This is a genomic window from Mycolicibacterium vulneris, assembly GCF_002104765.1.
Lineage (GTDB): Bacteria > Actinomycetota > Actinomycetes > Mycobacteriales > Mycobacteriaceae > Mycobacterium > Mycobacterium vulneris.
The window spans coordinates 109,853-166,147 of sequence record NZ_NCXM01000008.1 but is presented as its reverse complement, the minus strand read 5'-3'; the positions used below and the strand labels follow the sequence as shown (position 1 = coordinate 166,147).

At 67.7% G+C, this 56,295-nt stretch carries 56 protein-coding genes and 1 pseudogene (1 of these 57 running past the window's edge); 26 read left to right on the top strand and 31 right to left on the bottom strand.

All coding sequences use genetic code 11. From position 1 onward, the window contains the following. The first annotated feature begins 264 nt into the window (after positions 1-264). Positions 265-891 carry a GNAT family N-acetyltransferase gene (locus B8W69_RS10100; protein ID WP_085289687.1) on the top strand — a complete coding sequence of 209 codons (627 nt, stop codon included), beginning with the start codon at positions 265-267 and terminating at the stop codon, positions 889-891. A gap of 29 nt (positions 892-920) precedes the next feature. On the opposite strand, the pseudogene B8W69_RS32215 reads toward B8W69_RS10100, so the two are convergent. The 5 genes and pseudogenes from B8W69_RS32215 to B8W69_RS10080 all read right to left on the bottom strand — a co-directional run. Then, positions 921-1,004: pseudogene (locus tag B8W69_RS32215) on the bottom strand (acyl carrier protein); the annotation flags it as partial. Between the two features lie 12 nt (positions 1,005-1,016). After that, positions 1,017-2,453, bottom strand: a complete 1,437-nt coding sequence (locus B8W69_RS10095) for a GuaB1 family IMP dehydrogenase-related protein (protein ID WP_085289686.1) — start codon at positions 2,451-2,453, stop codon at positions 1,017-1,019. A gap of 53 nt (positions 2,454-2,506) precedes the next feature. Further along, positions 2,507-3,976, bottom strand: coding sequence for an NADP-dependent phosphogluconate dehydrogenase (gene gnd, locus B8W69_RS10090; RefSeq protein WP_085289685.1), 1,470 nt, complete (start codon positions 3,974-3,976; stop codon positions 2,507-2,509). 100 nt (positions 3,977-4,076) lie between these two features. Next, complete coding sequence (locus B8W69_RS10085; protein ID WP_085289684.1) at positions 4,077-5,027, bottom strand: M56 family metallopeptidase; 951 nt, start codon at positions 5,025-5,027, stop codon at positions 4,077-4,079. Between the two features lie 14 nt (positions 5,028-5,041). Next, positions 5,042-5,461, bottom strand: a complete 420-nt coding sequence (locus B8W69_RS10080; RefSeq protein WP_085289683.1) for a BlaI/MecI/CopY family transcriptional regulator — start codon at positions 5,459-5,461, stop codon at positions 5,042-5,044. Between the two features lie 313 nt (positions 5,462-5,774). Between B8W69_RS10080 and B8W69_RS10075 the strand changes: the two genes are divergently transcribed. Then, the gene (locus tag B8W69_RS10075) at positions 5,775-6,197 is read left to right on the top strand and encodes a PaaI family thioesterase (RefSeq protein ID WP_085289682.1); all 423 of its coding nucleotides are present in this window, start codon (positions 5,775-5,777) and stop codon (positions 6,195-6,197) included. A 69-nt stretch (positions 6,198-6,266) separates the two neighbouring features. Here B8W69_RS10075 and B8W69_RS10070 read toward each other — a convergent pair whose 3' ends face one another. From B8W69_RS10070 to B8W69_RS10060, 3 genes are all read right to left on the bottom strand, one after another. Further along, positions 6,267-7,652, bottom strand: a complete 1,386-nt coding sequence (locus B8W69_RS10070) for a type II NADH:quinone oxidoreductase Ndh (protein WP_085289681.1) — start codon at positions 7,650-7,652, stop codon at positions 6,267-6,269. 186 nt (positions 7,653-7,838) lie between these two features. Beyond that, entirely contained in the window at positions 7,839-8,756 is a 918-nt protein-coding gene (locus B8W69_RS10065; RefSeq protein WP_085289680.1) for an LLM class F420-dependent oxidoreductase, read from the bottom strand. A 52-nt stretch (positions 8,757-8,808) separates the two neighbouring features. After that, the gene (locus tag B8W69_RS10060) at positions 8,809-9,486 is read right to left on the bottom strand and encodes an SDR family oxidoreductase (RefSeq protein WP_085289679.1); all 678 of its coding nucleotides are present in this window, start codon (positions 9,484-9,486) and stop codon (positions 8,809-8,811) included. A gap of 181 nt (positions 9,487-9,667) precedes the next feature. Here B8W69_RS10060 and modA point away from each other — a divergent pair, with 181 nt between their 5' ends. The 6 genes from modA (at position 9,668) to B8W69_RS10030 (ending at position 15,083) form a co-directional block, all read left to right on the top strand. Then, on the top strand, positions 9,668-10,447 hold the full coding sequence (modA, locus tag B8W69_RS10055; protein ID WP_085289678.1) for a molybdate ABC transporter substrate-binding protein: 780 nt from the start codon (positions 9,668-9,670) through the stop codon (positions 10,445-10,447). Between the two features lie 7 nt (positions 10,448-10,454). After that, on the top strand, positions 10,455-11,249 hold the full coding sequence (locus B8W69_RS10050) for an ABC transporter permease (protein WP_110881880.1): 795 nt from the start codon (positions 10,455-10,457) through the stop codon (positions 11,247-11,249). Beyond that, positions 11,246-12,349: a sulfate/molybdate ABC transporter ATP-binding protein gene (locus B8W69_RS10045; RefSeq protein ID WP_085289677.1), complete on the top strand. Its 1,104-nt coding sequence runs from the start codon at positions 11,246-11,248 to the stop codon at positions 12,347-12,349. Before B8W69_RS10050 ends, B8W69_RS10045 begins: the two co-directional genes overlap by 4 nt. Before the next feature lie 110 nt (positions 12,350-12,459). Then, complete coding sequence (locus tag B8W69_RS10040) at positions 12,460-13,557, top strand: alanine and proline-rich secreted protein Apa (RefSeq protein ID WP_085289676.1); 1,098 nt, start codon at positions 12,460-12,462, stop codon at positions 13,555-13,557. 147 nt (positions 13,558-13,704) lie between these two features. Continuing rightward, on the top strand, positions 13,705-14,007 hold the full coding sequence (locus tag B8W69_RS10035) for a GlsB/YeaQ/YmgE family stress response membrane protein (RefSeq protein ID WP_085289675.1): 303 nt from the start codon (positions 13,705-13,707) through the stop codon (positions 14,005-14,007). A gap of 47 nt (positions 14,008-14,054) precedes the next feature. Continuing rightward, positions 14,055-15,083, top strand: coding sequence for a zinc-binding alcohol dehydrogenase family protein (locus tag B8W69_RS10030; protein WP_085289674.1), 1,029 nt, complete (start codon positions 14,055-14,057; stop codon positions 15,081-15,083). 7 nt (positions 15,084-15,090) lie between these two features. On the opposite strand, the gene B8W69_RS10025 is transcribed toward B8W69_RS10030, so the two are convergent. From B8W69_RS10025 to B8W69_RS10010, 4 genes are all read right to left on the bottom strand, one after another. After that, complete coding sequence (locus B8W69_RS10025; protein ID WP_085289673.1) at positions 15,091-15,852, bottom strand: CPBP family intramembrane glutamic endopeptidase; 762 nt, start codon at positions 15,850-15,852, stop codon at positions 15,091-15,093. Positions 15,853-15,897: 45 nt separating this feature from the next. After that, on the bottom strand, positions 15,898-18,294 hold the full coding sequence (locus B8W69_RS10020; RefSeq protein ID WP_085289672.1) for a phosphoketolase family protein: 2,397 nt from the start codon (positions 18,292-18,294) through the stop codon (positions 15,898-15,900). A 44-nt stretch (positions 18,295-18,338) separates the two neighbouring features. Beyond that, on the bottom strand, positions 18,339-19,199 hold the full coding sequence (locus B8W69_RS10015) for an SDR family oxidoreductase (RefSeq protein ID WP_085289671.1): 861 nt from the start codon (positions 19,197-19,199) through the stop codon (positions 18,339-18,341). Between the two features lie 105 nt (positions 19,200-19,304). Beyond that, positions 19,305-20,222 carry an undecaprenyl-diphosphate phosphatase gene (locus tag B8W69_RS10010; RefSeq protein WP_085289670.1) on the bottom strand — a complete coding sequence of 306 codons (918 nt, stop codon included), beginning with the start codon at positions 20,220-20,222 and terminating at the stop codon, positions 19,305-19,307. Positions 20,223-20,430: 208 nt separating this feature from the next. Here B8W69_RS10010 and B8W69_RS10005 point away from each other — a divergent pair, with 208 nt between their 5' ends. The 3 genes from B8W69_RS10005 to B8W69_RS09995 all read left to right on the top strand — a co-directional run bounded on the left by B8W69_RS10005 (position 20,431) and on the right by B8W69_RS09995 (position 26,580). Next, a complete protein-coding gene (locus B8W69_RS10005; RefSeq protein WP_085289669.1) occupies positions 20,431-22,839 on the top strand; it encodes a CaiB/BaiF CoA-transferase family protein in 2,409 nt (802 codons plus the stop codon). Between the two features lie 19 nt (positions 22,840-22,858). After that, a complete protein-coding gene (locus tag B8W69_RS10000) occupies positions 22,859-24,343 on the top strand; it encodes an acetyl-CoA acetyltransferase (protein ID WP_085289668.1) in 1,485 nt (494 codons plus the stop codon). A gap of 113 nt (positions 24,344-24,456) precedes the next feature. Next, positions 24,457-26,580 carry an NAD-dependent epimerase/dehydratase family protein gene (locus tag B8W69_RS09995; RefSeq protein ID WP_085289667.1) on the top strand — a complete coding sequence of 708 codons (2,124 nt, stop codon included), beginning with the start codon at positions 24,457-24,459 and terminating at the stop codon, positions 26,578-26,580. Positions 26,581-26,583: 3 nt separating this feature from the next. Here the strand turns inward: B8W69_RS09995 and B8W69_RS09990 are convergent, their stop codons facing one another. From B8W69_RS09990 to lon, 6 genes are all read right to left on the bottom strand, one after another. After that, positions 26,584-27,816 carry an NAD(P)/FAD-dependent oxidoreductase gene (locus B8W69_RS09990; protein ID WP_085289666.1) on the bottom strand — a complete coding sequence of 411 codons (1,233 nt, stop codon included), beginning with the start codon at positions 27,814-27,816 and terminating at the stop codon, positions 26,584-26,586. A gap of 47 nt (positions 27,817-27,863) precedes the next feature. Further along, positions 27,864-28,589 (bottom strand): DUF72 domain-containing protein, encoded by a 726-nt coding sequence (locus B8W69_RS09985; RefSeq protein ID WP_085289665.1) that lies wholly within the window; start codon positions 28,587-28,589, stop codon positions 27,864-27,866. A gap of 7 nt (positions 28,590-28,596) precedes the next feature. Continuing rightward, the gene (locus B8W69_RS09980) at positions 28,597-29,223 is read right to left on the bottom strand and encodes a Rossmann-fold NAD(P)-binding domain-containing protein (RefSeq protein WP_085289664.1); all 627 of its coding nucleotides are present in this window, start codon (positions 29,221-29,223) and stop codon (positions 28,597-28,599) included. A gap of 43 nt (positions 29,224-29,266) precedes the next feature. Further along, positions 29,267-29,599, bottom strand: coding sequence for a TfoX/Sxy family protein (locus B8W69_RS09975; RefSeq protein WP_085289663.1), 333 nt, complete (start codon positions 29,597-29,599; stop codon positions 29,267-29,269). Between the two features lie 37 nt (positions 29,600-29,636). Then, a complete protein-coding gene (locus B8W69_RS09970; protein WP_085289662.1) occupies positions 29,637-30,026 on the bottom strand; it encodes a nitroreductase family deazaflavin-dependent oxidoreductase in 390 nt (129 codons plus the stop codon). Between the two features lie 313 nt (positions 30,027-30,339). Beyond that, entirely contained in the window at positions 30,340-32,673 is a 2,334-nt protein-coding gene (gene lon, locus B8W69_RS09960) for an endopeptidase La (RefSeq protein ID WP_181447363.1), read from the bottom strand. A 166-nt stretch (positions 32,674-32,839) separates the two neighbouring features. On the opposite strand from lon, the gene B8W69_RS09955 reads away from it, so the two are divergent. After that, positions 32,840-33,646 carry an adenylate/guanylate cyclase domain-containing protein gene (locus B8W69_RS09955; RefSeq protein ID WP_085289659.1) on the top strand — a complete coding sequence of 269 codons (807 nt, stop codon included), beginning with the start codon at positions 32,840-32,842 and terminating at the stop codon, positions 33,644-33,646. A 110-nt stretch (positions 33,647-33,756) separates the two neighbouring features. Here the strand turns inward: B8W69_RS09955 and B8W69_RS09950 are convergent, their stop codons facing one another. Continuing rightward, positions 33,757-35,019 carry an alpha-hydroxy acid oxidase gene (locus tag B8W69_RS09950; RefSeq protein WP_085289658.1) on the bottom strand — a complete coding sequence of 421 codons (1,263 nt, stop codon included), beginning with the start codon at positions 35,017-35,019 and terminating at the stop codon, positions 33,757-33,759. A 19-nt stretch (positions 35,020-35,038) separates the two neighbouring features. On the opposite strand from B8W69_RS09950, the gene B8W69_RS09945 reads away from it, so the two are divergent. Continuing rightward, a complete protein-coding gene (locus B8W69_RS09945) occupies positions 35,039-35,476 on the top strand; it encodes a DUF1810 domain-containing protein (RefSeq protein ID WP_085289657.1) in 438 nt (145 codons plus the stop codon). 9 nt (positions 35,477-35,485) lie between these two features. On the opposite strand, the gene B8W69_RS09940 is transcribed toward B8W69_RS09945, so the two are convergent. The 3 genes from B8W69_RS09940 to B8W69_RS09930 are packed head-to-tail and all read right to left on the bottom strand — an operon-like array spanning position 35,486 to position 37,987. Then, on the bottom strand, positions 35,486-36,814 hold the full coding sequence (locus B8W69_RS09940; RefSeq protein ID WP_085289656.1) for an alpha-amylase family protein: 1,329 nt from the start codon (positions 36,812-36,814) through the stop codon (positions 35,486-35,488). A 10-nt stretch (positions 36,815-36,824) separates the two neighbouring features. Continuing rightward, entirely contained in the window at positions 36,825-37,361 is a 537-nt protein-coding gene (locus B8W69_RS09935) for an alkyl hydroperoxide reductase (RefSeq protein WP_085289655.1), read from the bottom strand. Between the two features lie 38 nt (positions 37,362-37,399). Further along, entirely contained in the window at positions 37,400-37,987 is a 588-nt protein-coding gene (locus B8W69_RS09930; RefSeq protein WP_085289654.1) for a peroxiredoxin, read from the bottom strand. 101 nt (positions 37,988-38,088) lie between these two features. On the opposite strand from B8W69_RS09930, the gene B8W69_RS09925 reads away from it, so the two are divergent. Genes B8W69_RS09925 through B8W69_RS09910 form a run of 4 tightly spaced genes read left to right on the top strand, consistent with a single transcriptional unit; the run spans position 38,089 to position 40,973 of the window. After that, complete coding sequence (locus tag B8W69_RS09925; protein WP_085289653.1) at positions 38,089-39,024, top strand: hydrogen peroxide-inducible genes activator; 936 nt, start codon at positions 38,089-38,091, stop codon at positions 39,022-39,024. 26 nt (positions 39,025-39,050) lie between these two features. Beyond that, a complete protein-coding gene (locus tag B8W69_RS09920) occupies positions 39,051-39,752 on the top strand; it encodes an EthD domain-containing protein (protein ID WP_085289652.1) in 702 nt (233 codons plus the stop codon). 9 nt (positions 39,753-39,761) lie between these two features. Continuing rightward, on the top strand, positions 39,762-40,205 hold the full coding sequence (locus B8W69_RS09915; RefSeq protein WP_085289651.1) for a PPOX class F420-dependent oxidoreductase: 444 nt from the start codon (positions 39,762-39,764) through the stop codon (positions 40,203-40,205). A gap of 18 nt (positions 40,206-40,223) precedes the next feature. Further along, positions 40,224-40,973, top strand: a complete 750-nt coding sequence (locus tag B8W69_RS09910) for an enoyl-CoA hydratase/isomerase family protein (RefSeq protein ID WP_085289650.1) — start codon at positions 40,224-40,226, stop codon at positions 40,971-40,973. On the opposite strand, the gene B8W69_RS09905 is transcribed toward B8W69_RS09910, so the two are convergent. After that, on the bottom strand, positions 40,970-41,155 hold the full coding sequence (locus B8W69_RS09905; protein ID WP_085289649.1) for a (2Fe-2S)-binding protein: 186 nt from the start codon (positions 41,153-41,155) through the stop codon (positions 40,970-40,972). The genes B8W69_RS09910 and B8W69_RS09905 overlap by 4 nt on opposite strands. Before the next feature lie 338 nt (positions 41,156-41,493). Between B8W69_RS09905 and bfr the strand changes: the two genes are divergently transcribed. From bfr to B8W69_RS09865, 8 genes are all read left to right on the top strand, one after another. Then, a complete protein-coding gene (bfr, locus tag B8W69_RS09900) occupies positions 41,494-41,973 on the top strand; it encodes a bacterioferritin (RefSeq protein WP_067834820.1) in 480 nt (159 codons plus the stop codon). A gap of 87 nt (positions 41,974-42,060) precedes the next feature. Further along, a complete protein-coding gene (locus B8W69_RS09895; RefSeq protein ID WP_085289648.1) occupies positions 42,061-44,133 on the top strand; it encodes an MDR family MFS transporter in 2,073 nt (690 codons plus the stop codon). Positions 44,134-44,198: 65 nt separating this feature from the next. Further along, complete coding sequence (locus B8W69_RS09890) at positions 44,199-44,693, top strand: carboxymuconolactone decarboxylase family protein (RefSeq protein ID WP_085289647.1); 495 nt, start codon at positions 44,199-44,201, stop codon at positions 44,691-44,693. Between the two features lie 103 nt (positions 44,694-44,796). After that, a complete protein-coding gene (locus B8W69_RS09885; RefSeq protein ID WP_085289646.1) occupies positions 44,797-45,678 on the top strand; it encodes a TIGR03854 family LLM class F420-dependent oxidoreductase in 882 nt (293 codons plus the stop codon). A 57-nt stretch (positions 45,679-45,735) separates the two neighbouring features. After that, positions 45,736-47,088 (top strand): type I glutamate--ammonia ligase, encoded by a 1,353-nt coding sequence (locus B8W69_RS09880; protein WP_085289645.1) that lies wholly within the window; start codon positions 45,736-45,738, stop codon positions 47,086-47,088. Between the two features lie 6 nt (positions 47,089-47,094). Then, positions 47,095-48,207: an amidohydrolase family protein gene (locus B8W69_RS09875; RefSeq protein ID WP_085289644.1), complete on the top strand. Its 1,113-nt coding sequence runs from the start codon at positions 47,095-47,097 to the stop codon at positions 48,205-48,207. 31 nt (positions 48,208-48,238) lie between these two features. After that, a complete protein-coding gene (locus B8W69_RS09870; protein WP_085289643.1) occupies positions 48,239-49,072 on the top strand; it encodes a lysophospholipid acyltransferase family protein in 834 nt (277 codons plus the stop codon). Next, positions 49,072-49,506 carry an SRPBCC family protein gene (locus tag B8W69_RS09865; protein WP_085289642.1) on the top strand — a complete coding sequence of 145 codons (435 nt, stop codon included), beginning with the start codon at positions 49,072-49,074 and terminating at the stop codon, positions 49,504-49,506. The genes B8W69_RS09870 and B8W69_RS09865 overlap by 1 nt, the downstream gene beginning before the upstream one ends. A 48-nt stretch (positions 49,507-49,554) precedes the next feature. On the opposite strand, the gene B8W69_RS09860 is transcribed toward B8W69_RS09865, so the two are convergent. The 8 genes from B8W69_RS09860 to ag85B form a co-directional block, all read right to left on the bottom strand. Further along, positions 49,555-49,998, bottom strand: a complete 444-nt coding sequence (locus tag B8W69_RS09860; RefSeq protein ID WP_085289730.1) for a nuclear transport factor 2 family protein — start codon at positions 49,996-49,998, stop codon at positions 49,555-49,557. Between the two features lie 85 nt (positions 49,999-50,083). After that, entirely contained in the window at positions 50,084-51,406 is a 1,323-nt protein-coding gene (locus B8W69_RS09855; protein WP_085289641.1) for a cytochrome P450, read from the bottom strand. 55 nt (positions 51,407-51,461) lie between these two features. Beyond that, positions 51,462-51,884 (bottom strand): lipoprotein LpqH, encoded by a 423-nt coding sequence (locus tag B8W69_RS09850; RefSeq protein WP_085289640.1) that lies wholly within the window; start codon positions 51,882-51,884, stop codon positions 51,462-51,464. A 12-nt stretch (positions 51,885-51,896) separates the two neighbouring features. Further along, positions 51,897-52,730, bottom strand: a complete 834-nt coding sequence (locus tag B8W69_RS09845; protein ID WP_085289639.1) for an SDR family oxidoreductase — start codon at positions 52,728-52,730, stop codon at positions 51,897-51,899. Positions 52,731-52,735: 5 nt separating this feature from the next. After that, positions 52,736-53,191 carry an SRPBCC family protein gene (locus tag B8W69_RS09840; protein ID WP_085289638.1) on the bottom strand — a complete coding sequence of 152 codons (456 nt, stop codon included), beginning with the start codon at positions 53,189-53,191 and terminating at the stop codon, positions 52,736-52,738. 53 nt (positions 53,192-53,244) lie between these two features. After that, positions 53,245-53,682, bottom strand: coding sequence for a resuscitation-promoting factor RpfC (gene rpfC, locus B8W69_RS09835; RefSeq protein ID WP_085289637.1), 438 nt, complete (start codon positions 53,680-53,682; stop codon positions 53,245-53,247). Between the two features lie 105 nt (positions 53,683-53,787). After that, positions 53,788-54,372 carry a chorismate mutase gene (locus tag B8W69_RS09830; protein ID WP_085289636.1) on the bottom strand — a complete coding sequence of 195 codons (585 nt, stop codon included), beginning with the start codon at positions 54,370-54,372 and terminating at the stop codon, positions 53,788-53,790. Positions 54,373-54,544: 172 nt separating this feature from the next. Then, complete coding sequence (gene ag85B, locus B8W69_RS09825) at positions 54,545-55,537, bottom strand: diacylglycerol acyltransferase/mycolyltransferase Ag85B (protein ID WP_085289635.1); 993 nt, start codon at positions 55,535-55,537, stop codon at positions 54,545-54,547. A gap of 685 nt (positions 55,538-56,222) precedes the next feature. On the opposite strand from ag85B, the gene B8W69_RS09820 reads away from it, so the two are divergent. Continuing rightward, positions 56,223-56,295, top strand: the beginning of a protein-coding gene (locus B8W69_RS09820; protein WP_085289634.1) for a DUF7159 family protein. The gene runs 1,055 nt beyond the window's last position; only the first 73 of its 1,128 coding nucleotides appear in the window; the start codon lies at positions 56,223-56,225; the stop codon falls past the right edge of the window.

Below are 56,295 nucleotides of genomic sequence, written 5' to 3'. Positions count from 1 at the left end.
AGGAGGCTCCGCATCGGGCGATTCGGCTGACGGCCCGTGCGCCCGCAAGCCGATGGCTGGCACGGGTGCCTGCGGCACGTCGATCCTTTCGCTGCCTGGAGGCTGACGGCCGCGGTTGCGTCCGTCTTTGCTGTCATATGCTAGCCCGGGCCGCGGCCGCACGGCGCCGCCCAACCCCGGCTACGGGGTCGCTCGTTCGAATTCGGCCGCCGACCCGGGCCAACTAAAGTATGGCTAACCTTACTCAGGTACGCTCTGCGCACTATGCCCGACGCTCAGACGCCGTCCATTCAGGTCCTCCCGCGCGAACGCTTCGACATTCCCGACGAGGTGGCGTGCATTCCCCGCCCACCGGTTCCCAGCCTCGATCCGCCGTTCGGCATGCGCGTGGCGCAGCTCGAGGACGCGGACATGGTGACCGAGTGGATGAACCGCCCGCATTTGGCGCAGGCGTGGGAATACGACTGGCCGGCGACCCGGTGGCGCCAGCACCTGAGCGCCCAGCTGGACGGGACGTATTCGCTGCCGTTGCTCGGCAGCTTGCGAGGCATACCTCGCGCCTACCTCGAACTCTATTGGGGCGCAAAGGATCTGATATCCCGCTATTATGACGCCGAGCCCTACGACCTGGGGCTGCACGCCGCCATCGCCGACCTGAACCTGGTGAACCGCGGCCTGGGCCCGATGCTGTTGCCCCGGATCGTGGCCAGCGTCTTCTCGGCGGAGCCGCGGTGCCGGCGGATCATGTTCGACCCCGATCACCGCAACACCACCGCGCGCCGGCTGTGCGAGTACGCCGGATGCAAGTTCCTCGGCGAGTACGACACGACGAACCGGCGCATGGCGCTCTACGCGCTGGAGGCGCCGATCACGGATTCGGAGCCGCTGTAGTCGGGCGCCATCCCGGCGGCCAGTTCACTATCGCGAGGTTTCGCGGCGATCGCGGCCTGTAGGTCGCCGACCGTGTCGCAGTTCAACAGCTCCTCTTCGGACAGGGGATGCCCAGCCGGCGCGTGTCACCAGCCCTGCGGCAGCGGATGCCCCTCGGCGAAGCCGGCGGTCGACTGCACGCCGACCACGACCCGGTCGTACAGCTGCGCCAGGTTGGCCGCGCCGACATAGGTGCAGGTGCTGCGCACGCCCGAGGTGATGTGGTCGAGCAGATCCTCGACACCGCCGCGGGCCGGATCCAGCCCCATCCGGGACGTCGAAATGCCTTCCTCGAACAGCGCCTTGCGGGCCCGATCGAATGCGGTGTCCGCCCCGCTGCGCGCGACCACCGCCCGTTTGGAGGCCATGCCGTAGCTCTCTTTGTACGGCTGCTCCTCGCGGTCGCGCATCAGGTCGCCGGGCGACTCGTACGTGCCGGCGAACCACGACCCGATCATCACGTTGGACGCCCCGGCGGCCAGCGCCAGCGCCACGTCCCGAGGATGCCGGACGCCGCCGTCGGCCCACACATGTCCGCCCAATTCCCTTGCTGCCGATGAACATTCGACGACAGCGGAGAATTGCGGGCGGCCGACGCCGGTCATCATCCGGGTGGTGCACATCGCGCCCGGTCCGACGCCCACCTTGACGATGTTCGCCCCGGCGCCGAGCAGGTCGCGGGTGCCCTCCGCCGAGACGACGTTGCCCGCCGCCAGCGGCACGCCCAGCTGCAGCGCCGCGACCGTCCGGATCGCCTCGATCGTCTTGACCTGGTGTCCGTGCGCCGTATCGATGACCAGCAGGTCGACGCCGGCCTCGACCAGCGATCGCGCCTTGTCCCCGACGTCCCCGTTGATGCCGATGGCCGCGCCTATCCGCAGCCGGCCCCGCGCGTCGACGGCCGGGGTGTAGAGGCCCGCGCGGATGGCGCCGGTGCGGGTCAGCACGCCGGCCAGCGTGCCGTCGGCGTTTGTCACGACCGCGACACCGATGGACGACTGCTCGAGCAGGTCGAAGACCTTGCGCGGCTCGGTTCCCACCGGGGCGGTGACGAAGTCGGTTATCGCGACGTCGCGCACGCGGGTGAAGCGATCCACCCCCAGGCACGACGATTCGCTCACCAGGCCCCGGGGACGGCCCTCGAAGGCGACCACCGCGACACCGTGCGCGCGCTTGTGGATCAGGGCCGTGGCGTCGGACACCGAGTCGTCGGGCCCGAGCACCACCGGGGTGTCCAGAACGAGGTCGCGACTCTTGACGAACTCGACCGTCTGCTGCACCGCGGTGATCGGCAGATCCTGCGGCAAGATGACGAGTCCGCCACGGCGCGCGACGGTTTCGGCCATCCGTCGGCCCGCCACCGCGGTCATGTTGGCGACGACCACCGGGATCGTGGTGCCCGAGCCGTCACCGGTGGACAGGTCGACGTCAAACCGCGACGCGACCTCCGAGCGGTTCGGCATCACGAACACGTCGTTGTACGTTAGGTCGTATGCGGGTCTATGCCCGTCGAGAAACCTCATCGCAGTCGCCCCACCAACTCAAGCCCCCTTCCACGCCCTCTGGTGTCACCCGGCTACGCGGGCACTTCGGAGCGGTCTCCGCTCCACAGTGTGTGGAAGCGCTTGTCCGGGTCGTCATCGATGCGCCCGTAGGTGTGCGCGCCGAAGAAGTCCCGCAAGCCCTGGGTGAGCGCCGCCGGCAGCCGCTCGGTGCGCAGCGCGTCGTAATAGGACAGCGCGGAGGCGAAGCCGGGGATCGGGATGCCGAGTTCGGTGGCCTTCACCACGACGCGACGCCAGCTGTCGATGGATTCCTCGATGGCACTGCGGAAGTAGGGCGCGACGATCAGGGTCGGCAAGTCGGGATTCTCGTCGAACGCCTCCTTGATCCGGTTGAGGAACTTCGCCCGGATGATGCAACCGCCGCGCCAGATCGTCGCCATGTCGCCGGGCGTGATGCCCCAGTCGTACTCGGCGCTGCCCGCCTGGATCTGATTGAAGCCCTGCGCGTAGGCGATGATCTTCGAGGCGTACAGCGCCTTGCTCACGTCGTCGATGAACTGGGTTGCGTCACTTGGCTTCTCGCCCAGCTGACCGGAGGCCAGCCCGGTGGTGGCCTTGCGCTGTGCGACCGAACCGGACAGCGCGCGGGCGAACACGGCCTCGGCGATACCTGTCACCGGCACACCCAGATCGAGCGCCGACTTCACGGTCCAGCGCCCCGTGCCCTTCTGCTCGGCCTCGTCGAGGATGAGGTCGACCAGCGGCTTGCCCGTCTTGGCGTCGGTCTGGCGCAGCACCTGCGCGGTGATCTCGATCAGGAAGCTGTCCAGGTCGCCGGAGTTCCACTCGGCGAACACGTCGGCGATCTCGGGAGCGGTCTTGCCCAGGCCGTCGCGCAACAACTGGTAGGCCTCGCCGATCAGCTGCATGTCGGAGTACTCGATGCCGTTGTGCACCATCTTGACGAAGTGACCGGCGCCGTCGGGGCCGATATGGGTGCAGCACGGCACGCCGTCGACGTGTGCGGAGATCTCCTCGAGCAGCGGGCCCAGCGATTTGTACGACTCGGCCGGGCCGCCCGGCATGATCGACGGGCCGTTGAGCGCTCCCTCCTCACCGCCGGAGATGCCCGCGCCGACGAAGTGCAGGCCGCGCTCGCGGATCGCCTTCTCGCGGCGGATGGTGTCGGTGTAGAGCGCGTTGCCGCCGTCGATGATGATGTCGCCGGATTCCATGGCGTCGGCGAGCTCGTTGATGACGGCGTCGGTGGGGTCGCCCGCCTTGACCATGATGATCACCCGGCGAGGTTTCTCCAGCGCGTCCAGAAATTCTTCGATCGTCTCGGAGCGGACAAAGTTGCCCTCGTCGCCGTGCTCTTTGAGCAGCGCATCGGTTTTGGCGATCGAGCGGTTGTGCAGCGCCACGGTGTAGCCGTGGTGGGCGAAGTTGCGGGCGAGGTTCGAGCCCATGACGGCCAGGCCCGTGACGCCGATCTGTGCGGTGCCGGTCGTGGAACTGGAATGGGCATCCGACGAACTCATGTTTTCGCCTCTCAATTTGGAGAACTTTTCCGAAAAGCTTTCGGTGACACTGTGGCACAGCGAACAGTTGGGCGCCCGGGGTGATCGGCCCTCGGCTGCGTCAGAGGTTGAACAAGCGTTCCAGCTCGGTGAGCCACGGGACGGCCAGCGCGACGGTGGGCGCCACGAACACCGCCGCCGCGGCCAGGTATGCGGCCGCCGACAGCAGCGGGCTGTTGCCGCGTCCCCCCAGCCGGCGCACTCTGACCACCGTGCTGGGGCCGCCTGCCGCGAGCGCGCCCGACGGAGCCCGCCCCGATGCGCACGCGACCAGCGCCCGGGCCAGGGGAGCGCGACCCGCGGCGCGGACCGCCGCGTCGTCGGCGAGCAATTCGACCAGAAGCTGGACCGCGCCGAGCGCGTTGGCACTGCGGACCAACCGCGGGAAGGCCGCGTGCACCGCGGTGAAGGCCTCCAGCACCAAGTCGTGCCGCGCCCGCAGGTGGGCGCGCTCGTGGGTGAGGATCGCCTCGACCTCGGCGTCGGCGAGCGTGGTCAGCGTTCCCTCGCTGACCACCACCCGGCTGCGCACGCCGGGCAGGCAGTAGGCGAGCGGTTGCGGCACGTCGAGCACGCGGAGATCGCGCGTGCGGGCGCAGGGCTGGGACAGCGCCGCGCCGTGGCCGACCCCGACCAGGTCGACCACCATGCGGTGGTGTGCCCGTCTTTTCCGGTTGGCAATGGCCACTCGGATCACCGCGACCATTAACCGGGCGCCGACCAGCACGGTCAGGGCAAAAACACTGATGTAGACCGTCCACAGCGGCCAGCCGAGGCGATCGGCGGCGCCGACGATGCTGGTCGTGGGGCGCCCGTCGCGGCCGGGCATCAGCAATCGGGTGGCGATCGCGATACCGGCGCTGAACGCCGACAGCACCGCGGCCAGCGCGACGGCTTGCCAGAGCACCATAGCGGCGCGGGGAGCGCGCAGCGGCCAGCGCCCGCGTGCCAACATAGCCGGCACCGGGCCGGTCAGTAGCACCGCGAGAATGATGAAAGCCAGCGCGGACACACAGTTAGTGTCCCTCAGCCCTCCGGTGCTGCGCCAGCAGATGGCGAGTTATTGCGTTGATTGGCTTCCAGTTCGGCGAGTGCGCGCCGCAGCGCCTCTGCCTCGTCGGCGCCGACGCGTTCGACGAAGTGCACCAGCGCGGCCTGACGGTCGCCGGAATCCTCAGCCTGGGCCAGCGCGTCCACCATGAGTCCGGCGACCAGCTCGTCGCGACCGTGCACCGGTGCGTACCGGTGCGCCCGGTCGTCGCGGATCTGGGAGACCAGGTTCTTCTTGGCCAGCCGTTGCAGCACGGTCATGATCGTGGTGTAGGCGAGGTCACGCTGCGCCGACAACGCCTCATGGACTTGGCGAACGGTCTGAGGCTCGGGCGTGGACCACAGATGGTCCATGACGGCCCGTTCCAGGTCCCCCAGCCGAGTCAGTTTGGCCATAGTTCGTTCATCTCCTGAGCGTCGAATCAAGCGTACTCCGGCTTACTACCGACGGTCGTACGAAAGGCTGACAAATCACGGCCACCGCGCCCCCGCCGCGCACAAGACGAACATACCCTTGCAAAGTTAGGGCAGCCTTGCCTATGCTGATCGAGTCGAGCGATAACGGACCGTGTGAGAGTCCTGAGGGCTGCAGCGACCCCCGGTCTACTCGATCGGCGAGCCCCGCGCCTTCGAGGCGCGGGGCTCAGCCGTTTTCCGGGCCGGAATCCGCCGCGAGGGCGTGCCGAGGCCATGGTGTAGACACATTGACGTGCCAGAGCCGCAGAAAACGATCCTCCCGCCGGACTTCGCCGCACCCTTCGACCGCGAGATCGGGCTGCAATTCACCGAACTCAGCCCCGACGGGGCCCGCGCCCAGCTGGAGGTGACACCCAAGCTGCTGCAGCCGATGGGTTTGGTTCACGGTGGCGTTTACTGCTCGATGATCGAGAGCATGGCCAGCGTGGCCGCCTACACGTGGCTGGCCACCCGCGGCGGTGGAAACGTGGTGGGCGTCAACAACAACACCGACTTTTTGCGCTCCATCGGCTCGGGCATGGTGTACGGCACCGTGGAGCCGATCCACCGCGGCCGAAGCCAGCAACTGTGGTTGGTCACCATCACCGACAGCGACGACCGGGTCGTCGCCCGCGGTCAGGTGCGGCTGCAGAATCTCGAGATTCGCGAGGGCTGATCAGCTTCGCTTGGGCCGCGATGAATTGCGTTGTCCGGCAGCATCATCGGAGGCGCCAGCGCCGATCGGCTAGCTGGCCCGCCTGGCCGCCGGCCGCTTGGCCTCCGCGGCCGCCACCGCCAACTGCTCGAGCCGGGTCCGGGCGAACGCCTGCTGCTCGGTGATGGTCAGCTGGCCGCGGCGGGTACTCAGGAACGTCACCGTCCAGGACAGCAGCGTGCTGATCTTGGTCTTGAACCCGACCAGATAGACCAGGTGCAGCACCAGCCAGGCGAACCAGGCGAACAGGCCGCTGAACTCGACCGGGCCGATCTTGGCCACCGCGGAGAATCGCGACACCGTCGCCATGGAGCCCTTGTCGAAGTACTGGAACGGCTCCCGGTCGGCCGGGTTGGCGCCGCCGAGTTCGGCCTTGATGGTGCTCGCGACGTACTTGGCGCCCTGAATCGCGCCCTGCGCCACTCCCGGCACGCCTTCGACGGCGGCCAGGTCGCCGATGACGAACACGTTCGGGTGGCCGGGGACCGACAGGTCGGGCAGCACCTTGACGCGGCCGGCCCGGTCCAGTTCGACCGACGACTGGTCGGCCAGGTCGCGGCCCAGCGGGCTGGCTGACACCCCGGCGGACCACACCTTGCAGGCCGACTCGATGCGTCGGATGGTGCCGTCAGAATCCTTCACGGTGATGCCGTTGCGGTCGACGTCGGTGACCATCGCACCCAGCTGGATCTCGACGCCCATTTTCTCCAGCCGGGCCGCCGCACGCTGACCGAGCTTGTCGCCGAACGGCGGCAGCACGGCGGGCGCGGCATCGAGCAGGATCACCCGCGCCTTCGTCGAGTCGATGTGGCGGAAGGAGCCCTTCAGCGTGTAGGTCGCCAATTCCGCTATCTGCCCGGCCATTTCGACACCAGTGGGGCCGGCCCCGATCACCGTGAACGTCAGCAACTTGGCCCGCCGTTCCGGATCGCGAGACCGCTCGGCCTGTTCGAACGCGCTGAGGATGCGTCCACGCACCTCGAGGGCGTCGTCGATCGACTTCATGCCGGGCGCGAATTCGGCGAAATGGTCGTTGCCGAAATACGACTGGCCGGCGCCGGCGGCGATGATCAAGCTGTCGTAGGGGGTGTCGTAGGTGTGCCCGAGCAAGTCGGACACCACGAATTTGCCCTCCAAATCGATGTGGGTGACGTCGCCGAGCAGCACCTGAACGTTGCGCTGCCTGCGCAGCACGACGCGGGTGGGCGGCGCGATATCGCCTTCGGAGACAATGCCGGTCGCCAATTGGTAGAGCAGCGGCTGGAAGAGGTGATGCGTCGTTCGGGCGATCAGTTTGATGTCGACGTTGGCGTGCCTGAGTTTCTTTGCCGCGTTCAGTCCGCCGAACCCGGAGCCGATAATGACGACCTGGTGACGGTGCTCCGGTCCAGCTGTGGTACCTGGCTGGGGGCTCATGTTTCCGCTGCTCCTGACGGGGGCTTCTGGACGCGCGACTGTAATTAGCCACCACGCTAGTCAGGCGGATACCCGCAAACCTAACTGGCAACATGTGTAATCAAACACATCGCCAGTATCACTGCTGGTCGCCGAACGTGATACTCATCATGTGCGACTGGCGGGCCCGCCGCGGCGCCGAAATCCCTAGAGCCCCACGAGCGGACGTAGCGCCGCGCCGGCCGCCTCGATGACGCCGGGTGTGTAGAAGGGCAGGTTGATGATCACGCCGTCGATGCCCGCGTCGATCACCTTGGCCTTGATCTGATCGGCGACCGAATCCGGCGCGCCGACCACCATGCGCTGCGTCATCTCGGCCGGAATCTGGTCGAGGCTCGCGTTTTCGTCGATCAGCACCGTGGTCAGCGTGCTGGTTTCCAGAGTGGCGGGGTCGCGGCCCACCTCGTCGCAGGCCCGCCGCACCGCATCCAGCTTGCGCGGCAGCTCGTCGAAACCCGCGATCACGTTGAGGTGGTCGAAATGCCGTGCGGCGAGCGGGATCGTCTTCTTCTCGCCGCTGCCGCCGATCATCAATGGAATGTGGTCCCGGAAGCGGGGATTGGCGAACGCCTCGCTGGTTTGGTACCACTTGCCCGAGAAGGTGGCCCGTTCGCCCTTGATCATCGGCAGGATGATCTGCAGGGCCTCGTCGAGCCGGTTGAATCTGTCGGTGAAGGTGCCGAATTCGAAGCCGAGCTGATCGTGCTCGAGCTGGAACCAGCCGGTGCCGATCCCCAGGATCGCCCGGCCCTGGCTCACCACGTCGAGCGTGGTGATGGTCTTCGCGAGCAGACTCGGGTTGCGGTACGAATTGCCGGTCACCAAGGTGCCCAGCTGCACCCGCTCGGTCGCGGTCGCCAGCGCCCCCAGGGCGGTGTAGGCCTCCAGCATCGGCTGATCCGGCGATCCCAACATCGGTAGTTGGTAGAAGTGGTCCATCACGAAAACCGAATCGAATCCGGCGGATTCGGCCTCGCGGGCCTGCGCGATGACGGTGGGGAAGAGTTGCTCAACCCCGGTGCCGTAGGAGAAGTTGGGAATCTGCAGACCGAGTCGAATAGCCACGGGATTTACCGTAGCGATCGGCCCGGCCCGGGAGAAGGGTGTGCGCTACGCCTCAGGCGAAACGAGCCAGCGCGCCGTGACTCACGTGCAGCGTCTGGCCAGTGATGTGGCGCGCCGCCGAAGTGGTCAGGAACAACGCCAGCCGGGCGGCCTCCGCGGCCGCCGGCGCCGGGGTGCGGGATAGCCCGTCATAGCCGGCCTCGGCGCTGCGCCCACTCGCCACCACGTTGACCGTGATTCCGCGGGTACCGAAAATGCCCGCCTGCCCGGCGGTCCAGTTCGACAGCGTGGCCTTGATGGCGGCGTCGGCGCTGCCCGCCGGCGGGTTCTCGGGCACCAGGCTGATGATGGAGCCGCCCGAACGCAGGTGGTCACCCACGGCCTGCACGGTCAACACTGCCGAAAGCACCGTCGCGTCAAGGGCATTGCGCCAGGCGCCGGCCGTGTCGGCGATCGAATAGGTGCGCGGGTCGCGGGCGTCCCAGGTGGGGGCCGGCACGTTGACGATGGTGTCCAGATGGTGCGGGAAGAGGGGACGGGCCTCTTCGAGGCTGGCCGGGTCGGTGGTGTCGCAGACGATCGCCTCGACCTCGAGCTCCTTGGCGGCGATCTCGAGTTCGCTCTTCGCTGCGCCCACGAGGGTCACTTTGTGGCCGTCATCGCGGAAGCTCTCGGCCACCGTGCGCCCCAGGTCCGTGTCTCCGCCGGTAACCAGCACCTCCACTGCCATGACCTCCTCGTGTTCACGCGCGTTATGGCATCAGTCCCACATATGTTACTGGACAGTAGCTAGCCGGCGAAATTTTCGCCGGCGCGGCGCGCGGATCATTTGCGTAACTATTCGGCCGCCACTTTCTTGCGGCGATTCAACTACCGAGCGGACCGCATCATCGGCGGGCTAGGGTGCATCCATGCGTCGGATCGGGATCCTGGCCACCGTGGTTTCGACGGTGCTGATGGCCGGCCTGATCGGGTGCGGATCGAAGTCGCCCTCTTCGCAGACCTCCTCGACATCCGGCGGCAAGGTCATGGTGTTCGCCGCGGCGTCGCTCAAGCCGTCGTTCACCCAGATCAGCCAGCGGTTCAAGGACCAGGATCCGGGCGTCGGTGTCGACTTCGAGTTCGCCGGCTCCTCCGACCTGGCGACGCAGCTGACGCAGGGCGCGACGGCCGACGTCTTCGCGTCCGCCGACACCGCGCAAATGGACACCGTCGGCAGGGCCGGCCTGCTGAACGGCAACCCGACGAACTTCGCGTCCAACACCCTGGTCATCGTCACCGCGCCGGGCAACCCGAAGAAGATCGGTTCCTTCGCCGACCTGGCTCGGCCCGGCCTCGACGTAGTGACCTGCCAGCAGCCGGTGCCGTGCGGGGCGGCGACCCACCGCGTCGAGGACAGCACCGGGGTGCGCCTCAACCCGGTCAGCGAGGAACTCAGCGTGACCGACGCCCTCAACAAGGTCACCAGCGGCCAGGCCGACGCCGCGCTGGTCTACGTCACCGACGCTAAGTCGGCCGGCGGCAAGGTCGCGACCGTGAACTTCCCGGAGGCCGCGAGCGCGGTGAACGTCTATCCCATCGGTGTGCTGAAGAAGGCGCCGCTGGCCGCGCAGGCGCAGAAGTTCGTCGGCCTGGTGACCTCGCCGACCGGGCAGCAGATCCTGGCCCAGGCCGGCTTCGCGAAACCCTGACGGCGCCGTGCACCGGCCGACGGATCTGCCCCGCTGGGTGTATGTCCCCGCTGCGGTGGGCACCATTTTCGTGGTGCTGCCGTTGCTGGCCATCGCGGTCAAGGTCGACTGGCCGCATTTCGGGTCGCTGATCAGCAGCTCGTCGTCGCGGACGGCGTTGTTGCTGAGCCTGAAGACCGCGTCCGCCAGCACGGTGCTGTGCCTCGCGCTCGGGGTGCCGATGGCGCTGGTGCTGGCGCGCAGCACTGCGCGCGTGATCCGGTTGCTGCGGCCGCTGATCCTGCTGCCACTGGTGCTGCCGCCCGTGGTGGGCGGAATCGCGTTGCTGTACGCGTTCGGCCGGCTCGGGCTGCTCGGCCGGTACCTGGAAGCCGCCGGTGTCAGCATCGCGTTCAGCACCACCGCCGTGGTGCTGGCCCAGACCTTCGTCTCACTGCCGTTTCTGGTGATTTCCCTGGAGGGCGCCGCGCGCACCGCCGGGGCCGACTTCGAGCTGGTGGCCGCGACGCTGGGGGCGCGCCCGAACGTCGTCTGGTGGCGCGTGACCCTGCCGCTGCTGTTGCCGGGTGTCGTGTCGGGGGCGGTGCTGGCCTTCGCGCGCTCGCTGGGCGAATTCGGCGCCACGCTGACGTTTGCCGGATCCCGCCAGGGGGTGACGCGCACGCTGCCGCTGGAGATCTATCTGCAACGCGTGACCGACGCCAATGCCGCTGTGGCGCTGTCGATCCTGTTGGTGGTGGTGGCGGCCCTGGTGGTCTTGGGCCTGGGCACTCGCCGGCTGACCGGAACCGGGCAGGCATGAGCGAATTGCAGCTGCGCGCGGCCGTCGCGGATCGCCATGTGGACGTGGAGTTCTCCGTGTCCGCGGGTGAGGTGCTCGCGGTGCTCGGCCCCAACGGCGCGGGCAAATCCACCGTCCTGCATGTCATCGCGGGGCTCCTTCGTCCGGACGACGGGGTGGTACGGCTGGGGGACCGGGTCTTGACCGACACCTCGGCCGGGATAAATGTGGCGACGCACGACCGCCGGGTCGGGCTGCTGCTGCAGGACGCGTTGCTGTTCCCGCACATGAGCGTTGCCGCCAATGTCGCTTTCGGACCGCACAGTCGGCGCGCGAGGTGGCGCCCGGCCCGCGCCGCCCGGGCGGCGACCGCTCTGCGCTGGCTGCGCGAGGTGGATGCCGAACGCTTCGCCGACCGGAAACCGCGACAGCTGTCCGGCGGGCAGGCCCAGCGGGTCGCGATCGCCCGGGCGCTGGCGGCCGAACCCGACGTGTTGCTGCTCGACGAACCGCTGGCCGGGCTCGACGTCGCCGCGGCCGCGGCGATCCGGGCGGTGTTGCGCAAGGTCATCACCCGCACCGGCTGCGCGGCGATCCTGGTCACCCACGACCTGCTGGACGTGTTCACCCTGGCCGATCGCGTCCTGGTGTTGGAATCCGGCACGATCGCCGAAATCGGCCCGGTGCCCAAGGTTCTCACCGCACCCCGCAGTCATTTCGCGGCCCGCATCGCGGGCATCAACCTGGTGAACGGAACCGTCGACCGTGATGGCTCGCTGCGCGCGGCATCCGGCGACCGCTGGCATGCGGCCCCACCGGAGAGCGGCGAACCGATCGCGCCGGACCAGCATGCGATCGCGGTATTCCCGCCCACGGCCGTGGCCGTGTATCGCGATCGCCCGCACGGCAGCCCCCGCAACACCGTTGAGGTCACCGTGGCCGAGATGGATGTCCGTGGGGCGGCCGTGTGGGTCCGCGCCGTCCAGCAGCCCGACGGTGGACCGGGAATCGCCGCGGAGATCACCGTCGACGCCGCATCCGAGCTGCAATTGGTGCCGGGGGATCGAGTGTGGTTCTCGGTCAAGGCCCACGAGGTGGCGCTGTATCCCGCCGCGCGGTGAGCGGCGTCTTGCGCCCGAAAGATTGCACATTGGCAACATCGGTAAATCCGCACCGCATTAGTCCGCAATGCATCCTTGCGTCACAGCGGTAACACGGTAGGTTCGTCGCCATGGAGCAGGTGGAACCGACCTCGACCCGTCGCAAAGGACTGTGGACGACGCTGGCGCTCACCACGGTGACCGGTGCCAGCGCAGTCGCCATCGCGTTGCCGGCGACTTCCAGCGCCGATCCCGAGGTGCCGACCCCGGTCCCGCCGACCACGGCCGCGGCCCCACCGGGGGCGCCGGCGACCAACGCGCCACCCGCGGCCCAGGCGCCCAATGGGCAACCGGCACCGGGTGATCCCAATGCGGTCCCACCACCGCCTGCCAACCCGAACGGGGCACCGCCGCCCCCCGTCGACCCGAATGCGCCGCCGCCACCGCCGGCTGACCCGAACGCCGGGCGGATCACTAACGCGGTCGGGGGATTCAGCTACGTCCTGCCGGCCGGCTGGGTGGAGTCGGACGCGTCGCACCTCGACTACGGATCGGCGCTGCTGAGCAAGGTCACCGGCCCTCCGCCGATGCCTGACCAGCCGCCAGCGGTCGCCAACGACACCCGCATCGTGATGGGCCGCCTGGACCAAAAGCTCTATGCCAGTGCGGAAGCCAATAACGCCAAGGCGGCGGTGCGGTTGGGCTCGGACATGGGTGAGTTCTTCATGCCCTATCCCGGCACCCGGATCAACCAGGACACCACCCCGCTCAATGGGAGCAACGGAAGCACCGGCAGCGCGTCGTACTACGAAGTCAAGTTCAGCGATGCGTCCAAGCCCAACGGCCAGATCTGGACGGGCGTCATCGGTTCCGCCAACGGCGGGACCGCCCAACGCTGGTTCGTCGTGTGGCTCGGAACCTCGAACGACCCGGTGGACCGGGGCGCGGCCAAGGCGCTCACTGAGTCGATCCAGGCGTGGACACCCCCCGCGGCCCCGCCGGCGGCTCCAGGAGCCCCCGCGGCGCCGGGCGCACCGGGCACAGCGCCGGCTCCCGGCGCGCCGGCACCGGCGCCCGCGGCTCCGGCCGCGCCTGCACCGGCGCCCGCGGCTCCAGCCGCGCCGGCACCGGCGCCCGGGGCGCCCGCGCCGGTTCCCGGTGGCGCGCCGGCCTCCTCCGAGGTCAGCCCGTCGCCCACACCCACACCGCAGCAGACGTTCTCGGCCTGACCGCGCCGCTCGACCGGCACGCTCGGACCTGAAACCGACTGGTCAACCGTCTCCATTTCGGCACTCATTTCGTGACCCAAACTGGGTATACCGAAGTGACGGCCCAGCAAATAGCTGGGCTTTGCCAGCGATTGCAAGGAGACTTTCATGACCGTCATGGCAGCTACCGAATATCTGGCCCGCTCCTCGACGCTGACCAGCGTCGGCTGGATCGGCTACATCATCATCGGCGGTCTGGCAGGCGCGATCGCCAGCCGGATCATCAGGGGCAGCGGTGCCGGCATCCTGATGGACATCGTCATCGGAATTGTCGGCGCGCTGATCGGCGGCTTCATCCTGAGCTTCTTCGTCAACACCGCGGGTGGTGGCATTATCTTCACCTTCTTCACGGCGCTGCTCGGAGCCCTCCTTCTGCTTTGGGTCGTCGGAATGGTGCGCAGGAGGACGTAACCGGCTTAACCCGTTGCGGCCGTGGTGGTTAGCGGCATGATGGATTGATGCCTCCACCGGTGACCACCACGGCAATGCGCGCTTGGCGCGTGCGTCGGCCCGGGCCGATGAACACCAGCCCGCTGGAGCAGGTCACCGCCGAGGTGCCACACCCCGGCCCCTCCGAACTGCTGGTGGCGGTGCGCGCCTGCGGCGTCTGCCGCACCGACCTGCACGTCACCGAAGGCGACCTGCCCGTGCACCGTGACCGGGTCATTCCCGGTCACGAGGTGGTCGGCGAGGTCATCAAGATGGGTGAGCAGGCCGGCGATGAGTTCCGGGTGGGGGACCGGGTGGGCATCGCCTGGCTGCGCCACACCTGCGGCGTGTGCGATTACTGCCGCCGCGGCGACGAGAACCTCTGCCCCGATTCCCGCTACACCGGCTGGGACGCCGACGGCGGCTACGCCGAATTCGCCACGGTCCCGGCCGCTTTCGCCCACCCCTTGCCGAGCGGCTACAGCGACAGCGAACTGGCCCCCTTGTTGTGTGCGGGCATCATCGGCTACCGCTCGCTACAGCGCGCCGAGCTGCCGCCCGGTGGCCGGCTTGGCCTCTACGGCTTCGGCGGCAGCGCGCACATCACGGCGCAGGTGGCGCTGGCGCAAGGCGCCGAGGTGCATGTGATGACTCGCGGATCCGAGGCGCAGGAACTGGCGTTGAAACTCGGCGCGGCGTCGGCGCAGGGCGCGGCCGACCCGCCCCCGGTGCCGCTGGATGCCGCGATTTTGTTTGCCCCGGTGGGCGATCTGGTGCTGCCCGCGCTGGAAGCGCTGGACCGCGGCGGCACCCTGGCGATCGCCGGGATTCACCTGTCCGACATCCCGCCCCTGAACTACCAGCGTCACCTGTTCCAGGAACGCCAGGTCCGATCGGTCACGTCCAACACGCGGGCGGACGCGCGGGCCTTCCTGGACTTCGCGGGTAAGCACCACATCGAGGTGACGACGCCGGAATATCCGCTCGGGCAAGCGGATCGGGCGCTGGCGGATCTGAGTGCGGGCCGCATCGCCGGTGCGGCGGTGCTGCTGGTCTGATCCGGCATCAGGTGGACAGGTGCCACACCAGCGCGGCGGCGAGCGCGCCGAGCCCGTTCAATGACCAGTGCAACGCGATGGGTGCGATCAAGCTGCCGCTGCGCCGGCGCAGCCAGCTGAAAACGAATCCGGCGGCCCCGGTCGCCAGCACGGCCCCGGTCACCCCGGCCATCATGCCCACGATTCCGCCGCCGAACAGCCGGGTGAAGCCGACGTTGCTGCTGGTCAGCCCGAGCGACGTGGCGACATGCCACAGCCCGAACAGCAGCGAACCCGCGAGCGCGACGCCGCGAAAGCCCCAGGCCCGGTTGAGCGCGCCGTGCAGGACGCCCCGGAAAGCCAGCTCCTCGGGGATGACGGTCTGCAGCGGGATGACGACCATCGAGGCGATCATCGCCCCGGAGATCGTGGCGTAGCGGTTGTTCATGAACAGCGGCCGGGTCTCCGGCAGCAGCACACCCAGCGCGATCACCGACGCGACGATCACCACGGCGGCCAGCGCATAACCCATGCCCGGCTTCCAGTGCTCGCGGCCCAGGCCGAGGTCCGCCCAGCCCAGGCCCCGCCAACGCATCAAAATGACCAGCCCGACGGCCGCGGCCGGGACGGTGGCGATGCTCGCCCACGGGGTGGTGAAGTGCGCGATCAGGTTGGTCAGCACCAGCACCACGACGACGACGGCAATGTCGAGGTGGATCCGGAATCGGTGCAGCGCCGAGAGCTGGGCCACCGCGGGGCGAATGTCGGCTGTCCCGGTGGCGTCAAGCATCCGATCAGTTTACCGGCGCCGGTGGGACCGACCGGGTTACTCGCGTCACTCGGCCGTCCAGTCCGACTCCCAGTTCCAGCCGGCGATCTTCGGGTCGTCCTCGCCGTACTCGCGGGTGTACATCCGCGCGGCGAGGCGGGCGTCGACCATCCGCTGGCGCAGCATGGCGGCGCGACTGGCCAGCCCGTCCACTCGGTCGATGACGTCCATGACCAGGTGGAAGCGGTCCAGGTCGTTCAGCATCACCATGTCGAATGGCGTTGTCGTGGTGCCGCGCTCCTTGAAGCCGCGCACATGCAGGTGGGCGTGGTTGGTGCGGCTGTAGGTGAGCCGGTGGATCAGCCAGGGATAGCCGTGGTAGGCGAAGATGACCGGCTTGTCGCGGGTGAACAGCGCGTCGAACTCGCGGTCCGGCAGCCCGTGCGGGTGCTCGGAATCCGGCTGCAGCCGCATCAGGTCGACGATGTTGATCACCCGGACGCCCAGCTCCGGCAGCTCGCGGCGCAGGATGTCGGCGGCGGCCAGCGTCTCCAGCGTGGGGATGTCGCCGGCGCAGGCCAGCACCACGTCGGGCTCCTCGGTGGCCGTGCTCGCCCACGGCCAGATGCCCAGGCCGCGGGTGCAGTGCGCGATGGCCTCGTCCATGTCGAGGTAGGCCAGCGCGGGCTGCTTGCCGGCGACGATGACGTTGATGTAGTCCCGGCTGCGCAGGCAATGATCGGCCACCGAAAGCAGCGTGTTGCCGTCCGGCGGCAGGTAGACGCGGGTCAGCTCCGGTCGCTTGTTGGCGACGAGGTCGATGAAGCCGGGGTCCTGATGGGACGCGCCGTTGTGGTCCTGACGCCAGACGTGCGAGCTGAGCAGATAGTTGAGCGACGCGATCGGCCGGCGCCACGGCAATTCCCGGCTGGTCGCAAGCCATTTCGCGTGCTGATTGAGCATCGAGTCGACGATGTGCACGAACGCTTCGTAGCAGTTGAACAGCCCATGCCGCCCGGTCAGCAGATAGCCCTCCAGCCAGCCCTGGCACAGGTGCTCGGAGAGCACCTCCATCACGCGGCCGTCGGGCGCCAAATGCTCGTCGTCGGGTTCGACCTCCGAGAGCCACACCTTGTCGGTCGACCCGAAGACGGCGTCGAGCCGATTGGAGGCCGTCTCGTCGGGTCCCATCAGCCGGAACCGGTCCCGATTGCGGGCGATCACGTCGCGCAGGAAGGTGCCCAGCACCCGGGTGGCCTCGTGCGTGGCCGCCGCCGGCCGCTCGACAGGCACGGCGTAGTCGCGAAAGTCCGGCAGGTCCAGATCGTGCAGCAACAGCCCGCCGTTGGCGTGCGGGTTGGCGCTCATCCGCCGATCACCTTTGGGGGCCAGCGCCCGCAATTCGTCACGCAGCCTGCCGTTGTCGTCGAAAAGCTGCTCGGGCGCATAACTGCGCAGCCAGTCCTCCAGCTGGGCGCGGTGCTCGGGATTGTCGTGCGTCTCGGACAGCGGCACCTGATGCGAGCGCCAGGTGCCCTCGACCTTCTTGCCGTCCACCACCTTGGGTCCGGTCCAGCCCTTGGGCGTGCGCAGCACGATCATCGGCCACACCGGTCGCTGCGCCTCACCGCCGCCGCGGGCCGCGCTCTGGATGGCCGCGATGTCGTCGAAGGCATCGTCGAGCGCGGCGGCCAGTTGCCGGTGCACGTCCGCCGGGTCGTCGCCGGCGACCGTGATCGGCCGGTAGCCGTAGCCGCGCAACAACGATTCCAGCTCGTCGTGCGGGATGCGGGCCAGCACCGTCGGGTTGGCGATCTTGTAGCCGTTGAGCGCCAGGATCGGCAGCACGGCGCCGTCGGTCACCGGGTTGAGGAATTTGTTGGAGTGCCAGCTGGCGGCCAGCGGTCCGGTTTCGGCCTCGCCGTCGCCGACGACGCAGGCCACCACCAGGTAAGGGTTGTCCAGGGCCGCGCCGTAGGCGTGCACCAGCGCATAGCCGAGCTCACCGCCCTCGTGGATGGATCCCGGCGTCTGCGCCGCGACGTGGCTGGGGATGCCGCCGGGGAAGGAGAACTGCCGGAACAGCTTGCGCAGCCCTTCGGCGTCCTCCTCGATGCCGGTGTACACCTCGCTGTAGGTGCCTTCCAGGTAGGCGTTGGCGACCAGCCCGGGGCCGCCGTGACCCGGCCCGGTCACGTAGATGACGTCGGCGTCGCGGTTGCGGATTATCCGGTTCAGGTGGGCGTAGACGAGGTTGAGCCCGGGCGTCGTGCCCCAGTGCCCCAGCAACCGCGGTTTGACGTGCTCGGTGGCCAGCGGCTCGGTGAGCAGCGGGTTGTCCAGGAGGTAGATCTGCCCGACCGACAGATAATTGGCGGCGCGCCAGTACTTGTCGAGCAGAGCGAGTTCGTCGTCGGAGAGCGGAGATTCGGTGGGCGCGGAGGTTCGGGTGTCTAGGCTCACCCGCCTGATTGTCCGCGCCTTCGGTGAACAATGCTCGTGCGCGATTACTCTTCGCCGCGGGCGCGGGCCTCGTACGCGCGGCGCTTGGCGACGTCGACGTCGTCGGTGAAGACGTGATCACCGCCCAGCATCCGGTTGAGCGCCTCGGCGATTCGGCGCGGCCAGATTTTCTGGGACACCACCATTGCGCCCGCCGCCTTGGTGATCCGCACCCGCGGCTTGGGGTGGGCCACCAGGTTGACGATCGCGTCGGCGATCTCGGTGGGTTCGGCATTGCGGAACCCCTTCATGCCGGGAGTTCCGGCGACCAACTCGGTGTTGACGAACGTCGGCAACACCAGCGAGAACTTCACGCCGGCGTCGTGGTACTCCAGCCGGGCCGAGTCGGTGAATCCGATCACCGCGTGCTTGCTGGCGCAGTAGGTGGCCAGCCCGACAATGTTGAGTTCGCCGGCCAGCGAGGCGACGTTGATGACGTGCCCCTTGCCGCGCGGCGCCATGCGCCGGGCGGCCAGTTTGCTGCCGACGATCACGCCGTAGACGTTGATGTCCAGGATCCGCCGGGTGACCGCGTCCGGCTCGTCGACGATCTTGCCGACGGGCATGATGCCGGCGTTGTTGATCAGCACGTCGATCGGGCCGAGCCGGCGCTCGACCTCGTCCAGGAAATCGGCGAACGAGTGTGGATCGGTGACGTCGAGCTTCCCGTAGACGTCGAGGCCCAGGTCGGCGCCCGACTCCTTCACCCGCACCTCGTCGACGTCGCCAATGGCGACCTTGGCGCCTAGATTGTGCAGCGCGGTGGCGGTGGCCAGCCCGATGCCCCGGGCGCCTCCGGTGATCACGACGACCTTGCCGCGGACCTTGCCTTGGAGCTTCAGGCCAATCGAATCCGTGTCTGCCATTCCGGCCCCCTCCAGTTTCTTGACGGGTGTCAACTAGACAACGGGCTAAGCACAGCACTCGAAGTCGCCCGGCGCAACAATCCCCGGTGACCGGCGCCTGCCGGCTCAGCTCAGGGCGAACCAGACCAGGCTGGCGCCACCGGCCAGGGCGCAGTAGATCGCGAACGGCGTCAGCGTGCGGGTCTCGAAATACCGTGTCAGAAAACGCACCGCGAGATAGGCGCACACGAAGGAGGCGACGCTGCCGGCCAGCACCTGACCGCCGATTCCGGCGCCGAGCGGCCCGAAGAGTTCCGGGATCTTGTACACGCCCGCCGCCAGGATGATCGGGGTCGCAAGCAAAAAGGAGAACCGGGCGGCGTCTTCGTGCGACAAGCCGCGCCACAGTCCGGCCACGATGGTGATCCCCGAACGGCTGATGCCGGGCAGCAACGCGAGGATTTGCGCCGCACCGATCACCACGCCGCGGGGCAGGGGGAGTTGGGCGAGCCGGTGGTCGGAGGCCTCGTCGCCGTGTTCGGGTTCCCCGCCGGCCATCGCGGCCCCATCCGGTGCGGGCGCGATGCGCCGGCGCAGCACCTCGCCCGCATACAGGGCGATGCCGTTCAGCAACAGGAAGGCCGCCGCGGGGACGGGCTTGCCGAGTGTGGTGCGGAACAGCTGTTCCAGCAAGAGGCCGGCCAGGCCCACCGGGATGGTGCCCGCCACGATCAGCCAGGCGAGCCGTTCGTCGGGCGTCTGAATCCGCCGATGGCGCAGCGAGGTGAAGAACCCCGTCAGGATGCGCACCCAGTCGCGCCAGAAAAACACCAGCAGGGCGGCGGCGGTGGCCACATGCAGGCCCACGATGAACGCGAGGTACGGCGACTTGGGGGCGGACACGCTGAGGTCTTGGGCCCATCGCCCGCCGACCAGCGCCGGCACCAGCACCGCGTGCCCCAGGCTGGAGACCGGGAACAGCTCGGTGACGCCTTGGAACGCGCCGACCACCACGGCCTCCACGTAGCTCAGGTGCGCGGTCATAGTGATGCCTCCATGAGACGACGGACAGGGTCGGGCGGATCGGCCTGTGACGATAGCCGACGCCGACCGTCGGCTGAACCTTGCGCCGCAGCCGACGGCACGCCCGCCGAATCAGCTTGCCCGCCCGGCACTTTGGCCGCCTCGGTGGACGATCGCTACCGGGAACGCCCGCCGCGCAGCGGCCTGACCAGGCAGGTACGGTGTCCAGATGGCCGACGGGTTGCTCGATGCCGTGCGCGTCCTCGACTTGTCGAGCGGCGTCGCGGACGCGGTCACCCGACTGTTCGCCGACCTGGGCGCCGACGTCCTCAAGGTGGAACCGCCGGGCAGTTGTCTGGGACGCGATGCGCTGCCCACGCTGCGCGGAGTCAGTATTCCGTTCGCGGTGCACAACGCGAACAAGCGCAGCGCGGTGCTCGACCCGTTCGACGACGACGACTGCGACCGCTTCCTGGACCTGGCCGCCGAGGCCGACATCGTCGTGGACACCGGCGCCGACGAACGCGGAGCCATGTTCGGGACCTCGGGCGAGGAGCTGGCGGGCCGCTACCCGCACCTGGTGGTGCTGTCGATCACCGACTTCGGTGCGACGGGTCCGCGGTCGTCCTGGCGTGCCACCGATCCGGTGTTGTACGCGATGTGTGGCGCGTTGTCGCGCTCCGGTCCCACCACCGGCACCCCCGTGCTGCCGCCAGACGGTATCGCGTCGGCGACCGCCGCAGTTCAGGCCGCGTGGGCCGCGCTCGCGGCATATTACAATCGATTACGCTGCGGCACAGGCGATTACATCGACTTCTCCTGGTTCGACGCCGTCGTCATGGCCCTCGATCCCGCCTTCGGCGCGCACGGTCAGGCCGCCGCCGGGGTCCGTCGCAGCGGGCGGTGGCGGGGGCGGCCGAAGAACCAGGACGCCTACCCGATCTACCCGTGCCAGGACGGATACGTCCGGCTGTGCGTGATGGCGCCGCGGCAGTGGCGGGGCCTGCGGCGCTGGCTGGGGGAACCGGAGGAGTTCCAGGACCCGAAATACGACGCGATCGGTGCGCGGTTCGCGGCCTGGCCGCAGATCAGCGAGCTGATTCGGGAGTTGTTCGCCGGGCAGACCAGGAAGGATCTGGTGGCCGCCGGCCAGGCGAACGGGGTGCCGATCGCCGCGGTGCTGACGCCCGCACAGATCCTGGGGTCCGAACACTTTCAGGCGGTGGGCGCCATCACCGACGCCGAACTCGTCCCCGGCGTGCGCACCAGCGTGCCGACCGGATATTTCGTCGTCGACGGCAGGCGCGCGGGTTTTCGCACGCCGGTGCCGGCCGCGGGCCACGACGAACCGTATTGGCGGGGCAATCCGTCGGTGGTGCCGTCGTCCTCGGGCCGACTCGGCGACTATCCCTTTGCCGGGCTGCGGATCCTCGATCTGGGCATCATCGTCGCCGGTGGTGAGCTGAGCCGGTTGTTCGCCGACCTCGGTGCCGATGTCATCAAGGTCGAAAGCGTCGATTACCCGGATGGATTGCGGCAGGCCCGGGTCGGCGACGCCATGAGTGAGTCGTTCGCCTGGACGCATCGCAACAACCGGGGACTGGGACTGGACCTGCGCAGCGCCGAGGGCAAGAAGATCTTCGGCCGCCTGGTGGCCGAGGCCGACGCGGTGTTCGCCAACTTCAAGCCGGGAACCCTTACGGCACTGGGCTTTTCCTACGATCAGCTGCGCGCCGTCAACCCGCGGATCGTGCTGGCCGAAAGCAGCGCGTTCGGCGACACGGGTCCGTGGAGCGCCCGATTGGGCTACGGCCCGCTGGTCCGCGCCACCACCGGGGTCACCCGGCTTTGGACGTCCGACGGCGCGCAGGGCGAGGCCGACACGGGCAGGCACGGGTTTTACGACGCGACGACGGTCTTTCCCGACCACGTGGTGGGGCGGGTCACGGCGATCGGCGCGCTGGCCGCGCTGATCCACCGCAACCGGGCCGGCCGGGGAGCACACGTGCACATCTCGCAGGCCGAAGTCGTGGTCAACCAGCTCGACACGCTGTATGTCACCCAGGCCGCGCTGGCCGCGGGTGTCGCGCAGATCCGCGAGGACACTTGCCTGCATGCGGTCTACCCCTGCGCGGGCGACGACGAATGGTGCGTCATCTCGATCCGTTCTGACGACGAATGGCGCCGCGCCGCTTGGGTATTCGACCATGCCGGGTGGGCCGACGATCCGCGCTTCGCCACCGGCGAGGCGCGGCTGAACCATCGCGACGAGCTGGTGGAGCTGGTCTCCGGCTGGACCCGCACGCGCACGCCGCTGCGGGCGGCCGAGCTGCTGCAGTCGGCCGGGGTGCCCGCCGGCCCGATGAACCGCCCGCCGGACGTGCTCGAGGACCCACAGCTGATCGCGCGAAACGTATACAGCCCCATGACGCATCCGCTGATCGACAGCCCGTTGCCGGCCGAGACGGGCCCGGCGCCCTACCGCCACATCCCGGCGGCCCGGCAGGCCCCGGCGCCGCTGCCCGGCCAGGACAACGTCGAGATCTGCCGAAGCGTGCTGGGAATGAACCCCGCGGACATCCAGCGGCTGATCGACGACGGCGTCCTGTCCGTCCCGCCCGACGACGCGGATCCATAGCCACGCTAAATTCGTTCCCATGAGCGTCGACCCCAGGACCCCGGTGTTGATCGGCTTCGGCCAGGTCAACCATCGCGACGAGCTCGATCCGGAAACCCGCTCGGTCGAGCCGATGGACCTGATGGTGGCCGCGGCCCGGCAGGCCGCCGATGCCGCGGTGATCGAGGCCGTCGATTCGATCCGCATCGTGAATATCCTGTCGGCCCAGTACCGCGACCCGGGCCTGTTGCTCGGCCAGCGAATCGGCGCGTCCGATTTCCGCACGCTGTACAGCCCCGTCGGCGGCAACGTGCCGCAGTCGCTGGTCAACCAGGCCTGCCTGGATATCCAGCGCGGCCACGCCAAGGTCGTGCTGCTGGCCGGCGCCGAAACCTGGCGCACCAGGCGGGGACTGCGGGCCAAGGGCGGCAAGCTGGTGTGGACCGAGCAGGACCACTCGGTCCCGATGGCCGAGATCAGCGGTGACGACGTCGCGATGGCCGGTGAGGCCGAGATCAGAATCTCCCTCGACCGGCCAGCCTACGTCTACCCGATGTTTGAGGAGGCGCTTCGGATTGCGAACGGCGAGTCGATCGACGATCACCTCAAACGCATCGGGGCGCTGTGGGCACGGTTCAACGCCGTGGCGGTGGACAACCCGAACGCCTGGATCCGCAAACCGTCGACCGCCGACGACATCAGCCAGGCGGGCCCGCAGAACCGCATGATCAGTTGGCCCTACACCAAGCTGATGAACTCGAACAACATGGTCGACCAGGGCGCGGCCCTGGTCCTGACGTCGGTCGGGGAGGCGACCCGGCTGAAGATCCCGGCCGAGCGCTGGGTGTACCCGCACGCGGGCACCGACGCCCACGACACCGCGTCCATCGCCGAGCGCCACGAACTGCACCGGTCGACAGCGATCCGGATCGCCGGTGCGCGGGCGCTGGAGCTGGCCGGCCTTGGCATCGACGACATCGATTACGTCGACCTGTACTCGTGCTTTCCCTCCGCGGTTCAGGTGGCCGCGGCCGAGCTCGGGTTGAGCACCGACGATCCCGCCCGGCCGCTGACGGTCACCGGTGGGCTGACGTTCGCGGGCGGACCGTGGAGCAACTACGTGATGCATTCGATTGCCACCATGGCGGAGTTGCTGGTTGCCAATCCGGGCCGCCGCGGCCTGATCACCGCCAACGGCGGCTACCTGACCAAACACAGCTTCGGGGTTTACAGCACCGAGCCGCCGGCCGAATTCCGTTGGGAAGACACGCAACCGGCCGTCGATCGGAAGCCGACGACTGACGCTGTGGTGGAGTGGGAAGGCGTCGGCACGGTCGAGGCCTGGACGACGCCGTTCGACCGCGACGGCCAGCCCGAGAAGGCCTTTCTGGCCGTGCGTACGGCCGACGGGTCGCGCGCGCTGGCCGTGGTCACCGATCGCGCCGCGGCGCAGGCATCGGTGCGTGAAGATATCGGTGGCGCCAAGGTTGCCGTCGCCGCGGACGGCAGCGCGACGCTGCGGTAGTCCTGGCGTACGGCATCACGGCAGGTCACCGAACCGTTACCGGCCAAACGGTCGCGTAGCCCGTGCCTACCTGCCTATTGTTGAGTGCTGAGGGTTGGGGGAGGTGAGCCCAGGTGCACATCCTGGTTACCGACGCCACCGGCGCACTCGGGCGGCTGGTCGCTGGGCAGCTGATCGCTGCCGGGCACATGGTCACCGGCATTGCTGAGCTTCCCCATCCGTGCCTGGACCGCAACGTCGAGTTCGTTTGCGCTCCGCTACGCGACCGGGTCCTGCGGGAGCTGGCCGACGAGGCGGACGCGGTGATCCACCTGGCTCCCATCGACCCGTCCGTTTCCGGCAGCGCGGACATGGACGGCCTCGCGCGGGTGACCGATGCGGCCGCCCGCGCCGGCTCCCGGCTGCTGTTCGTGTCGCAGGCCGCCGGCCGGCCCGAGCTGTACCGGCTGGCCGAGGACCTGGTGTCCTCGAGCTGGGGCCCCACGGTGATCGTCCGCATCGCACCACCCGTCGGTCGCCAGCTCGACTGGATGGTGTGCCGTACCGTGGCCACCCTGCTGCGCGCCAAGGTCTCGGCCCAGCCCATGCGCGTGCTGCACCTCGACGACCTGACGCGTTTTCTGGTGCTGGCGCTCAACACCGACCGCACCGGTGTGGTGGATCTCGCCAGCCCGGACACCGTCAATCTGATCACTGCGTGGCGGGTGTTGCGAGCCACCGATCCGCGGTCCCGGCTGCACCGGGTGCGCAGCTGGTCGCAACTGATTCCGGAAATGAATGCTTCGGCGGCGCAAGAGGATTGGTCGTTCAAGTTCGGCTGGCACGCGCTCGACGCGGTCGCCGACACCGCGCGGGGACTCGTGGGCCGCCGACTCGATGGCGCCGGCGCGATCAACCACGGCGGACGGCTCGCGCTCCCGGTCGAGGTGCTGGCACACTCCCGGCGGCCGGCCGACGACGCGCACAGCGCGGCACCGGAAGGCATCGAGGGTGAGTTCGACGACCAGATCGATCCGCGATTCCCGGTCTTCAGCAGCTCCGCCCTCAACCAGGCGCTGCCCGGACCGCTCACACCGATAACGCTCGACGTCCAGCTGAGCGGGCTGCGCGCCGCGAGCCGAGTGCTGGGTCAGGCGCTTGCGCTGGGCGACGCGGTCGGCGAGGAGTGGGGCAGTAGGGCCATCGCGGTGTTCGGCCACCGCCCCTACGTCGGGGTCTCCGTCAACCTGGTCGCCGCCACCCAGTTGCCCGGTTGGGACCACGAGGCCGTCGCCCGCGACGCCCTGGTCGGCCGGCCCCATGTCGGGGACCCACTGCCGTTCGGTGAGCCGGCCTTGGCGAGCGGAGCGCTCGGCTCGGTCGCCAAGGCGGTGGCCGCGGGACGCTCGGTGGCCCTGCTGCGCCATCTGCGGGCCGACACCCGCGCCTACGGCGCCGCGGCGACCGCGGAGCACCTCGATGCCGGCCAACTCGCGCTGCTGCCGGAGGCGGCACTGGAAGTTCGCCTCCGGCTGTTGCGCGACCGCATCCATCAAGGCTGGATCCTCAACGCGCTGTGGCTGATCGACGCCGGCGTAAGCGCCGCGACGCCGGTACGCAGCCAGCCGCACCGCAGCGTGCCGGGGATGGGCATGATCACCGACAGTGGCCTCGTCGCCGCGGAGATCGCCGGGTTGGCGGCCGCACTGCGGGCCGACCCGCCGTTGTGTGCGCTGGCCCAGGAGGGCAACCTCGCGAGCATTCGCGCGTTGTCGCCGAAGACCGCGGCCGTCGTGGATGCCGCCGTCGCGCGGATCGGGCACCGCGGCCCGGGCGAGGCCGAGCTGGCCAGCGCGACGTTCGCCGACGACCCGACGATGTTGCTCATCGCCGCCGCTGCCGCTGCCGCAGTGCCAGCACCGTCGCCGACGCCGGGCGAGCGTCCCGCCGGTGCCCGCGGCTCCCGGGAGCTGGCCCATGACACCACGATGCGGTTCACCCACGAACTCCGAATGACGCTGCGCGCCTTGAGTTCCCTGCGAGTCGAGGCCGATCTGATCGACGATGTCGACGACGTGTACTACCTGACCTGCAACGAATTGGTCACCCTGCCCGGCGATGCGCGACTGCGAATCAAGCGCCGCCGCACCGAGCGGGAACGGTTGCAGGTGCAGTGCCCACCCGACGTCATCGACGGGGCCTGGGTCCCGTTGCCGCCCAGCGCTGACGGCCCCGACCCCGAGCGCACCGCCGGCTGACGGTCAGCCGAGCAGGTCGGCCAGCGGCGACTGCGGATCGCGCAATTTGTCTACGTTGACCGGGGTTTGGGCCCGGATCAGAGCTTTGACGTCGTCGAGCACGTCCCAGACATTGACGTTCATTCCGGCCAGTACCCGGTCGTCGCCGTCGAGCCAGAACGCCACGAACTCGCGGCCGGCGACGTCGCCGCGGAAGACCACCCGCTCGAATTCTGGGGCGTACCCGGCGTATTCCATGCCGAGGTCGTATTGGTCGGTGAAGAAATATGGTAGCTCCTCGTATTCGCCCGGCGTGCCCAGCATTCCGGCCACCGCGACCGCGGGCTGCTTGAGCGCGTTGGCCCAGTGCTCGGTGCGGATCCGGGTGCCGAAGAGCGGGTGTTGGGCCGCGGCGATGTCGCCGACGGCATAGATGTCTGGGTCGCTGGTACGCAACGAGGCATCGACGAGCACCCCGCCGTCGCCCATGGACAGCCCGGTCTGTTCGGCGAGTTCGGTGTTCGGCTTGGCGCCGACGGCCACCAGCACGGCGTCGGCCGTGATCGTCGCCCCGTCGCGGGTCCGCAAGCCGGTCGCCGCTCCGTCTGCCCGGGTAATCTCCTCGACCTGGGTCTCGAGCCGCAGATCCACACCGTGCGCGCGATGCAGGGTGGCGAACACTTCGCCGACGGTTTCGCCCAGCGCGGCCAGCAGCGGTTGGCTGGCCGCCTCGACCACGGTGACGTCGACGCCGCGCTGGCGCGCGGCGGCGGCCACTTCCAGCCCGATCCATCCGGCGCCCACGACGGCCAGCGACGCACCCTCGGTCAGAACGGAATTCAATGCCACCGCCTCATCATAGGTGCGTAGGTAATGGATGCCGCTGGCATCCGAGCCCGGTATCGGGGGACGCCGCGACGCCGAGCCGGTCGCCAGCAGCAGCTTGTCGTAACCCACGATGGTGCCGTCGGCAAGACGCACGGTGTGGCCGGCGGCGTCCAGCTCCGACACCCGGGTGCTGAGCCGCAAGTCGACATTGTTGTCCCGGTACCAGTCGGAGTTCTGCACGGTGAAATCCGTCAACGACTTCTTACCGGCCAGATACTCCTTCGACAGCGGGGGCCGCTCGTAGGGTAGATGCTCCTCTTCGGCGAACACCTTGATGTGACCATCAAAGTTGTTGTCGCGCAGTGCTTCTACGGCTTTGGCCGCCGCGAGTCCACCGCCGACGATCACGAAGCTGGTCGGGCTGGCCATGATGGGCGCTCCCTTCTTTCGAAGGATTCCAGCCTACTCGCGAGCGCTCAACCCAAAAGGTCGCGCAAGGCCAGCGCGTTGCGGACGGCATGCCCGCCCAGGTCATTGTTGAAATACATCCACACGTCTATCCCGTCGCCGTCCCATTGGGCGATGCGATCGGCCCAGCGCCGTAGGTCTTCGTCGGAATAGGAGCCGGCATAGTTGGCGTCTGGATCCGGGCCGTGCATCCGGATGTACACCAGGTCGGTCGTCGCCCGGGGGATGCAGTCCAGTCCGAGGCCGCTCATCACCACGTAGGCGGCGCGTCGGCGTTCCAATAACTCGAACACGGCGGGGTCATTCCACGACCGGTGACGCAATTCGACGGCGACGCGGATCGATTCGGGCACGCGGGCCAGGAACGAATCCAGGCGCGCGTCGTCGCGCTGCTGCGCGGGGTGTAACTGCACGAGCAGCACCCCGTGCCGATCACCCAGCAGATTCCAACAACGCTCGAAGCGCTCGATCCACGGCTCGGGTGAGGCCAGCCGGCGGTAGTGCGTCAGGCCGCGGTGCGCCTTGACCGACATGGTGAAACCCTCCGGCAACTGCTGGCGCCAGCCGGTGAAGGTCGAATCCTGGGGCCACCGGTAGAAACTCGCGTTGAGTTCGACGGTGTCGAACACCTCGACGTAGCGGGCGAGCCGGCGTCCCGACGGCGTTCCGGTCGGGTACAGCACGTTCACCCAGTGGTTGTACGACCACCCCGAGGTACCGATGCGTATGGTCACGGGCCGCTCAGCCGGTCACCCGCTGACGCACATCGTCGTCCAGCGACGCCCTGACCAACGCGGCGGCCAACCGCGCATTATCGTGTGGTGCAAGCGATCCCAGTTGCTTCGGCTCGGCGGGTAAGCCGAGTTGCTTGGCGGTGCCGGTGGCGCGGTCGTCGAAGTACGGCCGCACCCACGTCCACACGTCCTGAACTTCGCGAAGGTAGATGTCGGCACCGGTGTCGCCGATCCCCTTGAATTGCTTGAGCATTCGCTTGGCCGCGACGGGGTCGTGCTTGCTGCGCTCGGCCAGCCGCCGCAGATCACCGGAGTAGTCCTCACGGACGCGCTCGGCCATATCGGCCAGCCGGGTCGCCGAGCTCTCGTCGTAACGCACGTAGTGCGCGCGTCCGAACGCGGCGATCATGGTCTGCCGGTCTGCCTGCTGTACGGCTTCGGGTGTCCGCAGGCCGGCTTTGAACAGTTCACGCGCGGCGGCCATGGCAATGCCCGCATCGATCGGCTTGCTGGCCAGGATGCACAGCACCAGCAGCTGGAACAGCGGCATCGGCTTGTCGCTCATCGTGATACATGCCTGCGCGGCATAGGTCGTGCCGGCAACGTCGAGCAGTCGTCGCACCCGCTTGTCCATACGCACTCACGTACCCGCGCCCTGCGGGAACAAACGGGACCCGCTATTTGGGCGGCAGGCTCCGTGCGTAACCGACTCCGCGGGTGACCCAACTCTCAAGCTGGCGTTTGGTTTGCACGCCGTCGGCCGCAACGCGCAACCAGCCGCGGGCTTCCCGCCCGGCCATCACCATCGGGCTGACGTGCGCACGCTCGACGAGCTTGTCGGTGTCCTCCGGCGGCACCCGCACCAGCAGCCCGCCCTGCCCGCTGACGGCCACCGACATGTTGCCGTTGATCAGAAACGCCAGACCGCCGAACATGCGCTTTTCCTCGACGCCCGATTCGGTGCCCACCAGTTCGCGGATCCGATTGGCCAGGTCTTCGTCGTAGGCCATGTGACGACCCTAATGCGGACCGACACGGGTGGCCGCGTCAGTCCAGATCGACGCGAATTGTCAGCAGGTCGCTGCCCATCAGGCGCACCACCGCGCTGTTCAGTCGCGGCAGGTTGCCCAGTCGCTGCATGGCGTCGTCGTCGGGCAGCAGGTGCGCGGTGCCGTTGCGCCACCGACCGCCGACCCGGACGCGGACCGCGGGATTGGCTTTGATGTTGCGGACGTAGTCCGAGTGCTCGCCGTGCTCGGAGACCATCCAGAACTGGTTGTCCACGACGCGCCCGCCCACCGCGGTGCGCCGGGGCTGTCCGCTCTTGCGGCCGGTGGTTTCCAGCATGGTCATGGGCAACTGACGACCCACCGGGTTGACCACCAGCCGCTGAACGCGATGGACGACTTTCCGTTTCAGATTCGCGAAGTCACTCATACGTTGCGATTCTGCCGCAACGGGAACGGCCGCCGCATCGGCGGCGGCCGTTCTCGTTGTGCGATTTATGCCGCGTAGGCGACGAATTGGCCACCGGGCAGGAAAACGCCCCACGGGTTTACGTCCGGGTGAAATACGACCGGGTAGTCGCCCGGTTGGCCGGGCGGCATCCAGCGCTGCCCGGGCGGAAGCGGCGTGCCCGGCCCGTCGCAGTTCGCACCCGGCCTACCGACGCAACCCGGAATCGGGGGAGGCCGAAACCTCTCGGCCTTCCCCGGTGCGTCGCGTCAGCAACGGCTGAACATCCGGCGTCTCAGGCGGCCACCGTCGCGGCCTGCGCCGCCGGTTCCAGTGCCTGCGCCACGATCTCGGCGACGTCGGTCATAGGGCGCACGTCCAGCGTGTCGAGCACCTCGGCCGGCACATCATCCAGGTCGGGCTCGTTGCGCGCCGGGATGAAAACCGTTGACAGCCCGGCACGTTGGGCCGCCAGCAGCTTCTGCTTGACGCCACCGATGGGCAGCACCCGGCCGTTCAGCGTGACCTCGCCGGTCATCCCGACGTCGGAGCGAACCTGCCGTCCGGTCGCCATCGACACCAGCGCGGTGACCATGGTGACACCGGCCGACGGACCATCCTTGGGTACCGCACCCGCGGGCACGTGCACGTGGATGCGCCGGTCCAGCGCCTTGGGGTCGACACCCAGCTCGGCCGCGTGGGAACGCACGTAGGAGAGCGCAATCTGCGCCGACTCCTTCATCACGTCGCCCAGCTGACCGGTCAGCTGCAGACCCGGCTCACCGTCGGTGGCGCCGGCCTCAATGTAGAGCACGTCGCCGCCCAGGCCCGTCACGGCCAGGCCGGTGGCCACGCCCGGCACCGCCGTGCGTTCGGCGGATTCCGGCATGAACCGCGGACGACCCAGGTAGTCAACGAGATCCGGCTCGTCGATGGACAGCGGCGTCGGGTCCCGTTGCGGTTTGGAGGCCAGCTTGGTGGTCGCCTTGCGCAGCGCCTTGGCCAACAGCCGCTCGAACTGCCGCACCCCCGGCTCGCGCGTGTAGTCGGCGGCGATCTTGCGCAGCGCTTCGTCGGTCACCGCGACCTCGTCCTCGGTCAGCGCCGCGCGCTCCCGCTGCCGGGGCAGCAGGTAGTCACGCGCGATGGCGACCTTGTCGTCCTCCGTATAGCCGTCGATCTGGACCAGTTCCATGCGGTCCAGCAGCGCCGACGGGATGTTCTCGATCACGTTGGCGGTGGCCAGGAACACCACGTCGGACAGATCCAGGTCCAGATCCAGGTAGTGATCCCGGAAGGTGTGGTTCTGAGCCGGGTCCAGCACCTCGAGCAAAGCCGCGCTCGGGTCGCCGCGGTAGTCGGAGCCGACCTTGTCGATTTCGTCCAGCAGCACAACGGGATTCATCGATCCCGCCTCGCCGATCGCGCGCACGATGCGGCCTGGCAGCGCGCCGACGTAGGTGCGCCGGTGCCCGCGGATCTCGGCCTCGTCGCGCACACCGCCCAGGGCGACCCGAACGAACTTGCGGCCCAACGCCCGGGCGACGCTCTCGCCCAGCGACGTTTTACCGACACCGGGAGGGCCGGCCAGCACCATTACTGCGCCGGAGCCGCGGCCGCCGACCACCTGCAGCCCGCGCTGCGCGCGACGCGCACGCACGGCCAGGTATTCGACGATGCGGTCCTTGACGTCGTCCAGCCCGTGGTGGTCGGCATCCAGGATCTCGCGCGCGGCCTCCAGGTCCGTCGAGTCCTCGCTCTTGACGTTCCAAGGCAGGTCGAGCACGGTGTCCAGCCAGGTGCGGATCCAGCCGCTTTCGGGGCTCTGATCGCTGGACCGTTCCAGCTTGCCGACCTCGCGCACCGCGGCCTCCCGCACCTTCTCGGGCAGGTCGGCGGCCTCCACGCGGGCCCGGTAGTCGTCGGGCCCGTCGGGCTCACCCTCGCCGAGTTCCTTGCGGATGGCGGCCAGTTGCTGGCGCAGCAGGAATTCCTTCTGCGTCTTCTCCATGCCCTCGCGCACGTCCTCGGCGATCTTGTCGTTGACCTCGACCTCCGCCAAGTGCGAGCTGGTCCAATCGATCAGCACGCGCAACCGCTCGGCGACATCGACTGTCTCCAGCAGCTGCCGCTTCTGCGCGTTGGTCAGGTAGGACGCGTAACCCGAGGTGTCCGCCAGCGCGGACGGGTCGGTCAGCCTGTTGACGTAGTCGATGATCTCCCAGGCCTCGCGCCGTTGCAGCATGGCCAGCAGCAGCTTCTTGTACTCCGCCGTCATGGCCTTGATCTCGTCGGTCGTCTCGGCCTCGGGGACCTCGGTCACCTCGACCCACAGCGCCGCGCCGGGTCCGGACGCGCCCGCCCCGATCTGGGCCCTGCGCTCGCCGCGCACAACGGCCGCGGTGCCGCCGCCGGCGATGCGTCCGACCTGCAGGATCTTGGCGATCACGCCGTGCGAGGGATAGCGGTCCTCGAGCCGGGGGGCGATCAGTAGCTGCCCCGATTCGCTTGCCTGAGCTGCGTCGATCGCCGCGCGGGCGGCGTCGTCCAGCGCGATCGGCACCACCATTCCGGGCAGCACGATGGTGTCGGTGACAAACAGCACCGGCAGCGACTTGGCTTCAGCCATCAAATCCTCCAAAAGTTGAGTCTGATGGACTAAACCCAGCTGGGCGCCGGTTTGTTCCCGAGACATTTGGCGGGGGTGACGGGGAGGACGGCTGCGCGTGCTGGTGAACCACGACAGAGACCTGATGAGAGCTGTCGCCGGTGGGCATGCGGTGCGAAAATGAGGGATGCCGAATAGGCGTACGCCGCCGCGCCCCGAGGGTGCGCAAACCAACGAGGAGGAGTGGGCGCACTTCTTCGAACTATTCGGCCACGCCAAGATTCGGCGCGGGATTCGGCTCATGTCGAAGCTGCCATCCGCCCCGCGGTGCGAGGCCTGCGGCAACCCGTTCGCGGGCGTCGGCGGCTGGCTGATGAGGCGGATGGACAAGAGCCCGTCGCGCAAGAATCCGCGGTGGTGCAAGGTGTGTTTCGAGGCGGCGCCCCAGGGCGGCATGACCCTGACCATCGGGGTGCTCTTCGCCGATGTCCGCAACTCCACCGCCCTTGCCGAGAGGCTGCCACCGGACGAGATGGCCGAACGCCTCAATCGCTTCTACTCCGAGCTCACGCAGGTGATCGTCCAGCACGGGATCGTCGACAAGCTCATCGGTGACGAAGTGATGGGCCTCTACCTTCCGCCCCTCACGCGCGACGGTCGGTACGTCGATGCCATGGTGAGTGACGCTTTCGCGATTGCACGCACGCAAAGTCGCGGCTCACCCAAGGGCCCACGGCTCGAGGTGGGCATCGGCTTGGACGTCGGTCCCGCGTACGTCGGGATCGTCGGCGAGGGCGAGATCCGCGACTTCACCGCAATCGGTGACGTCGTGAACACCGCGTCGCGGCTCCAAAGCGTTGCGGCCGGGGGCGAGATCGTCATGCCGGAGAGCGTCGCGCGCATCGCTGCCGTCGACGGGGGCGAGGTCGTCACGCTCGACCTCAAGGGCAAAGCCGAACCCGTAACGGCGCGCCGGATCACCGTCGCGAGCTAGCGGCGTTACGCTCGCGCCATTCGTGTCGGCCAAGGACTCCCGCGATTCGTGAAAAACGTTGGCAGCCGGCCGAAGTCGTTCCGCGACCAATGAGCCGCGATACGGCGGCGTCAGGTCGCCCAATCGAGGGGGCCCAGCCGCTTCAGTTGCGTGACGTGCTGGGGCGTCAGCTCCTCCAGACAGGTGACGCCGAGTAGTGCCATGGTCCGCAGAATCCCGCTCGCAAGGATGTCGATCGCGCGACCCACCCCCGCCTCGCCGCCGGCCATCAGGCCGTACAGGTAGGCACGCCCGACTAGCGTGCAGCGGGCCCCCAGCGCGATCGCGGCGACGATGTCGGCGCCGGACATGATGCCGGTGTCGACCAGGATCTCGGTGTGTTTGCCGAGTTCGCGCGCGACCGTGGGCAGCAGGTGAAAGGGGACCGGGGCCCGGTCCAGTTGGCGCCCGCCATGATTGGACAACACGATGCCGTCGACGCCGCGGTCGACGACGGCGCGCGCATCCTCGAGTGTCTGAATGCCTTTCACGACGAACTTGCCGGGCCACTGCGCCTTGATCCACTCCAGGTCGTCGAAGGTGAGGCTGGGATCGAACATGGTGCTGAGGTATTCGGCAACCGTGCCCGGCCAGCGATCCAGCGAGGCGAACGCCAGCGGCTCGGTGGTCAGCAGATCGAACCACCATTTCGGGTGCGGCAGGACGTCGAGCGCGGTGCGCAGCGTCAGCGTCGGCGGGATCGTCATGCCGTTGCGGTTATCGCGCAGCCGCGCACCGGAGACGGGAACGTCGACGGTGGCCAGCAGTGTGTCGAATCCCGCGGCGGCGGCGCGCTTCACCAGCTCCATCGAGCGCTCGCGATCGCGCCACATATAGAGCTGGAACCACTTTCGGCCCTGCGGGGCGGCGGTGACCAGATCTTCGATCGCGCAGGTGCCCAGCGTGGACAGGGAAAACGGGATGCCCGCCCGGGCCGCCGCTTGCGCGCCGGCGATCTCGCCCTCGGTGTGCATCAAGCGGGTGAAACCGGTGGGCGCGATCGCGAATGGCAACACGACCGGTTGGCCCAGGACGTTCCAGCCGGCGGTGACTTGGGAGACGTCGCGCAGGATTGTCGGATGAAATTCGATGTCGCGGAACGCTTGTCGCGCACGTTGGATGGACAGCTCGTACTCGGCGGCGCCGTCGGTGTAGTCGAACGCCGCCTTGGGGGTGCGGCGTTTGGCGATGGCCCGCAGATCTTCGATGGTGTAGGCGGCGTCGAGGCGGCGCCTGGTCGCGTTGAGACGGGGCCGCTTGAATTGCAGCAGCGGCGCCAGGTCGCGCACTTTGGGCACTCGTCGTTGCACTGCCTCCCGTCGTTTGAATTCCATAATGTGCAACCGTAGTCATATGGAATCGGCAGGCGACCCCTTCGATCTGAAACGTTTTGTGGACGCACAGGAGCCGGTGTACGGCGACGTCGTTGACGAGCTGCGGGCCGGCCGGAAACGCAGTCACTGGATGTGGTTCGTCTTCCCGCAACTGCGCGGGCTGGGCGGCAGCGCCATGGCTGCCCGGTTCGGCATCGCCTCGCTCGAGGAAGCCGGCGCATACCTGCGCCATGAGCTGCTGGGGCCGCGGTTGCGCGAGTGCTCCCGGCTGGTCACCGCGGTACATGGACGCTCGATCGGCCAGATTTTCGGCTCGCCGGACGACCTCAAACTGTGCTCGTCGATGACGCTGTTCGCCCGCGCCACCGACGACAACCAGGACTTCGTCGCGGTGCTCGACAAGTATTTCGACGCCCAACAGGACCGGCTAACCCTGGAGCGGCTGCCAAAACCCTGAAACCGGGCCCTAGGCCGGGCTCAGGATCCGCCAGCCCCGGGCCTCGACTACGACGGTGTCGACGACGTCGGGCGGTGGTGCCGCCGATCCGCCGATCACCCGCGCGCGGGCCGTACCCAACTTCGGCAACGAAACGCGCAGCGGCGCGTCGTCGATGTTGAGCACCACCAACAGCGCATCATCGCCGTTGCGGGTCTCGTACACGTAGTGCCGGTTTTCCAGCAACCGTGCGGTGGTGGACGCCGCGTGCAGCCAGGGGTAGCGGCGACGCAACCCGATCAGATACTGGTGCAACCGCCAAGTATCGACGCCGAAGTCATCCAGTTGCATTGGGGGAGAACCGAACTCGGGGCGCACCGCGTCGTCGCCGCCGTACCGTTCTTCCTTGACACCCCGGAAGCCGAGCTCGTCGCCGGCGTACACGCTGGGCACACCGCCGATGGTCAACAGCAGCACCAGCGCGTGGGCGACGTGCTCGGTGGTGTCCAGCCGGCTGACGATGCGGGTGACGTCGTGGTTGCCGATGAACGTCAGCGGCGAGAAGCCGGTCAGAAAGTCGTTGTGGCGCTGTAGCGCCCAATCGAGTTCGAAGAAGTTGCCGTCGTTGAGGCTGCTCCAGATCGCCTTCCACAGCTCGTATTGCGTGGCCGAGTCGAAGGTGGCGGCCTGCACGACGGCGGCGTAGTCGCCGTGGATGAGTTCGCCGACGAACCAGGCGTCCGGGTAGCGCTCGCGCACCCGCGGCAGCGTCGAGGCCCAGAAGTGTTGCGGCACGGCGTAAGCCGCATCGAGTCGCCAGCCGTCGGCGCCGCGCCCCAACCAGTGCCCCATCACGTCGACGGTGTAGTCGGCGACCTCGGGGTTGTCGTGGTTGAGGGTGATCAGCCCGGAGTGGCCCTCGAAGGTGTGGAAGCGGCCGGGACGCCCGCGAAACCAGCGCGCGGCCGCGTCGTCGTCGGCCGCCGCGCGATAGCGTGCGAAGTCCTCCCCGACGTGATTGAACACGCCGTCGAGCAACACGCGCAGGCCGCGGCGATGCGCCTCGGCCACCAGCTGGTCGAAGTCGGCGTCATCACCCAGCCGGGGATCGATGCGGTAGTGGTCGGTGGTGTCGTAACCGTGTGTGCGCGAGGCGAAGATGGGTCCCAGCGCGATGCCGGACGCGCCGAGTTCGACGGCATGGTCCAACCAGTCGACGAGCCGCCGCAACCGGTGTTCCTCCGATTGCGGCGGCTCGTTTGACTGCGGTGCGGGGAATGCTCCCACGAACCCCAGGGGGTAGACCTGCCACCAGATGGCGTGCCGGACCCAGGCGGGTCCCGTCACGGCACTGGACACGGCGGCGCGATCAGCCGGCGGTCGCCAGCGTCTGGGAGGCGATGATCGCTTGTGCCACGCCGGAAACGATCGCCGCGGCCTTCAACGCCTCCTGGATGGTTTCCCGGCTGACACCGGCTTCGCGCAGCGTGTGCTCGTGGGCGGCCACGCAATCCGGGCATCCGTTGATCGACGACACCGCGAACGACCACAGTTCAAAATTCACCTTCTCCACGCCGGGGTTGGCGATGATGTTCATCCGCAATCCCGCGCGCAGGTCGTCGTACTTGCCGTCCAGGAAGCCGCGGCCACGGTAGAACACGTTGTTCATGCCCATGATCGAGGCGGCTCCCAGCGCCGCGTTGTATGCCTCGGCGGACAGGATATCGGCCGCCTCAACCCCAATCTCGGTGAGGACCTGCGTGTTCCGGGTCGCTGCGGCGCTGGCCAGCAACGTGCCCCACAGTTGCTCCTCGTTGAGCTCGGTGGTGCGGGTGATCGAGCCCAGGTTGAGCTTGAGATCCTTGGCGTACTCCGGTAGCGCTTCTTTGAGGTTTTCTACGCTCATCTCGCCTCCTAATCCGACCTTATGCGATGAGGTGAGAATCAGGCCGACTGCTTGAGCAGCTCGGTGGCGTCCAGCGTCGGGTCACCCTTGCGCCAGTTGCAGGCGCACAGTTCGTCGGACTGCAGGGCGTCCAGTACGCGCAGCACCTCTTCGACGTTGCGGCCCACGGAACCCGCGGTGACCGAAACGAACTGGATCTCGTTGTTCGGGTCGACGAGGAAGGTCGCCCGGTCGGCCACGCCCTCGGCGTTGAGCACACCGGTGCCCAGGCTGAGCTCCCGCTTGATGTCCGAGAGCATCGGGAAGGGCAGCTTCTTCAGGTCCTCGTGCTGCGCGCGCCAATTGAAGTGCACGAACTCGCTGTCGATCGAGACGCCCAGAACCTGCGCGTCGCGGTCTTCGAATTCGTCGTTGAGCTTGCCGAACGCGGCAATCTCGGTCGGGCACACGAAGGTGAAGTCCTTCGGCCAGAAGAACACCACGCGCCACTTACCGGCGTGGTCCTCGTTGGTAATGGTGGTGAAGTAGTCCCCAGGCTGCTTGGCGTCGACCTTGGTCAGATCGCCCGCGATCAACGCAGTGAGCTCGTAGGCGGGGAACTGGTCGCCGATGGTCAGCAGAGGCATGTCGCTCCTTGTTTGGATTTACTCAAGATTAGCTTTCCTCCACTATGTTGCCGCGTACCCTAGTTGAAGTAAAGGTGATATTTCCCACTAGACTTATAGGTATGTCCGATAAGAGTTATCAGCCCACTATCGCCGGCCTGCGCGCGTTCGTCGCGGTCGCCGAGAAACGCCAATTCAGCAGCGCTGCAACGTCTCTCGGTGTGAGCCAGTCGACGTTGTCGCAGGCGCTGGCGGCGCTGGAAGCGGGCCTGGGCACCCAGCTGGTTGAGCGCTCAACCCGGCGTGTCTTGTTGACAACGGAGGGCGCCCAGTTGCTGCCGCGCGCCCAGGCCGTCGTCGAGGCGGCGGACGCATTCAGCGCCGCCGCCGCGGGCTCGTCGGACCCGCTGCGGGCCGGCATTCGGCTGGGGTTGATACCCACGGTGGCGCCCTATGTGCTGCCGACCGTGCTGGCCGGCGTCGCCGAGGAGCTGCCGGGGCTCACGCTGCGGGTGACCGAAGACCAGACCGAGCGGCTGTTGGCGGTGTTGCGGGAGGGCGCGTTGGACGCGGCCCTGATCGCCCTGCCCGCCGAGGGCGCCGGCGTCACCGCGATCCCGATCTACGACGAGGATTTTGTGCTCGCCCTCCCGCCGGGCCATCCGCTGGCGGGCAAGCGCCGGGTGCCGGCCACCGCACTGGCCGACCTGCCGCTGCTGCTGCTGGATGAGGGGCACTGCCTGCGCGATCAGGCACTCGACGTCTGCCACAAGGCGGGTGTGCGCGCGGAGCTGGCCAACACCCGGGCCGCGTCACTGGCGACCGCCGTGCAATGCGTGACCGGCGGCCTGGGCGTCACGCTCATTCCCCAGAGCGCGGTGCCGGTCGAGGCGTCCCGAAGCCGCCTGGGCCTCGCACGGTTCGCCGCACCGCGCCCGGGCCGGCGGATCGGTTTGGTTTTCCGCTCGTCGAGCGGGCGCGACGAGACCTATCGCCAGCTGGCCGGGCTCATCGGCACGTTGATCAGCGGCCAGCACCAGGTGCGGCTGGTCAAATAGCCGGCCGGCGACTGTAAGTTCTGCGTATGGAGAAGGTCATCGCCGTGCTGATGCGGGCCGACCCGGATGACGCGTGGTGCGCCCGGCAACGGGGTCATATCGCCGATGCGCTGCTGCAACTGGGCGTCGTCGGGCTACAGATGAACGTTCGCGACAGCACCGTGCGTCACTCGCTGATGACATTGACACCCCTGGCCCCGCCGGTGGCCGCGGTGGTGAGCATGTGGACCCAGCAGTGCTACGGCGACCAGATGACGGCGGCATTCAAATTCCTGGCCCAGGAATGTGAGCAGCTGGCCGCCTACCTGGTGACCGAGTCGGTCCCGCTGAGTGCGCCCGCCGTCGAACCCGGTTCTCGCACACCGGGTTTGGCCAACATCGCACTGCTGCGCCGGCCCGCCGACATGGACCAGGCAACCTGGCTGAACCGTTGGCAACGCGACCACACCTCGGTGGCCATCGAAACGCAGTCGACGTTCGGCTACACCCAGAATTGGGTGGTGCGGGCGCTCACGCCGGATGCGCCGGGAATCGCCGGCATCGTCGAGGAGTTGTTCCCGATCGAGGCCATCACCGACCTCCACGCGTTCTTCGGAGCCGCCGATGATAAGGACTTACAGGACCGGCTGGGCCGGATGGTCGCCAGCACAACCGCATTCGGTGCCAACGAGAACATCGACACGGTGCCGACCAGCCGCTACGTGTTCGAGACACCGTTCCGGGATTGAGGACCACTCATGACAACACTCGACGAGGCAGTGTCGCTGGCCAAGGGAGAAAGCGGGCTGGCGGTGATCTCCACGGTTCGTGCCGACGGAACCGTGCAGGCTTCACTGGTCAACGTAGGCCTGTTGCCGCACCCGGCGAATGGCCAACCCGTTCTGGGCTTTACCACCTACGGCCGGGTCAAGCTGGCCAACCTGCGCGCCCGTCCGCAGCTGGCGGTGACCTTCCGCAGCGGGTGGCAGTGGGCGACCGTCGAGGGCCGCGCGGAGTTGGTCGGCCCCGAGGATTCCCGTCCCTGGTTGACGGACGCCGATCAGTTGCGATTGCTGCTGCGTGACGTGTTCACCGCGGCGGGCGGCGCCCACGACGACTGGGACGAGTACGACCGGGTGATGGCTGCCGAGGGCCGCGCCGTGGTGCTCATCGCCCCAACCCGCGTCTACAGCAACGGCTAGCCTCGTTAGGCTGCTCGCGTGACGCTGCAGATCGATGACCAGAACCGGGTACGCACCCTCACGCTGAACCGGCCCGAGGCGCTCAACGCATTCAACGAAGCCCTCTACGACGCCACGGCCGAGGCGTTGCTGGCCGCCGCCGAGGATCCCGAGGTCGCGGTCGTGCTGCTGACCGGCGCGGGGCGCGGCTTCAGCGCCGGCACCGACCTGGCCGAGATGCAGGCCCGCATCACCGACCCCGACTTCACCCCCGGCAAGCACGGCTTCATCGGGTTGATCAATGCGCTCAGCGCGTTTCCGAAGCCACTGATCTGCGCGGTGAACGGGGTAGGCGTCGGAATCGGCGCCACCATCCTCGGCTATGCCGATCTGGCGTTCATGTCGTCGACTGCCCGGCTGAAGTGCCCGTTCACCAGCCTGGGCGTGGCGCCGGAAGCGGCGTCGTCATATCTACTGCCCCAGCTGGTGGGCCGGCAGAACGCGGCCTGGCTGTTGATGTCGTCGGAATGGGTGGGCGCCGACGAGGCGCTGCGGATGGGCCTGGTCTGGCGTGTCTGCGAACCCGACGAACTGTTGGCGCAGGCCCGACAGCACGCGGAAGTCCTTGCCTCCCGGCCGATTTCGAGCCTGATGGCTGTCAAGCACACCATGATGGAACCCGTCCGCCCGGAGATCGTGGCGGCCACCGCCCGGGAAAACGCGCACTTCGCGGAACTGATGGGCGCACATGCCAACGCGGCGGCCCTGGCCGCCTTCAACAAACGCTAGATCGAAGGAGCCGTTTCCAGCTTCGCCTGGGATGCGAGGATCGCGCGCAACGTGCGCCGGCAGCGGCCGCAGTCACCGCCGGCGCCGCACGCGGCGGCGATCTCTTTGGAGGTCGATGCGCCCTGTGCGACGACGTCGCACACGGTCTGGTTGGTTGCCCCAACACAGAGGCACACGTACATCAGCGCACCTCCTGCACGTCGAAATTCCCTTCGTCGAGAGCTCAGTCCAGCGTCTGCGATTCGGTCCGACTCCGGCGTTCCGAGTCCTCGGGCACCCTGGCAATGAGGCCGAATGCGCATGCCGCTTATTAGCGGAGTCTAACCTAAGTTCGTAAGCGCAGTCTAACCTAACCAAGGGGCGACTTACTTCACTCTTGGCGTCACTGAGTGCAGCCAAACCTTGCTGGAACATTCCAAGCGGCCGTGGCAAAGTGCTGCTACAGCCCAGGTTTGCGCGCTCCAGCCCAGCGCGCCCGCCGCGGCCACACACGACAGCCGCTCACACCATAGGAGTGACAATGCAAGGGGATCCGGAAGTTTTGCGTCTGCTCAACGAGCAGTTGACCAGCGAGCTCACCGCGATCAACCAATACTTCCTGCACTCCAAGATGCAGGACAACTGGGGTTTCACCGAGTTAGCTGAGCACACCCGGGCCGAGTCCTTCGACGAGATGCGACACGCCGAGTCGATCACCGACCGCATCCTGTTGCTCGACGGGTTGCCGAACTACCAGCGCCTCTTCTCGCTGCGCATCGGCCAGACGTTGCGCGAGCAGTTCGAGGCCGACCTGGCCATCGAATACGAGGTGATGGAGCGGCTCAAGCCGGCGATCATCCTGTGCCGGGAAAAGCAGGACTCCACCACCGCGAACCTCTTCGAGGAGATCGTGGCCGACGAGGAAAAGCACATCGACTACCTCGAGACCCAGCTCGAGTTGATGGACAAGCTGGGCGTCGAGCTGTACTCGGCGCAGTGCGTGTCGCGGCCACCCAGCTGACTTTCGGGCGCCGCCTTACGCGGGGTTTTGGTTGCCACCGGTTGACCGTGGGCATTCATTACCATCGAACGCCGTGGGAAGGCAGGCATGACGAGCACGACACCAGCAGCGGCTCCGGCCGGCCACACTTCGGATTCGCAACCCGGCAATGTCGCGGTCGACTCGCAGCGACGCAATTTCATCTTCGTGGCGATCCTGCTCGGCATGCTGATGGCCGCACTGGACCAGACGATCGTGGCGACCGCGTTGCCGACCATCGTCGCCAATCTCGGTGGCGCAGGCCATCAATCGTGGGTGGTCACCAGCTACCTCCTCGCGTCGACCATCATCACCGCCCTCGTCGGCAAGTTCGGTGACCTGTTCGGCCGCAAGCGGGTGTTCCAGGCGGCCGTCGTTTTCTTTGTCGTCGGATCCGTGCTGTGCGGGCTCTCGAGTTCGATGGGCATGCTCGTCGCTTCGCGCGCGCTGCAGGGCATCGGCGGCGGCGGACTCATGGTGACGGCCATGGCCCTGATCGGCGAGGTGATCCCGCTGCGGGACCGCGGCCGCTACCAAGGGGCGATGGGAGCGGTGTTCGGCGTCACCACCGTGATCGGTCCCTTGCTCGGCGGCTACTTCACCGACCACTTCACCTGGCGCTGGGCCTTCTGGATCAACGTGCCGATCTCGGTCGTGGTCTTCTTCGTGGCGGCCGCCGCCATCCCGGCGCTGACCGACCGCACCAAACCGGTCATCGACTACACCGGGATCCTGTTAGTCGGCCTGGGCGCCGCGGGCCTGACGCTGGCCACCAGTTGGGGCGGCACCACCTATCCCTGGGGATCGCCCATGATCATCGGCCTGTTCGTCGGCTCGGTGATCGCGTTGTGCCTCTTCGCTTGGGTGGAGAGCCGCGCTGCCGCGCCGATCCTGCCGGTCCGGCTTTTTCGGAGTTCGGTGTTCACCGTCTGCTGTGTGCTGTCTTTCGTGGTCGGTTTCGCGATGCTGGGCGCCCTGACATTCCTGCCGACGTACATGCAATTCGTCGACGGCGTCTCGGCCACCACGTCGGGCCTGCGCACGTTGCCGATGGTGATCGGGATGCTGACCACCTCGATGGGTAGTGGTGTCATCGTCGGCCGCACGGGCAGATACAAAGTCTTCCCCGTCGCCGGCACCGCCGTCATGGCGGTGGCATTCTTTCTGATGTCGCGGATGGACCCGTCGACATCGGTGTTGGTTCAGTCGCTGTACCTCGTCGTCCTCGGCGCCGGGATCGGGATGTGCATGCAGACCCTGGTCCTGATCGTGCAGAACACCGTGGCCTTCGACGACCTGGGCGTCGCGACCTCCGGCGTCACGTTCTTCCGCACGATCGGCAGCTCGTTCGGCGCCGCCATCTTCGGTTCGCTGTTCACGAACTTTCTGCACAGCCGGATCGGCCCGGCGATGCTGGCCAGCCACGCACCGGCCGCGGCCGCCGCGTCGCCGGAGGCGTTGCACCGGCTGCCCCGAGAGATGGCCGCCCCCATCGTCGCCGCCTACGCCGAGTCGCTCACCCAGGTTTTCCTCTGGGCGGTTCCGGTCGCGCTGGTGGGGTTCGTACTGGCATTGTTCCTCCGCGAGGTCCCGCTCCAGGAATTCCACGACAGCACAGTCGATCTCGGTGATGCATTCGGGATGCCGACCAGCGAGACGCCGGACCAGATGCTGGAGAATGCGATCGCCCGGATGATGCGCGGTGAAACCGGCATGCGGTTGCGCAGCATCGCCATGCGACCCGATTGCCGGCTCGACGTCGCCGGGCTGTGGGGTGTCCTGCGGATCAATCGGTACACACAGATGTACGGGACCGCCCGGCTCACCGACATGGCCGACTATCTACGGGTACCGTTCGAGGTTCTCGAGCCCACCTTCGCGCGCTTGGTATCCGCGGGTTACGCGCGGCGCGACGGCGAGCAGATGTGGCTCACACCGGCCGGAGGACAACAAGTCGCCTACGTACAGTCGCTGCTGCTCGCGTGGCTCGTCGACAAGCTCGCCCGGTCACCGGGCGTCGAGGGCCGCCCGGACCGTCGCGCGGTGGAGGCCGCACTGGAACGTGTCGCGCATCGCGTTCTGGCGCAACGCGATTGGCACGACGAGCAGCCGACCAAGGCGATCCCGTCGGCCGCTCGCTAGCCGGTGCCGATACGCATCCGCCGACATCCCCATCCCGGCCTCCGACGCGGGCGTACCATCACGCCATGAGCCGAATCGGAACATTTGCTGACGACGACCTGGCCGGCTGGTTTGCGAAGTCTCCGGACATCGGCGGCGCGCTGGGCGGTTTCAGCCAGGCGGTCTACACCAAGAACCGGTTGCCGTTACGCACCCGCGAACTGGCCCGTGCCGTGATCGCCCACCGCAACGAATGCGTCGTCTGCGTCAACACCCGCGACGAAGACGGACCCGCCGCCGGCGTCGACGAGGAGTTGTACGACCACGTCCACGAATGGCGTACCTGGCCCGGCTACAGCGACCAGGAGCGGCTGGCCGCCGAGTTCGCGGACCGCTTCGCTACCGACCACACCGCCCTGCGCGACGACGAAGACTTCTGGACCCGTTGCGCGGAACACTTCTCGGACGAGTTGCTGGCCGACCTGGCCCTGTCCTGCGCGCTGTGGGTCGGCATGGGTCGAGTGCTGCGGACCCTCGACATCGGCCAGGCCTGCAAGCTCACCATCCCTAGCCGCGGCTAGTTCCCCGCCCGCGGAGGCCGGACCGACGATGAGCGCACCCCGGGCACAAATGGTGGCGCGGTGATGTTGCGCTGTGGGTGAGAGGACTCCGCGGGAGGCGCCGATGAAGATTCGCTTCGGCGTCGGCCTGGGCGCCGACACCACACCGGACCAGTTGGCCGCCATCGTCGATCACCTCGAGGCCGGCGGGGTGGACTCGCTGTGGTTTTCCGAATTGGTGTACTCGCCGGCGGTCGATCCGGTGGTCGGCATGGCGTATTCACTAGCGCGGACGACCCGGCTGAAGGTGGGCACGTCCGTGGCCGTGCTGCCGGGGCGGCATCCGGTGCTGGTGGCAAAACAGTTGGCGTCCTTGGCGGCCGTCGCGCCCAAGCGGGTACTACCCGTCTTCGGTCTGCGCTCGGCGATACCGGCCGAACGCGAGGTGTTCGTGGTCCCCGACGGCGAGCGCGCGGCGGTGTTCGACGAGTCGCTGCGGCTGCTGCGGGCAGCGCTCGTCGAGGAGTCGGCGACGTTCAACGGCCGGTACTTCAGCGTCACCGATGTGGCCGTAGCCCCGAGACCGACACCGCCGCTGGACATCTGGGTGGGCGGTTCGGCGCCGGCCGCGTTTCGACGCATCGGCGCGCTGGGCGACGGTTGGCTGGGCAGCTTCCTCACCCCGGCGGAGGCGCGGGCCGGGCGCGAGGCGATCGAGCGGGCCGCCGCGGCCGCCGGCCGCAGCATCGAACCCGACCACTTCGGCATCTCGTTGGCGGTCGCCGATGCGGAATTGCCCGCCGAGCTGGCCGCGGCGGTGCGCCGGCGTCGCCCGGACCGCGACCCCGGCGAGCTGATCGCCGCCGGGTGGGATCAGCTGCACCGACAACTCGACGCCTATATCGAGGCGGGGTTGACGAAATTCGTCATCCGACCGGTGGGCACGGCGCCGGTGGATGGCTTCCTCGATCGGTTCGTCACTGAATTGGTCACCCGGCAGAACTGAGCGTGCGGGTGGGCCGTTTACCGTACGGCGAGATCCGAGGTTGGGAGAATGACAGCCATGACCGGCGCACCGCTTGCCGCCGCGGCCATTGCCCAACTGGAGGCCGAGGGCGTCGACACGGTCATCGGCACCGTGGTGAATCCCGCCGGGCTCACCCTGGCCAAAACTGTGCCGATCCGGCGAACCAACACCTTCGCGGATCCCGGCTTGGGGGCCAGCCCGTCCTGGCACGCATTCGCCATCGATCAGACCGGTATCGCCTTCACCGCCGATGTGGGCGTGGTGGGGGACCAACGTCTTCGTATCGATCTGTCCGCGTTGCGCATCGTCGGTGACGGTCTCGCGTGGGCGCCCGCCGCGTTTTTCTCCCAGGACGGCACGCCGGTTCCCACGTGCAGCCGGGGAACTTTGCGGCGTCTCGAGGCCGCGCTCACCGAAGCCGGGATCGACGCCGCGATCGGGCACGAGATCGAATTCCTTCTGGTCGGCCCGGATGGCGACCGGTTGCCGTCGACGTTGTGGGCGCAGTACGGTCTGGCCGGCGTGCTGGAGCACGAAGCGTTCGTGCGCGACGTGATCGGCTCGGCGACGAGCGCCGGCATCGCGATTGAACAGTTTCACCCCGAGTACGGGGCGAACCAGTTCGAGATCTCGCTGTCACCGCAGAGCCCGGTGGCCGCCGCCGATCAGCTGATCCTGATGCGGCTCATCATCGGCCGCGCCGCCCGCCGGCACGGGCTGCGCATCAGCCTGTCGCCCGCGCCTTTCGCCGACGGCGTCGGATCCGGTGCCCACCAACACTTTTCGCTGGCGTCGTCGGAAGGCCGGCTGTTCTCCGACGGCCCCGGAACCCACGGCATCACGGAGGCGGGGGAGAGCGCGATAGCGGGCGTGGTCCGCGGCCTGCCGGAGGCCCAGGGCGTGCTGTGCGGGTCCATCGTCTCCGGCTTACGGATGCGCCCCGGCAACTGGGCCGGCGCCTACGCGTGCTGGGGCACCGAAAATCGCGAGGCCGCAGTGCGATTCGTAATCGGCGGGCTGGGAAATCCACGCGGCGGCAATGTCGAGGTGAAGATCGTCGACCCGTCGGCGAACCCGTACCTCGCCTCAGCGGCCATCCTCGGGCTGGCCCTGGACGGCATCAAGTGCCAGGCGGCCCTGCCACCGGAGATCACGGTCGACCCGGCAATGCTGTCCGACTCCGACCGTGAGCGCGACGGCGTCGTGCGCCTGACCGATTTGCAGACCGAAGTGATTGCGGCACTTGATGGTTCAGAGGCGATGCGCCGCATCCTGGGCGATCCGGCGGTCGACATGGTGGTCGCGGTTCGCCGCCTGGAGCAGGAGCGCTACGGCGACCTGGCGCCCGAGCAGCTGGCGGACAAATTCCGCATGGCCTGGAGCCTGTGACTGGTTATGGTCTACGACACCCGCGCCCTGGCCCAGCACATCGGCGGAGTGACGCTGGTCGATCAGCATGTGCACGGTTGCTGGCTGACGCCCGGAGACCGGCAGCGATTCGAGAACGCACTCAACGAGGCCAACAGCGAAGGCATCGATTACCCGGGCTTCGACTCACAACTCGGATTCGCGGTGCGCGCGCATTGCGCCCCCGTCCTGGGGCTGCCCGAACACGTCGATCCGCAGGCCTATTGGGAGCGGCGCAGCCGCTTCGAGGAGGAGGAGCTGGCGCGGCTGTTCTTGGCGGCCGCCGGCGTGAGCGACTGGTTGGTGGACACGGGGATCGGCAGCAGTTGTATCGCCGGGGTCGCGGACATGGCCCGGCTGTCCGGCGGTCGCGCGCGTGAGGTCGTCCGTCTCGAGGAGGTGGCCGAGCAGGCCGTGCAGGCGCCGGGTGACTACGCCGGGGCGTTCGAGGAGATCCTCCATGGGCGCGCAGCCGGCGCGGTCGGCACCAAATCGATTCTTGCCTACCGGGGCGGATTTGATGGCGACCTGAGCGAACCGTCGGGGGCGGAGGTCGCCGAGGCCGCCAGTCGCTGGCGTGAGCGCGGCGGTACCCGATTGCGGGACAGGGTCCTGCTGCGGTTCGGTTTGCACCAGGCGCTGAGACTGGGCAAGCCGCTCCAGTTCCACGTCGGGTTCGGCGACCGTGATTGCGACCTACAGAAGGTTAACCCGCTGCTGCTGGTTGACTTTCTGCGCGACACCTCGGATGTCCCGATCGTCCTGCTGCACTGCTATCCCTACGAGCGCGAGGCCGGCTATCTGGCCCAGGCCTTCAACAACGTCTATCTCGACGGCGGTTTGAGCGTCAACCACCTGGGCGCGCGGGCGCCGGCCTTCATCGCGCGACTGCTGGAGATGGCGCCCTTCTCCAAGATCCTCTACTCGTCGGACGGATTCGGCCCGGCGGAATTGCATTTTCTCGGTGCGGCCTTGTGGCGCAGGGGTATTGACCGCGTGCTACGGGAATTCGTGGACCGCGGTGATTGGAGCGAGGCGGACGCCATCCGGGTGGTCGATCTCATCGCCCGAGAGAACGCCGCGCGCATCTACCGCGTTTGATCCCCGGTGACGCCGGGGTATACCGCCGATTATGGCGACCGCGAAGGGCGTCTTGGGTTGGGCCCGCGACAAGGTGGTGTCGTGGGTGCCCAAAGCCGACCTCGACCAGCGGGATCCGGACTACATCCGGGACCAGCTGCCGGGCACCTGGCTGCTGGCGTCGCTGTACTTCAGGGCGGACGTGCGGGGCCTCGACCGGATTCCGCCCGAGGGCCCGGTGCTGCTGGTCGGCAACCACAGCGGCGGCAACGTGCCTCCCGACACCTTTGTCTTCACGCTCGCCTTCTGCTCCTACTTCGGCGTCGAGCGGCCCTTCTACCAATTGGCGCACGACCTCGTCGTCTCCGCACCGCCGCTCGGCTCGCTACGCAAGTTCGGCACCGTCGCCGCCAACCCCGAAAACGCTCGTCTCGCACTAGAATCCGGAGCGGCCCTGCTGGTCTATCCCGGCGGCGACTACGAGGTATTCCGGCCCTCGTGGGAACGCCACAAGGTCGACTTCGGCGGGCGCATGGGCTACGTAAAGCTGGCCCGCGAGGCCGGGGTGCCGATCGTCCCCGTCGCCAGCGTCGGCGGGCAGGAGAGCGCGCTGTTCCTGAACAGGGGGCAGTGGCTGGCCAAGCTGCTGATGGCGGACAAGTTGCTGCGGCTCAAGAGCATCCCGATCTCGCTGGCGCTGCCCTGGGGCCTCAATATCAGCGATCTGGCGGGCCACATCCCATTGCCCACCAAGATCGTGATCGAGGTTCAAGACCCGATCGAGGTCGACGGCGATGACCAGGCGGTGCATGACAAGGTGATGGCCAGCCTCCAGGGTGGTGTCGACCGGCTGGCCGCAGAACGTCGATTCCCGGTGATCGGCTGATGCGCGTCGAACGCCGTTGCGTCATCAACGCCGACCGTGCCGACGTGTGGAAGATCGTCGGCGACCCGGACTGCTATCCGTCGTTCATGACAAACCTGGAGCGGTGGGAGTCGTCGAACGAGATCTCCGCCGGTGTCGGTGCGCGCTACACCGTCCACTGGAAGATCGGTTCGGTACCCGTTGGCGGGTTGATCGAGGTGGTCGAGTTCGACGACGGCCGCGACCTGGCGTTCGTGGGTATCACCGGGGTGACGCTGCGCGGGCGGATGCGGTTGCGCGACACAGGCGATGGCTGCACAAAGGTAACGTTCCGGCTGTCGTATCAGGCGCCCGGGGGAATTCTCGGGTACATCGCCGACCGGATCGCGGTGCGTCAGGTGGGACGCACACTCTCGGACACGTTGAAACGCCTCCGGAAGATGGCCGAGTCGTAGCCTGAATGACGCATTCCACCGCCGCAGGTCTGCCTTGAGAACGGACCGTCAAACCAGCGCTGACGCGTCGAACACCCAACTCACATCACCATTTGCCAAGCCCTCGAAGTGGTTCGGGGGAGCGAAGGCAACCAGGCTGTTGAAGTCCCAATAGTCTTTCCAGACAGTCACTTTGCCGTCGACGACTTTGTGGACCGTCACGAATCGCAGCACACCCTGTTCGCCAGTGGCGAATGTCCACGTCTCGGAGTGCTCGTAGAGCACGTCGGAGCCGTTGGACACCAGCACCCCGGTGTGGTTCTCGTAGCCGGCCAACTGCTCGAGCCCCATCTTGAGGCGTTTGACAATGTCCTCCGGACCACGGGCCGCCAAAGCGGGGACGGGCATGTCGACATAGAGGCAGTCGTCGGACAGGAACGTCTTGATCGCTTCCCAGTCGCGCCGCGACAGGGCCTGCCACAGCCCTCGTACGACATCCTCGACCGCGATCATAGAAACCTCTGTCATAACGGCAAATAGAACCCTGTTGCCGCCCAGGTGTCAATGAGTTGGCCGGGGGTTCACGCGGCGTGGACCGCTAGCAGTCCACCGCGGCCATCGACCGGGCCGGCCCCAGGTTCACCGGCAACGACGACCAGCCCCGCAGGACGCGGGTTTCGCGCCTGCATCCGGCACCCGCCGCGCGCACCCCGGGGAAGCGGTCGAAAAACGTGCGCAGTCCGACTTCGCCCTCGGCACGCGCGAGGGCGGCGCCGAGGCAGAAGTGCCGGCCACCGGAGAAGGCGAGATGCCTTCCGGCATTCTCCCTTTCGATGTCGAAGCGATGCGGGTCGGGGAACACGGCGGGATCCCGATTGGCGGCGGCCAGATACACCAGCACCAAATCGCCGCGCTCTAACTGCCGGCCGGCTATCTCGACATCGTTGAGCGCCAACCGTGCGGTGAGTTGCACCGGCGACTCCAGCCGCAGGATCTCTTCGACCGCGTTGGGCCACAGCTCGGGGCGCCGTCGCAGGGTGTCGAGGTGCTGGGGCGCGTCCATCAGCATTCGGATCCCGTTGCCGAGCAGATTCACGGTGGTCTCGAAACCGGCGGCCAACACCAGACCGGCGATCGCCTGCAACTCTTTCTCGTTGAGATACGTTTCCGCAGAGCCGCTTTCGGCGGTCTGGATCAGCTGACTCATCAAATTGTCGCTGGGTTCCAAGCGCAACTGCTGCAGGTGCTCGTCGAGCCAGGAGCTGAAGCCGGCAATGCCTTCCTGCACGCTGCGGTACTGTCGCCACGGCAATCCGATGTCGAGACTCGGGGCGGCCAGTTGCCCGAATTCCAGCACACGCCGCCGCTCGGTCTCCGGCACGCCGAGGATCTCACTGATGATCGAAACCGGAAGTTGCGCGCAGTACCGCCGGACGATGTCCACGACACCCACCTCGCCGGCCAGCCGGTCAAGCAGTTCGGCGGCCGTCTGCTCCACCCGATCTCGCAGCGCGGCAACCGCTCTGGGGGTAAACACCGCCGATACGGTCTTGCGGTAGCGGGTGTGGTCGGGCGGCTCGACCGCCAGTAACGACGGTGCCCGTAGTGGATGCAGGAGGTCATCGCGGGTACGGCGCTCCAGCCATCGCAGTGGCGCCGGCAGGTTCGATCCGAAGATCAGCACCCGGAAATCATCGGACCGCAGCAGCTCATGGGCGAGCGCGTGATCCGCCGTCAGATAGGCGACGCGGCCCTTCACCAGCTTGCCCCGGGCGCGGACCTCGTCGTAGTAGGGGATCGGGTCGGCGGCGACCGCCGGATCGGCGATCAGCCGGGCCTGGACCTCACCGCGCCGGGCTCCGAGCGCAGCGGCTCCCCGGATGAAGCCATGCATCGCGAACCAGTGCAATCGTTCCTTCACTGGCCCCTCCCTGGTCCGGTGTCGTTTCGAGCCTAGGCCCCGACCACCTCGAGAGTCAGCACTCAGCGACGATTTTGAAGTCGGTGGTCACCACTTTATTGGGGTTGCTGCTGTTGATGCCGTACGCGCTGCCCGTGATGGTGTATGCGTCGTTGGTGAGGTCGACATGCGCGTCTCCCACCCCGCCTTGCCAGAAACTGCCGGTGAAGCCGTCGACATTGCGGATCTTCACCCACTGCGGCATCACCCGGTAACCGCTGAGCAACACCACCGCTTCAACCCCGCCATCGTGGTCGCCGATGTTGATGGTCCGATACATCTGATCCTGCCGGCACGCGGGGGGACGCGTCGTGTGAGTCGCGCCGTCGATGGTCAGGCGGGCGGCCCGGCGAGGTGTCGTCTGGGCGGCGCTGCACCCGGCGACGCTGACGACGACCGCGGCCAGGACCAAAGCCACTATGAGCAACCGATTTTGCACCAGCCGACCTCCTTATTGTTGCTTCGGCACCAGCTTGGGTAGGGACTTGACGATGCTGCGGCGCACGAATTCCGGGCTCAAACCCTTGAAAAAGTCAATCAGGCGAATGCTCTTCGGCACATACCAATGCAACCGCTTTTGATTGTGGTAGGCCTGCCACGCCGTCTCGGCCACGCTGCTTGCCGGCATCAATCGAAGCATGCCCTTCTTCGGCGCCGTGGCCCGCAGTTGCTCGGCCGTCATGGGCGCGGTCCGGTCGTCGGAGTGGTTGGCCGTCGTCGTGAGGATGGCGGTGTCGATCAGACCGGGTAGTACATCGGCGACGCGCACCCCGTGTCGCTGCCATTCCACGCTCAGGGCCTCCGTCAGACCTTTGACCGCGTGCTTGGTGGACGAGTAGACCGCCAGGCGAGGCATGCCATAGGTGCCCGACGACGACGACGTCGAGAACATCAGGCTGCCGGGGGTTTTCTTGAGGTACGGCAGCGAGGCGTAGGCACCGGTCAGGACCGCCTTGAAGTTCACGTCGACGACGCGCATCGCGGCGTCATAGGGCACGTCCTCGAACCAGCCGGATTCGCCGATGCCGGCGTTGTTCCACATCATGTCCAGGCCGCCACCGGTGTTGCCGGCGCAGAAATCGGCCAGGGCGCCGTCGAGGGCCGCCTTGTCCGTCACATCGACGGCGCGGGTCCACAGCCGATCGTCACCGAGTTCATCGCTCAGGGTCGCAAGGCCGGCCTCGTTGCGGTCGACCGCGCCCACCCGCCAACCCTTGGCGTGGAACAGCTTTGCCCCCGCGCGGCCCATGCCGCTGCCCGCGCCGGTGATGAAGACCGATTTCACGAGCGTCAGTCCGCCTCGGCCACGTCTTTGATGCGGTTCAGCGTCTTGGTCATGTCACGGATGTTGCGGCGCTTGCGCAGAAAGCCGCCGAACAACCAGTACACCCCGAGCCACGGCGCCGGGTTGAGCCGAAACGACTCGGTGACGTCGGTCCCGCCGCCGCTGGGCGCCAGGCGGTAGTGCCAGTTGTTGACCGGCCTGTCACCGAGCAGCACCGTGAAGCCGAATTCGCGACCCGGTTCGCACGCGGTGACCTTGCACGTCGTCCAATACACCGGGCCCATCTCGTTGCGCTTGACGTGGCCGCGGAATTTCGCGCCGAGGGCCGGGCCAGTCGCGCCGCCCAGCCACTCGGCTTCAAAAACTTCCGGGGAGAACTTTCCGGTGTTGCGGACGTCTGCGATGAGATTCCAGATCTTGGCCGCAGGCGCCGCCATATGAACAGTCGCCGAACCTTCCATGGGCTGATCCAAACATAGCTAGGCGCTGGGACATAGGCCGCAGGGGCGTTTCATCAGTGCGGGACGGCCGCCTGGATCAGCCCGTTGATGATCTGCTTGATGCCCTGGGCCGGGTGCGAGTACCAACCGATTGGCAGGCCGGACTGCGCGCCGCACTTTGGCCAGGCCTCCACGCCCTCTTCGGCGAAAACCCGGTTGGCCACGGCGATTTGCTGCTCCCTGGATGCGGCAGCGGGGTTACCGACGCCGCCGTAGCGGGCCCAGGTGCTCGGTTTGAATTGCAGCCCACCGTATTCGCCGTTCCCGGTGTTGGCGTGCCAGTTGCCACCGGATTCGCATTGAGCGATCGCGTCCCAGTTGGGAGCGGTTTCCGCGCTCACCACACCCGTGGACGAAGCCATCGACGCTGCAACGAACCCGCCGACCGCTACGGACTTGACGAGAAGCTTGCAGAGAACTTTCATGTCCAGGATTTCGGCGCGTGTGGCCAAAGCGTTACCTATTTGAAAATGGCGCGAGATATGTCATCTATCTGCGGAAACCGCCTTATCGGCAGGCCAAATCGGACCGTTAGAAATCGGTGAGGAAAAATTAAATTATTGCTGGCAATACGACTGCGTCGCTGATGACAGGGCCTTTTGGTACAGGCTGTCGAGCTGACGATCCCGGATGACGCCGCTTCGTGCGGCGTCGCGTTTCGCGGCACATTCCGGCGAGTGCAGCAGGCTCCAGTTGGCCACAATCTGGGTCAGCATCGTCCGGTTGAGGGCGTCGATTGCTGACCGCGACGCCGATAGGTCCGGCGAGTCGGCCGGAGCGCTTGCCGGGTTCAGCTTCCAGTCCGCGAACCGGCCGTATTCGATGGCCTCGGTGGCGCCGATCTGGTCCCTGAAAACCCGCGTGACGTAGTCGCGGTCGACGTGTCCGGCGTCGGCCTCGTCGCCCAGCCTGGCCAGCTCCTGCTGGACGCGGGCCGGGTCTTCGATGGCGCCGTGCTGGTTCCATTTGTAGGCGGCGACGGGCTCGGCAACCTGCAGCCGTTGCGCGGCGGCGTCGACCAAGGGGGTCAGCGGGCTCGCCGAGTCGGCCCGTACCGGCGCCACAAGCATCGCCAGGCCGCCGATCACGGCAGCACAGCGCGCGGCCGCAGCCAGGCGGGGCGGGCGAACGCTGCGGTGCATGACGATGATTCTGGCGTGTCGGTGGCCCGGCGTCGGCCGAGAAGCTCCGACGTGATGCCGTCACAGTGATCATTTGTCGCCGGACGACGAAACCGCCGGGCTGTCGGCCCCTTAACCACTACTGCGCCTGACCAAGTTGTCAGGCGCAGTAGTGAACGAGCCGGGCGAAGGGTTATCCGCCGCCGCCCTGGGTGGCGCCGAGGGCGCCTTGCAGGTCGGGCTTCATGGCGTTGAGCTGGGCTCCCCAGTACTCCCAGCTGTGCGTCCCGTTGGCGTCGAAGTTGAACACGGCGTTGTGGCCACCGGCCGCGTTGTAGGCATCCCGGAACTTCAGGTTGCTGCTCCGTACGAAGTTCTCCAGGAACTCGGCGGGCATGTTCGCCCCACCCAACTCAGACGGCGTCCCGTTACCGCAGTAGATCCAGAGGCGGGTGTTGTTCGCGGCCAGCGTCCCAACCTGAAGGGTCGGGTCGTTGCGCGCCCAGGCCGGGTCGCTCGGCGGCCCCCACATGGCGTCGGGCTTGTAGCCGCCGGCGTCGCCCATCGCCAGACCGATCAGAGAGGGCCCCATCCCCTGGGAGGGGTCCATCAGGGCCGACAGCGAGCCGGCGTAGATGAACTGCCCCGGGTGGTACACGGCCAAGATCAGCGCCGAGGAGCCGGACATCGAGATACCGACCGCGGCGCTGCCGTTGGACTTTACGCTCTTGTTGGAGGCCAGATACCCGGGCAGTTCGCTGGTCAGGAAGGTTTCCCACTTGTAAGTCGAGCAGCCGGCCTTACCGCACGCCGGACCGTACCAGTCGGTGTAGAAGCTGGACTGGCCGCCGACCGGCATGACGATCGATAGGCCCGACTTGTAGTACCACTCGAACGCCGGTGTGTTGATGTCCCAGCCGTTGTAGTCGTCTTGGGCCCGCAGGCCGTCCAGCAGATACACCGCGGGAGAACCGTTGCCGCCGCTCTGGAACTGGACCTTGATGTTGCGGCCCATGCCCGCGGACGGCACCTGCAGGTACTCGACGGGCAGACCCGGACGGGAGAACGCGTTCGCTGTCGGGGCGCCGCCGGCAAGACCGATCAGGCCCGGCAGCGTGGCTGCCGCCGCTGTGCCGACCAAAAGCCGGCGCCCCCAGGCCCGGACCTTCTCGCTCAGATCTGTCATACCTGCCCCTTGTCGATGTGGTCAGTGTGATCGTGGTCTCATCAGGAATTTACCGCGTGAGTCCGCGAAATGTCGATTGGGACGCGAACGCGTCTCGTTTCGGCATCGCATTTCACCTCATAATTTCGCCACCCGGCACACCCGGGCAACGACAGGCGACGCGTACCCGCTCGATGACGGTCCAACCCGTCGGGTCAGAAAATGCCCAGGTAGCACCGCCCCTTCAGGCGCGGAGAGCGCCGAGCACCCCCGCGATACGCCACGTTATGGAAAGCACCCGAAATGAAGGGCACGCCGGACTTCGGCGCGGATCGCCACCGGACAGTGCGCGTCGCATTTTTGACCGTTTGAAGGTGTCTCCGCCGTACCGCGACACCGATAAATATTTTCTCGGCCGATAAAAAGATGGGGTTTTTGCCGGCGAACAGCCACCGCCGATATCCGTGGCACGTGGCCAGCCGCGCTCGCGGTTCCCGGCGCGGCCCTGTCATCTGGCGATTCCCAGGCGAGGGCTGACCGGGGCAGCCGGACTTGCGCCGACCGCGTAGGCTCTCTCGAAGCAAGCCGATGAAGACCACGCTATCCCGTGTCTGTTCCGGCTCTCACGAATCACCGCACCTGCGGCTTCATGGTGCGCGTCGGTGCGGCTGAGGGCGTCGGACGCGGGACCGATTGGGGCATAGATTTGGACACGGTTCTTGGCCTGTCAGTGACGCCGACCACCGTTGGTTGGGTCCTCGCTGAAGGACACGGCGCGG

Coding starts and splice junctions, on each gene's coding strand:
- B8W69_RS09895 (WP_085289648.1), top strand. CDS start 42,061: ATGACGAGCACGACACCAGCAGCGGCTCCGGCCGGCCACACTTCGGAT.
- B8W69_RS09935 (WP_085289655.1), bottom strand. CDS start 37,361: ATGAGCGTAGAAAACCTCAAAGAAGCGCTACCGGAGTACGCCAAGGAT.
- bfr (WP_067834820.1), top strand. CDS start 41,494: ATGCAAGGGGATCCGGAAGTTTTGCGTCTGCTCAACGAGCAGTTGACC.
- B8W69_RS09905 (WP_085289649.1), bottom strand. CDS start 41,155: ATGTACGTGTGCCTCTGTGTTGGGGCAACCAACCAGACCGTGTGCGAC.
- B8W69_RS09840 (WP_085289638.1), bottom strand. CDS start 53,191: ATGGAAGGTTCGGCGACTGTTCATATGGCGGCGCCTGCGGCCAAGATC.
- ag85B (WP_085289635.1), bottom strand. CDS start 55,537: ATGACAGATCTGAGCGAGAAGGTCCGGGCCTGGGGGCGCCGGCTTTTG.
- B8W69_RS10030 (WP_085289674.1), top strand. CDS start 14,055: ATGCCTCCACCGGTGACCACCACGGCAATGCGCGCTTGGCGCGTGCGT.
- B8W69_RS10025 (WP_085289673.1), bottom strand. CDS start 15,852: ATGCTTGACGCCACCGGGACAGCCGACATTCGCCCCGCGGTGGCCCAG.
- B8W69_RS09880 (WP_085289645.1), top strand. CDS start 45,736: ATGACCGGCGCACCGCTTGCCGCCGCGGCCATTGCCCAACTGGAGGCC.
- B8W69_RS10080 (WP_085289683.1), bottom strand. CDS start 5,461: ATGGCCAAACTGACTCGGCTGGGGGACCTGGAACGGGCCGTCATGGAC.
- B8W69_RS09955 (WP_085289659.1), top strand. CDS start 32,840: ATGCCGAATAGGCGTACGCCGCCGCGCCCCGAGGGTGCGCAAACCAAC.
- B8W69_RS09975 (WP_085289663.1), bottom strand. CDS start 29,599: ATGGCCTACGACGAAGACCTGGCCAATCGGATCCGCGAACTGGTGGGC.
- modA (WP_085289678.1), top strand. CDS start 9,668: ATGCGTCGGATCGGGATCCTGGCCACCGTGGTTTCGACGGTGCTGATG.
- B8W69_RS09865 (WP_085289642.1), top strand. CDS start 49,072: ATGCGCGTCGAACGCCGTTGCGTCATCAACGCCGACCGTGCCGACGTG.
- B8W69_RS10100 (WP_085289687.1), top strand. CDS start 265: ATGCCCGACGCTCAGACGCCGTCCATTCAGGTCCTCCCGCGCGAACGC.
- B8W69_RS10010 (WP_085289670.1), bottom strand. CDS start 20,222: ATGACCGCGCACCTGAGCTACGTGGAGGCCGTGGTGGTCGGCGCGTTC.
- B8W69_RS09830 (WP_085289636.1), bottom strand. CDS start 54,372: ATGCACCGCAGCGTTCGCCCGCCCCGCCTGGCTGCGGCCGCGCGCTGT.
- B8W69_RS10015 (WP_085289671.1), bottom strand. CDS start 19,199: ATGGCAGACACGGATTCGATTGGCCTGAAGCTCCAAGGCAAGGTCCGC.
- B8W69_RS09970 (WP_085289662.1), bottom strand. CDS start 30,026: ATGAGTGACTTCGCGAATCTGAAACGGAAAGTCGTCCATCGCGTTCAG.
- B8W69_RS09950 (WP_085289658.1), bottom strand. CDS start 35,019: ATGGAATTCAAACGACGGGAGGCAGTGCAACGACGAGTGCCCAAAGTG.
- B8W69_RS09890 (WP_085289647.1), top strand. CDS start 44,199: ATGAGCCGAATCGGAACATTTGCTGACGACGACCTGGCCGGCTGGTTT.
- B8W69_RS09885 (WP_085289646.1), top strand. CDS start 44,797: ATGAAGATTCGCTTCGGCGTCGGCCTGGGCGCCGACACCACACCGGAC.
- B8W69_RS09925 (WP_085289653.1), top strand. CDS start 38,089: ATGTCCGATAAGAGTTATCAGCCCACTATCGCCGGCCTGCGCGCGTTC.
- B8W69_RS10095 (WP_085289686.1), bottom strand. CDS start 2,453: ATGAGGTTTCTCGACGGGCATAGACCCGCATACGACCTAACGTACAAC.
- B8W69_RS10070 (WP_085289681.1), bottom strand. CDS start 7,652: ATGAGCCCCCAGCCAGGTACCACAGCTGGACCGGAGCACCGTCACCAG.
- B8W69_RS10045 (WP_085289677.1), top strand. CDS start 11,246: ATGAGCGAATTGCAGCTGCGCGCGGCCGTCGCGGATCGCCATGTGGAC.
- B8W69_RS09990 (WP_085289666.1), bottom strand. CDS start 27,816: ATGGCCAGCCCGACCAGCTTCGTGATCGTCGGCGGTGGACTCGCGGCG.
- B8W69_RS09980 (WP_085289664.1), bottom strand. CDS start 29,223: ATGGACAAGCGGGTGCGACGACTGCTCGACGTTGCCGGCACGACCTAT.
- B8W69_RS10060 (WP_085289679.1), bottom strand. CDS start 9,486: ATGGCAGTGGAGGTGCTGGTTACCGGCGGAGACACGGACCTGGGGCGC.
- B8W69_RS09875 (WP_085289644.1), top strand. CDS start 47,095: ATGGTCTACGACACCCGCGCCCTGGCCCAGCACATCGGCGGAGTGACG.
- gnd (WP_085289685.1), bottom strand. CDS start 3,976: ATGAGTTCGTCGGATGCCCATTCCAGTTCCACGACCGGCACCGCACAG.
- B8W69_RS09860 (WP_085289730.1), bottom strand. CDS start 49,998: ATGATCGCGGTCGAGGATGTCGTACGAGGGCTGTGGCAGGCCCTGTCG.
- B8W69_RS10035 (WP_085289675.1), top strand. CDS start 13,705: ATGACCGTCATGGCAGCTACCGAATATCTGGCCCGCTCCTCGACGCTG.
- B8W69_RS09945 (WP_085289657.1), top strand. CDS start 35,039: ATGGAATCGGCAGGCGACCCCTTCGATCTGAAACGTTTTGTGGACGCA.
- B8W69_RS09915 (WP_085289651.1), top strand. CDS start 39,762: ATGACAACACTCGACGAGGCAGTGTCGCTGGCCAAGGGAGAAAGCGGG.
- lon (WP_181447363.1), bottom strand. CDS start 32,673: ATGGCTGAAGCCAAGTCGCTGCCGGTGCTGTTTGTCACCGACACCATC.
- B8W69_RS10040 (WP_085289676.1), top strand. CDS start 12,460: ATGGAGCAGGTGGAACCGACCTCGACCCGTCGCAAAGGACTGTGGACG.
- B8W69_RS09920 (WP_085289652.1), top strand. CDS start 39,051: ATGGAGAAGGTCATCGCCGTGCTGATGCGGGCCGACCCGGATGACGCG.
- B8W69_RS09870 (WP_085289643.1), top strand. CDS start 48,239: ATGGCGACCGCGAAGGGCGTCTTGGGTTGGGCCCGCGACAAGGTGGTG.
- B8W69_RS09930 (WP_085289654.1), bottom strand. CDS start 37,987: ATGCCTCTGCTGACCATCGGCGACCAGTTCCCCGCCTACGAGCTCACT.
- B8W69_RS10005 (WP_085289669.1), top strand. CDS start 20,431: ATGGCCGACGGGTTGCTCGATGCCGTGCGCGTCCTCGACTTGTCGAGC.
- B8W69_RS10000 (WP_085289668.1), top strand. CDS start 22,859: ATGAGCGTCGACCCCAGGACCCCGGTGTTGATCGGCTTCGGCCAGGTC.